Here is a 47,732-nt window from a genome sequence, read left to right as displayed (position 1 = left end):
AGGAGGCTTTGCCGCCTTCCTGCTGGACGGCGTGACGGGGTCGGGCAAGACGGAAGTTTATTTCGAGGCGATTGCGGAGGCGCTGCGTGTGGACCCGCAGGCGCAGGTGCTGGTCATGCTGCCGGAGATCGCGCTGACGCAGGCGATCCTGTCGCGGTTCGAGGCGCGCTTCGGGGCGGCGCCTGCGCCCTGGCATTCGGGTCTGTCGGACAAGGAACGCCGCCGGACATGGCGGGAGGCGGCGCATGGCCGGGCGCGGATCGTGATCGGCGCGCGTTCGGCGCTGTTCCTGCCCTATGCGAACCTGAAGCTTGTCATCGTCGATGAAGAGCACGACGGCAGCTACAAGCAGGAGGACGGCGTCACCTATCATGCGCGCGACATGGCGGTGATGCGGGCAAAGCTGGAGGGGGCAGGGGTGGTGCTGGCCTCGGCGACCCCGGCGCTGGAGACCGTGGTGAATGCTGAGGCCGGGCGCTATACGCGGCTGATGCTGGCGGCGCGGCCCGGCATGGCGCGGCTGCCTGACGTGGAACTGGTGGACCTGCGCAGGGCGCCGCCGGAGAAGAATCACTGGCTGTCGCCGCACCTGACCCATGCCCTGCAGGAGACGCTGGCGGCGGGCGAGCAGAGCCTGCTGTTTCTCAACCGGCGGGGCTATGCGCCACTGGTGATCTGCAAGGCGTGCGGCGAGCGGCTGAAGACGCCGGGCACCGAGAACTGGCTGACCGAGCACCGCTATAGCGGGCGGCTGGTGTGCCATGTGACAGGCTATTCGATTCCCAAGCCCGGCGTGTGCCCGGCCTGCGGGGCGAAGGATTCGCTAATGGGGGTTGGCCCGGGGGTGGAACGGGTGGCCGAGGAGGTGCGCGTGCTGATGCCGCAGGCGCGGATCGAGATATTCTCGTCCGACACGGCGATGGGCGGGGATGCGACGCGGGGCATTATCGAGCGCATGGAGACGGGCGATATCGACGTGCTGATCGGCACGCAGATCGTCGCCAAGGGGCACAATTTCCCCAACCTGACGCTGGTCGGCGTGGTGGACGCCGATTCGGGGATGAAGGGCGGCGACCTGAGGGCCGGGGAGCGGACCTATCAGCTGCTGAGCCAGGTGGCGGGCCGGGCCGGGCGGGCCGAGCGGCCGGGGCGGGCGCTGGTGCAGACCTATGCGCCGGACAATCCGGCCATGCTGGCGCTGGCGGACGGGGACCGGGACGGGTTCCTGCAGATCGAGCGGGATGTGCGCGCCGAACTCGGCCTGCCGCCATTCGGGCGGCTGGCAGCACTGATCCTGTCGGCGCCCAGCGCCGAGATGGTGGACGAGGCGGCGCGCGATATATCGCTGGCAGCGCCGAATGGTGCGGGAATCGAGCTGTTCGGGCCGGCCCCGGCGCCGATCACCGTGCTGCGCGGACGCCACCGGCGGCGATTCCTCGTCAAAAGCCCGAGAAACGTTGATCTTTCTGCCTATATGGCGGCCTGGATGGGTCGGCTGAAGCTCCCGCGGCCGGTTCGCGTGTCAGTGGATATCGACCCATACTCGTTCATGTAGGGTCCCATCTTCGACTTACGTGCCATTCCGCCGCAGAAATTGGCGCTGCGGCCATGTTGTCAGGCTGATTTTCTGGTGCTAAGCGGCGCACTGATCAATAGGGCGCGCGTGTCGGGCACGCTGTCTCTTTAATATAATTCCGGGCCTTACCCGCCCCGACAAGCAACGGATCCTGGACCCTTGGCTGCATCGACACGTACACATGCGACTGAAGCTGCCCGGCGCTATGCGCTGGCCTTGTTCGAGCTGGCCCAGGACAAGGGCCAGCTGGCCGAAGTGCACAATGATTACAAGGCATTCGTCGAAATGGCGAAAGGCTCCAAGGATCTTACCATCCTGCTCGATTCGCCCGCCTTCTCGCGTGACGAGAAAGTGCGTGCCCTGGCGGACGTGATGAAGGCATCGGGCCTCGGCACGATGCTGGCGAATTTCGTCGGCGTAATGGCCACGAATGGCCGTTCGAACGAGATTGTTTCGGCCCAGGGCGCCTTTGACGAGCTTTACGCGAAACAGCGCGGCGTGCAGCGCGCTGTCGTTCGCACCGCAAAAGACATGACAGGCGCCGAGCGCGCCCGCATCGAATCGATCCTCGCCAAGGCCGTTGGCGGCGAGGTTGAACTTACAAGCGAGGTGGATGCCTCGCTCATCGGCGGTATCCAGCTGCGCATCGGGTCCAAACTCGTTGATGCCAGCATTGCCGCCAAACTTGATCGCATGAACACCGCCATGAAGGGAGCATAGTCAGCTCGATGGATATCAGCGCAGCAGAAATTTCGGGCATCCTGAAGTCCCAGATCGAAAACTTTGGCGTCGACGCTGAAGTCTCCGATGTCGGCCAGGTGCTTTCGGTGGGTGACGGTATTGCCCGCATCTATGGCCTCGACAGCGTGCAGGCTGGCGAACTCGTCGAGTTCGATGGCGGCATCAAGGGCATGGCCCTGAACCTGGAAAGCGACAATGTCGGCGTCGTGATCTTCGGCAGCGACAGCTCGATCAAGGAAGGCGACACCGTCAAGCGTTCGGGCGAGATCGTGTCTGCACCGGTCGGCAAGGGCCTGCTGGGCCGCGTTGTCGATCCGCTGGGCGAGCCGATCGACGGCAAGGGCCCGCTGAAGGATGTTGCTTCGCGCGAACGCGTTGACGTGAAGGCGCCGGGCATCATCCCGCGCAAGGGCGTGCACGAGCCCATGATGACAGGCATCAAGGCCATCGACGCCATGATCCCGGTTGGCCGCGGCCAGCGCGAACTCGTCATCGGTGACCGCCAGACCGGCAAGACCGCTGTCTGCATCGACACGATCCTGAACCAGAAGCCTACCAATGACGCGGCCAAGTCCGACAAGGACAAGCTGTTCTGCGTCTATGTGGCCATCGGCCAGAAGCGTTCGACGGTTGCCCAGGTGGTCAAGACGCTCGAAGAGCGCGGCGCGCTGGACTACACGATCGTTGTGTCCGCTACGGCGTCCGAGCCGGCGCCGCTCCAGTATCTCGCACCGTTCACCGGCTGCACCATGGGTGAGTGGTTCCGTGACAACGGCATGCACGCCCTGATCATCTATGATGACCTTTCCAAGCAGGCTGTTGCGTATCGCCAGATGTCGCTGCTGCTGCGCCGTCCTCCGGGCCGTGAAGCCTATCCCGGCGACGTGTTCTATCTCCACTCGCGCCTGCTTGAGCGCGCGGCGAAGATGGGTGATGCGGCCGGCAATGGTTCGCTGACCGCGCTGCCGATCATCGAAACGCAGGCCAACGACGTGTCGGCCTATATCCCGACCAACGTGATCTCGATCACGGACGGCCAGATCTTCCTTGAAACCGACCTGTTCTACCAGGGCATCCGCCCGGCCGTGAACGTCGGCCTCTCGGTGTCGCGTGTGGGCTCTGCCGCCCAGACGAAAGCGATGAAGAAGGTTGCCGGCTCGATGAAGGGTGAACTCGCCCAGTACCGCGAGATGGCCGCCTTTGCGAAATTCGGTTCCGACCTCGACGCTGCCACGCAGCGCCTGCTTAACCGCGGCGCCCGTCTGACCGAACTGCTGAAACAGCCGCAATACTCGCCGCTGCTGATGGAAGAGCAGGTTGTTGTCATCTACGCGGGTACACGTGGCTATATCGACAAAGTCGCCGTCAGCGAAGTGACCCGTTACGAAAAGGAACTGCTGGCCCATATGCGTGGTGCCAAGAAAGACCTGCTCAAGACGATCCGCGAGGAGAAGGCCCTGTCTGACAAGACCGAGGAGGCGCTGAAGGCGGCCCTCGAAGACTTCACGTCGAAATTCGCCTGATTCCGCCCGTCCTGACGCATAGTTTGAATAACCAGAAGGCCTGACATGCCCAGCTTGAAGGACCTCAAGAACCGGATCGCCAGCGTGAAATCCACGCGGAAGATCACGAAGGCCATGCAAATGGTGGCCGCAGCGAAGCTGAAGCGCGCGCAGGAAGCCGCCCAGGCCTCGCGGCCCTATGCCTCGCGCATGGCCTCCGTTCTGGCGAACCTGTCGGCATCGGCAGGTGCAGGCGGGCCACGGCTGCTCGCAGGCACCGGCAGCGACAAGACGCACCTGATTATCGTCATGACCGCCGAGCGCGGGCTGGCGGGCGGTTTCAACTCGTATATCGCGAAGCTGGCCAAGGTGAAGATTGGCGAACTGCGGGCCGAGGGCAAGACGGTCAAGATAATGACGGTCGGCAAGAAGGGCCGTGAGCAATTGTCGCGTGAGTATGGCGACATGTTCATCGGGCATGTCGATCTGGGTGACGTCAAAGGCGGCAACTTTACCGATTCCGCCATCGGCCTCGGCCAGTCACTGACCAAGCGGTTCGAAGACGGCGAGTTCGACGTCGCGACCCTGATCTATTCGCAGTTCAAGAACGTGCTGTCGCAGGTGCCGACCGCGCAGCAGATCATCCCGGCGGCTGCGCCAGCGGATGCCGAAACGGTCGACCTGAAAGGGGCGATCTATCGTTACGAGCCATCCGAGACGGAGATCCTCGAAACGCTGCTGCCGCGCTATATCAACACGCAGATCCTGTCGGCCATGCTGGAAAGCGCCGCCGGTGAGCAGGCAAGCCGCATGACGGCGATGGACAACGCAACGCGCAATGCCGGCGACATGATCGACTCCCTGTCGCTGCAATATAACCGTGCCCGCCAGGCGCAGATCACCAAGGAGCTGATCGAGATCATCTCCGGTGCAGAGGCATTGTAGGAAAACCGATGAGCTTCTGGATCTACGAAAACTTTGGCAGCAAGCGGGCACGTATCCACACGTCCGACTGCCGCTATTGCAATAATGGCGCTGGCGTGGGCGGCGACGCCACCAATGACGACGACAAGTGGCACGGCCCCTTCGCCACGTTCCCTGAAGCCGACGCAGCCGCCCAGGCGCTCGGCCAGAAGGACACCCGCGCCTGCGGCGTTTGCAAGCCTGCAAGTGCCAAGACCTCATCTTCACCTGCTGCCGCGCCGGTTCCGGCTGCAGCTGCCCCCGTTTCAACACCCAAGACGACATCCGCTCCAAAGGAGACGACCCGCATGAGCACTCCCGCAAACGCAAAAGGCCGCGTATCACAGGTCATCGGCGCCGTGGTCGACGTCGAATTCGACGGCGAACTTCCGAGCATTCTCAACGCACTAGAGACCGACAATAACGGCAACCGCCTCGTCCTCGAGGTCGCCCAGCACCTCGGCGAGAATACGGTCCGCACGATCGCCATGGACTCCACGGAAGGCCTCGTTCGCGGCAATCCGGTGGCTGACCTCGGCCGCTCGATCACCGTGCCGGTTGGCCCGGCCACGCTTGGCCGCATCATGAACGTCATCGGCGAGCCGATCGACGAGCGCGGCCCGATCGACACCGACATGCGCCGCTCGATCCACGCGGATGCGCCTCCGTTCACCGACCAGTCGACCGAGTCCGAAGTGCTTGTGACGGGTATCAAGGTGATCGACCTGCTCTGCCCCTATGTGAAGGGCGGCAAGATCGGCCTGTTCGGCGGTGCCGGTGTGGGCAAGACGGTTCTGATCATGGAACTGATCAACAATATCGCGAAACTGTTCGGCGGCTATTCGGTGTTTGCCGGTGTCGGCGAGCGGACGCGTGAGGGCAACGACCTTTACCACGAGATGATCGAATCCAAGGTTATCAACCTGGAAGGCGAAAGCCGCATCGCGCTGGTCTACGGCCAGATGAACGAGCCTCCGGGCGCGCGTGCCCGCGTCGCCCTGACCGGCCTCGCACAGGCCGAATATTTCCGCGATGAAGAAGGCAAGGACGTTCTGTTCTTCGTCGACAACATCTTCCGCTTCACGCAAGCCGGCGCCGAAGTGTCGGCCCTGCTCGGCCGTATTCCTTCGGCTGTGGGCTACCAGCCGACACTGGCCACCGACATGGGCCAGCTGCAGGAGCGCATCACGTCGACCAACAAGGGCTCGATCACCTCGGTTCAGGCCGTGTACGTGCCCGCAGATGACCTGACCGACCCTGCGCCAGCCACCTCGTTCGCCCACCTTGACGCGACCACGGTTCTCAACCGTGCTATCGCCGAGAAGGGCATCTATCCCGCTGTTGACCCGCTCGATTCCACGAGCCGTATCCTTGATCCGCGCATCGTAGGTGAAGACCATTACAACATCGCACGCGGCGTGCAGGAAATCCTTCAGAAGTACAAGGAACTGCAGGATATCATCGCCATTCTCGGCATGGACGAACTGTCGGAAGAAGACAAACTGGCCGTGGCCCGTGCTCGCAAGGTGGAACGCTTCCTGTCGCAGCCGTTCGACGTGGCTGAAATCTTCACCGGTTCGCCAGGCGTCCAGGTGAAGCTGGAAGACACGATCAAGGGCTTCACCGGCCTGATCGCCGGCGAGTTCGATCACCTGCCGGAGCAGGCCTTCTACATGGTCGGCAATATCGACGAGGCGAAAGCCAAAGCCGCCAAGATGATGGCAGACGCCGCTTAAGATACAGGATCAGCCTTATGGCCGACAAACTGCACTTCTCACTCGTTTCACCCGCCAGAGAGCTTTTCTCTGGCGAGGTCGATCATGTGATCGCGCCGGGCACCGACGGTGAGTTCGGTGTGCTGGCGAACCATGCGCCGTTCATGACGACGCTGAAGAATGGCGTCGTGCGCGTTCTGGAAGGTGACGTCGTGAAGATGCGCATTTTCGTGCGCGGCGGCTTTGCCGATGTGACGCCTGACGGCCTGACGATCCTCGCCGAGGACGCCCGCAATCTTGAAGGTGTCAAAGTGGAAGAGGTCCAGGCCGAACTCGACGCGACGCACCTGAAGATCCAGGCGCTCGACAAGGATGACACGGCGCGGGATGCCCTGCAGACACATTATGATGCGCTCGAAAGCCTGAAAGCGGCGCTCGTCCACTAGGACGGTCCGGCCTAGCTAACCGAAAATTGCAATCGTCTGGCGGCCGATCATCATCGGCTCGCCGGCGCTGTTCCACAGGGTCATGGCCTGGCTGGAATAGCCGTCGCGTGCCGTCTCGGCCACGTGCCGCGCGAGGAACCAGCCGTCTTGCGTTGTGATGTCATCGGTGAGGAATTCAGCCATCCAGGTCATCGAACTGATGCGGGCCGGTGCGGTGAACATCGACATGGCCGCAGGGGGCGGCGCGTCGGCGATGGCCAGCAGCGCGACAGCGTCGGTGGGCGCGGCCGGATCGACATGGCGCATCCAGATTGACACGTCGCCCGTGTCTGATCCCGAGATCGGCCGCGTGCCGGCCGCCATGCGCATGTTGAAATTGCGCGTGAAATTGGGGCGGTTCGGATTGTCCCCGAAATAGCTCGGCGTATCGCCCGGCGCGGTGACGTCCGGCGCGGGAAGGTTGGCAAAGCTCAGCGCCGACGCGCGTGCGACGCCGAACGCGAAAATCGCTTCGGCTGCGACGCCCTCTGTTCCGATCATGCGCACGGACAAGAAGACCGTGTTCTTGCCCTGTCTCAGCAGGGTGGGTGTGCAGGTCACCGGCCCACCCACAGGCCCCACGAAGGCCACCTGTGCCGAACGGATCGGCATGCCTGGCGCCAGCGGCATTGCGGCCTCCAGGCACAGGGCTGCCGTCAGGCCGCCATAGGTGGTGCGCCCCTGCATCCAGGCATCGGGAATGACCACGGATGCGACATTCCCGGCATCACGCGTGATGCTGGCGAGAAGGTCCGTATAGGCAGCCAAGAGCCTAGTGCTGGCTTTCCGGCGTCGTCACACGCAGGCCGTCAAGCGCATCAGAGACGGTGATCTGGCAGGACAGGCGGGAATTGGGCGTCACGTTCTCGGCAAAGTCGAGCATCGACTTTTCCATTTCCTGCTGCTCGCCGACCTTGTCCATGAAAGCAGGGTCGACATAGACGTGGCAGGTGGCACACGCGCATGCGCCGCCGCAATCGGCATCGATACCGGGAATGGAATTCTTGACGGCTGCTTCCATCACGGATTCGCCGTTGGTGGCCTCGACAACGCGTTCTGTGCCGTCATTGTCTACGTAAGTGATCTTTGCCATATTCTGTATTGTCTCCTTCAGGCGGCAGTGGCTGCCGCGGCAATGTCTTTCATCGATATTGATGTATCGCCGAGCGTGGCGGGCGCGAGTTTTGCCCCCGTCATGATCAGCTTTTTCGAGGCGAGGAATTCCGGTGCACTGTTCACAGCATCAACCGCAATCAGGGTGCCGTTGCGCAGGTAGAAGGCCGCAAACTTGCGGTCCTTCGGGGCGCCGCGCACGACGATTTCATCATAGTCCTGGCTGAGACCGGCAATCTGCAGCTTCAGGTCGTATTGATCGGACCAGAACCAGGGGCAGTCTTCAGCCGGGCGGGGCTTGCCGAGAATGGCGGCCGCCGCGAGCTTGCCCTGTTCAATGGCGTTGTGGACGCTTTCGAGACGGCCCGAGCGGCCATAATGGACGAGCGGGCGGCTTGCACAGTCACCCGCCGCGAAGACGCGCGGGTCGGATGTGCGGGCATCGCGATCGACCAGGATGCCGTTATTGCAGGCGATGCCGGCCTCCCTGGCGAGTTCCTCGTTCGGAAGGATGCCGATGCCGACCAGCACGATATCGGCGTCGAGGCGCGTGCCGTCAGCCAGAATGGCGGCGCTGACCTTGCCGTCGGTTCCGTCGAGATGGTCCAGATGGGCGTCCGTCAGGATGGTGACGCCCTTCGCGCGGTGCTCTGCTTCGAAGAAGGCGCTCATCACGGGGCTGGTGACGCGGGCAAGGACACGCGGCGCCATTTCCAGGACGGTGACGTCCAGACCCATCTGGCGGGCAACGGCGGCAGCCTCAAGGCCGATATAGCCGGCGCCGATAATGACCATCTTGCGGCCGGCAATCATGTTGGGCCGGATGCGTTCGACATCTGAAAGGTCACGCAGGTCATGCACGCCCTGAAGCGTTGCGCCCTTCAGGGGCAGCGGGCGTGGACGCGAGCCGGTGGCAATGATGAGGGCATCATAATCCACGTGTCCGCCATGCGCGAGTTCGACCTTGCGGCTGGTTCGGTCGATACCGGTGGCGCGCGTTGACAGGATGACCTCGATATTCTGGTCCTGATACCAAGGCGCAGGGCGGAAATAGAGCCGCTCCTCGGTCATCTCGCCCTTCATGTAGGCCTTGGACAGGGGCGGGCGCTGGTAAGGCAGGGCCGGTTCGTCGCCGATCATTGTCAGCGCGCCCTTGTATCCGCCCTGGCGCAGCGACTGCAGAGCCTGCGCGCCGGCCTGACCGCCGCCGATGACCACGATCCGTGATGCTCCCGTCAGGTCCAAAGTCCTGCTCCCAATTCAGTTCCCGCAAATTATGACGCTAGCGTCATTTTTGCAATGCTTTCTCGCACTGGAGTTCCAGCCGGGAGGGCGTGTGTCAAGAAGCGCGCAGGGGTGCCGGGATGAATCGGCGATGGCGGTGCGATCCCGAACCCTTATATTGCCCCCATGGAAATCCTTTTCGACCTTGACGATGATGCAGCCACCCGCGCGCTGGGCGCGGCCCTTGCCGGCTTGCTGCAGACCGGCGACGTGATTGCACTGCATGGCGAGCTCGGTGCGGGCAAGACCACGCTGACGCGGGGGCTGGTGCAGGCCCTGTGCGGGGCAGATGAAGACGTGCCGAGTCCGACCTATACGCTGGTTCAGGCCTATGACGCGCCTGATTTCCCCCTGTGGCACTTCGATTTGTATCGTCTGGACAGGCCGGAAGATGTCAACGAGCTGGGCTGGGACGATACGCAGGATGGGGTCGCCGTGATCGAGTGGCCGGCCCGTGCGGGCCGCTATCTGCCGGCGGTCCGGCTGGACCTGACGCTCGAAATGCTTGGGGAGCAGCGTCGCGCGAGGCTGGAACCGGTCGGCGAAGACTGGCAGAAGCGGCTGGATGGATTTCGATTCTCGCCACCGTAACGCGCTGATCGACGGCTTCCTGGCACGCGCCGGGTGGGGCGAGGCGACCCGCATTCCGCTCGGGCAGGATGCCTCGACGCGCCGGTATATCCGGCTGGTGCGGCCAGATGCCGCGCGGGCCCTGTTGATGGATGCACCCCGGATCGAGGCTGATCCCTGTCCGCCGGACGCCGATGAATCAGTTCGCAACGCGATGGGCTGGAATGCGCAGACGCGCCTCGCGGCCTCACGCGTGGACGCCTTTGTGCTGCTGGCCGGGCATCTGGCCTCGCAGGGCTTTCACCCGCCACTTGTGATGGCGCATGATACTGACGCGGGGTTGGCCCTGATCGAGGACTTCGGGGACAACAGGGAACTCGCCCGGCAGATCGAACGCGGGCTGGTCGATGAAACCGAGGCCTATGTCGCGGCGGCGGATGTCCTGACCAAGCTGCACGCCCTGCCGGTGCCGGAACGGCTGGAAGCGCATGGCGAGGTCTGGCCGATCCTTGAATTCGACCGGCTGGCGCTGGCGACAAATGCTGACCTCTATGCCGACTGGCTGCCCCGGCAGGCAGGTGGCGGTGCGCTGGCGGGTGAGGCCCGCGCGCGCTGGGAGCGCGAACGCGACGCGCTGATCGAACAGGCCGTGGGTTTTCCCCGCACATTCACGCTGCGCGACTTCCATGCCGAGAACCTGCTCTGGCTGGAGGGCGGGCGTATCGGCCTGCTCGACTTCCAGGATGCGGTGAAGGGCTGGGACGCGTGGGACATGGCGATGCTGACCCAGGATGCGCGCCGGGCGGTTTCGCCTGAAGCGGCAGAAGCGGCGATCCGGCATTATCTGGACCGGACCGGCAAGTCGCGCACGGCGTTCGACGAGCGTCTGGCGGTGATCGGCGCGCTGAATGCGCTGCGCATTGCGGGCGTGTTTGCGCGCCTGATGATCCGGGACGGCAAGCCGCGCTATGGTGAGTTCCAGCCGCGCCAGCTCTCGATCCTTGCGCGCAACCTGTCGCATCCGGCGCTGGAAGGCATGGCGGCATTCGTGCGCGAAACGACGCCGTTTGTATTTGAGGGCAAGCTATGAGCGTTCCTGTTCCCCATACAGCGATGGTGCTGGCGGCTGGCCTTGGCACGCGGATGCGGCCGCTGACCAATGACACGCCAAAGCCGCTGATCGATGTGGCGGGAAAGCGCCTGATGGACCGCATGCTGGACCCGCTGGCGGCGGCGGGCGTGAAGCGGGTTATCGTCAACGTTCACTACCTGGCCGAGCAGGTGGAAGCGCATCTTGCGGCGCGGAGCGATCTTGAGATCGTGATTTCGAACGAGCGCGGTGAAGTGCTGGAGACGGGCGGCGCGCTCGCCAAGGCGCGGCCGCTGCTGGGTGACGACCCTATCTTTGTAATCAATACCGATGCGTTCTGGGCGCCGGAATCCGGTGAACCGCTGGTGGCGCTGGCCGAGGCGTTTGATCCTGACCACGCCGACGCGCTGTTGATGGTGGCCGATACGGGGCGATGCCTCGGTTTTGACGGAGCGGGGGATTTCTTCCTAGGCGATGACCACCGCATGGTGCGACGGGGCGACGCGAAGTCTGCCCCTTGGGCCTATGCGGGCGCGCGGATCATCCGGCCGCAATTGTATGATGCCGAGCCCATGGAGCGTTTCTCTGCGCTGCGGGTGTGGGACCGGCTGATTGCCGAACGGCGGCTGATGGGGTGGCCGCTGGATCGGTTCTGGCTGCATGTGGGCGATCCGGGCGCGCTCAAGGATGCTGAAATGTGGCTGCGCTGCCATGGCGCATAAGGCGCAGGTCTTCGGTGCCGGGCGCCCGAAAGTCTGGTCAATCCCTCCGGGGGCGGATTTCCTGCGGATGCTGGCCAACACGCTGGCGCTGGAGACGGGCCTCAGTGACCAGCCCGACGCGCTGAGCGAGGCGATCATCTATGTTCCGAACAGCCGGTCGGCGCGGGCGCTGACGCTGGCCCTGTACGACGCGGCCGGCGGCAAGACGATCCTCCCGCCGGACATTCGCACGCTGGGCGACCTTGAAAGCGAGGAAGCGCCACCAAATGCCGAAACGGCGCTGGCCGGGCTGCCGGCCGCCATGTCGGCGGCGCGGCGTCTGGGGGCGCTGGCGAGCCTTGTGCGGGGATATTATGCGGCACAGTACGAGATAGACCTGCCGCCCGCCTCGACGATTGCGGCGGCGCGGGAACTGGCGCGTCTACTGGATCAGGCCGCGCTGAGCGAGGCGGTCGACTGGTCGAAGCTGGATGGGCTGGTCAAACAGACTGACCTGGCGGCGCACTGGCACGGCTCGGTGAAGTTCCTGGAGATCATCACCGAGGCCTGGCCTGAATGGCTGGCGGCGAACAATGCGATGGACCCGTTTGCCCGGCGGCTGGCGGCGGCCAAGGCCCTCGCAGCCGACTGGGCATCGAGGCCACCGGCCGCACCGGTGGTGATTGCCGGGTCGACGGGCGCGACGCCTGCGGGCCGTGTGCTGATGAAGGCGGCCCTGGACTTGCCGAACGGCCTGATCGTGCTGCCCGGCCTCGATACTGATGCCGATGGCGAAGCGTGGGACGCCATCCGGCTATCTGTCAGCCATCCGCAGAACGCGCTGATTGATGCGCTGGACCATTTGCATGTCCTGCCCGGCGATGTCGGCATCTGGCCCGGCATTCCCCAGCGCGCGTCTGACGCGGCGCGCCGCCGGATGATCCATGAGGCGCTTGCCCCGGCTGATGCGACGGCAGACTGGCGCGCCACGCTGAAGACGCTCGCCCGGGCTGTCGGGTCAACCGTGGAAAGCTTTGCGCAGGACGCGCTGGACGGGCTGACCGTGATCGAGGCACCAGACGAGGCGGCCGAGGCAGAAGCTGCGGCCTTGCTGATGCGCGAGACGCTTGAGACACCCAAGGAGACGGCGGCGCTTGTGACGCCGGATGCCGGGCTGGCGCGGCGCGTGTCGGCCTTGCTGAAACGCTGGGGCGTGGATGTGCCGCCTTCGGCGGGCGTGCCATTGGGGCGAACACCGGCCGGCAGCCTGATTGGCCTATGCGCCACATGGGCGCTGGACCCGTCCGAGCCTGTCGCGCTGACGGCGGCGATGAAGCATGGTTTCGTGACGGACCGCGAGGGACTGGCGACGCTGGAGCGGCATTTCCTGAGAGGGCCGCGGCGGTGGCGCGATCTTGCCGGGTTGCGGGACAGTATCGATACGCGCCACATGATCGAGCCCTATGCGCGCTTCAGGCGTCCTGACCAGGACGAGGCCATCGCACTGGTCGACAGGCTTATTGCCGTGTTTGCCGAGACCGAAGCCGACCTGTCGGGCCGCGCAGACGTGGACGGCGCGAAGTCAGCCGAGCAGATTGCGGCGCTGGCCGGACGGATCGGCGAAGCGCCGCTGCCATGGGCGGGTGAGGATGGCCGGAAGGCCGCTGAGCTGTTTGTCAGTATCCGCGAAATATCGGATCAGCTTGGCCCGATCACGCCGCATGCGCTGGTCGACCTGATCCATACGCAAAGCGCGCAGATGACGGTAAGTGCCGGACTGGTGGAGCATCCGCGCCTTGCCATATGGGGGCCGCTGGAGGCGCGCCTGCAATCGGCCGGGCGGGTGATCCTTGCCGGGCTGAACGAGGATGTCTGGCCGCACCGCCCGTCGCCGGATGCGTTCCTGCCGCGCCGGTTCCGGGCAGAGCTTGGCCTGAACGACCCGGAAGACCGGCTCGGCCTGTCGGCGCATGATTTTGCTCAGCTCGCCTGCGCGTCCCGCGTGGTGATGCTGCACGCGGCACGGCGCGATGATGCGCCTGCTGTGGCGTCGCGCTGGGTGTGGCGCCTGAAGACGCTGGCGGAAGGTGCGCTGGACGAGAAGGCAGCCGGTGCGCTGGCGCCTGACAATGGCCATCCGCTGGATTGGGTGGCTGCGATGCAGGCGCGCGGCACGAACACGCTGCCCGGAGATTATTCTGCAGAACCCCGGCCGACCCGGCACCCGGAGGGCTGGCCGAAGAAACTGTCTGTCACGCGGATCGACCTGTTACAGCGTGACCCCTATGCGATGTGGGCCGAGAATGTGCTGGGCCTGTCGCCGCTGGATCCGATGAATGCGCCCCTTGGGCCCGCGCCGCGCGGCACGGCCATTCACCATGCGCTGGAATTGCTGGAGGAAGACGGCGCGCCGAAGACGGCTGAACACCTGATGGCATTGCTGGCGGACGAACTCTCGCAGGTGGGCGAACCGGAAGAAGACTGGGCGGCGCGGCGGGCTGTGTGGCAGCGCACGGCCGACTGGTACCTGGCATGGCGCGCCGGACGCGACACGGACGGAAGCAAGCCGAAGCTGGAAGTGAATGGCCGCCTGAAATTCGACATTGCAGGCTATCCCTTCACGCTTTCGGCCAATGCCGACAGGATCGAGCGTAGGGCCAATGGCGATCTGGTGATCATCGACTTCAAGACGGGTAATCCGCCCTCGGACAAGGAGATTGCGACGGAACTGAGCCAGCAAATGCCGCTGCAGGCGCTGATTGCGCGGTCGGGCGCCTATGACGGCACCCCGGCGGCAAGGGTTGCGGCGCTGGAATATGTGGCGTTCAAGGCAAAGCCCGATGCGCGGCTTGTGGGCATGTCGAACGCGCTGACGGCGACGCCGGACGAACTCGCAGACAAGGCGGAAGAGGGCCTCAAGCGCCTGATCGCGAATTACCGCCAGCCGGATACAAGGTTCCTGTCGGCGCCGCGGGTGAAGTTCGTGAAATATGACAATGGCTTCAATCGCCTGGCGCGGCGGGCTGAATGGGCGGGCGATACCGAGGACGGAGACGGCGACAATGGCTGATCCGAACGCCCCCGTCTTTGAAAGCGATGTGGCCGAGGCCTTTCTCGCCGCGATTGGTGTGCAGGCGGCGGTGGCCAATCCGGCCGTGCCCGCCTTCGTGTCCGCCAATGCGGGTAGCGGCAAGACCAAGGTCCTGATCGACCGGGTGGCGCGCTTGCTGCTGCGCCGGGATGATGGCCGCAAGGGTGCCGAGCCGGACTCCATCCTTTGCATTACTTATACAAAGGCTGCGGCCAGCGAGATGCTGACGCGCCTGTTCAAGACGCTGGGCCGCTGGTCGGTGATGGAAGACCCGAAGCTGCGCTCGGAACTCGCCAGGCTGGAAGGGCGGGATGAGGCAGCCTACACGCCGGACGACCTGAAGGCCGCGCGTGCCCTGTTTGCCCGCGCGCTGGAATCGCCCGGCGGCCTGCGTATCGAAACGATCCACGCCTTCTGCTCGCGCATCCTGAGGCGGTTCCCGCAGGAAGCTGGCGTGCTGCCGGGTTTTAGCGAGATCGAGGAGGATGAGGCGTCGGTGCTGTGGCAGGCGGCGCGGGCAGATGCTGTGCTGCGCGCGCAGGCGGCGTCACCGGACCTGTTGGACCTGCTGGCGCTGGAAGGCGGTCATGACGGCGCGATGGCGGGACTGGACATGCTGCGCTGGTCAGCGAATGCGGTGCTGGATTTTGCCGAAGTTCATGCGTTTGATTTCGATGCGATGGACTTTGCTCTGCGCTATGGCCTGAATGCGCCGGAGGCCAGCGCGCGCGAGTTGCTGGACCTGGCCATGGGCGAAGGGCTGCCGGTGACCCAAGTTCGAGAAGCGTTCATCTCGCTGCGGGCAGGAAATAAGCGAGACGATGTCAGAACGGCTAGCGCAATCGAGCGAATGTTGGCCTCATCCGATCCGCAAGAAAAATGGAACGCATATCGCGGTGCATTTTTCGGTGCGAAGGCGCCATATGCTAAGCTCTACAACGCCGAAGCGGGTAAAGATCAAAACGTGGTTGATCTGTACTCGACAGGGAGCATTGTGGGTTCAGAAGTCGAACGGGTTTTTGCAATCGATGAGCAATTGACCCGTGCCCGCGCGTTCGAGCGGACGTCGGCGCTGTTGCGGGTGGGCGTGCCGGCCTTGCAGGCCTACCAACGGGAGAAGGCGGCGCGCGCGGCGCTGGACTTTGACGACCTGATCCACAAGACGCGGATCCTGCTGACGCAGGACGGCATGTCTGACTGGGTGCTGTTCAAGCTGGATGGCGGCCTCAGCCACGTGCTGCTTGACGAGGCGCAGGATACGAGCCCGCCGCAATGGGAGCTGATCACGGCCCTCACGGACGAATTCTTTTCCGGGCTGGGCGCCGAACGCCAGCAGGACCCGCGAACCCTGTTCGTGGTGGGAGACGAGAAGCAGTCGATCTATTCCTTCCAGGGCGCCGACCCGTCCAAATTCCGCGACAAGCAGGCCGAGTTCGGCCAGCGCGCGGCGGACATGGTGCACGGGTCCATGGACATGTCGTTCCGCTCGGCGCCGCAGGTGCTCGAGTTTGTCGATCGGGTCTGGAATGGCGCGCCGCCGATAGATGTGCCGCATGCATCGACGGCGCCGCTGACGGCTGATGTGGTGAACCACACGGCGCGGCGGGCCAGCCAGTCGGGCTGTGTTGAATTGTGGCCGATCGAACCTATGGCTGAAGACGAACCGGCCGACGCCTGGGACCGGCCGGTCAATGCGATGCGGTCCTCGTCGCCAAAGGCGAAGCTGGCCAAGCGGCTTGCGGCCCGGATCAGGGTGATGATCGACAGCGGAGAAACGATCTGGGCCGAACAGCCAGACCGGTCATGGGTGCGCAGGCCGATGCAGCCGCAGGACGTGCTGGTGCTCGTGCGCGGCCGGACGGGCGGCCTGTTCGATGCGATGATCGGGGCATTGAAATCAGCCGGCTTGCCGGTTGCGGGCGCGGACCGGTTGAAACTGCTCGATCATATCGGCGTGCAGGACTGCCTGAACCTGTTGCGGTTCGTCGTCCTGCCGGAAGCGGACTTGACGCTGGCGGAAATCCTGCGCGGGCCGTTCCTGGGGCTGGTGGATGATGACCGGTATCTCTATCCCCTGGCCGGTGAGCGCGAAAAGGGTGTCTCGCTCTGGGCCCGTGTGCAGGAGAGCGCGGACCCGGATGTGCAGGCGGCGGCGGGCTTCCTGCGCAGCCTGCTGGAGCGGACGGATCTGGCGCCATACGAATTCCTGTCCTCGGTGATGGATCAGGCCGGACAGGACGGCCAGACAGGGTGGGAGAAGATCAATGCGCGGCTGGGCACGCCGGCGCGCGACCCGGTCGAGGCGCTGATGTCACGCGCCTTGCAGCATGACTCAGCCGAGCCCGCGTCGCTGCAGGGCTTTCTCGCCGCCATGGAAGCGCATAACACGGAGATCAAGCGCGATCTCGCCGCGCCGGAGCGCGAGGTACGGGTAATGACGGTGCATGGGGCGAAGGGGCTGCAGGCGCCGGTCGTGGTCCTGCCGGACACGACGGCGGGGCCGCGGGGCGGTTCTGCCCGCATGTTTGATCTGGCCGGAGTGCCCGTCTGGTCGCCGCGCAAGGACACTGACACCCCGGAATTGTCGGCGCAGCGCGCGATTGCGGATGCCAAGGTGGAAGAGGAACACCGGCGGCTGCTCTATGTGGCGCTGACCCGGGCGCAGGACCGGCTGATCATTGCGGGCAACTGGCATGGTGGCGGCAAGGAAGGCTTCAATAAGAAATCCTGGTACGCGCTGTGCGCGGACGCGATGGATGCGTTTGTGCCCGGCGGAGCGGACGAGGTGCGGCGGCATGGGGTGCCGGGACCTGCGATGGGGGTCAAGGGGGCCGGAAGCGGCAAGGAAGGCCAGGTGCCGGACTGGGCGCTGCGCCCGCCGCCGGTCGATACACCCGCCCGCCGCCTGAGCGCGCCAACCAGCCTCTTGTCGCGCCAGACGCCCGTGCTGGCGCCGTTTGGTGTGCGTCGCGAGGCACAGATGAAGCGCGGGCGGCTGATCCACTCGCTGCTGCAATACCTGCCGGAACTGCCAGAGGCGATGCGGGAGACAGCGGGCCGGACCTTCCTGGAGCGGGATGCCGAACTGGACGATGCCCGGCGGGCCGAGATGCTGGCGGCGGCCATGGGTGTGCTGGCAGACCCCGCCATGGCGGATGTGTTCGTCCCGGGCGGGCGGGCGGAAGCGGCCGTAATTGGCACCTCAGAGGAATTGCCGCCGGACGTGGTGATCAATGGCCGTGTTGACCGGCTGGTAGTGACGCCTGAGCGGGTGCTCGTGATCGACTTCAAGACGGACCAGCCCGCGCCGGAGACGGTTTCAGGGGTTGCAGACACCTATTTGGCGCAGATGGCTGCCTATTGGGCCGTGCTTCGGCAGGCATATCGGGGGCGGGACGTGGTGGCGGCGCTCTGCTGGACGGACGGCCCGAAACTGATGGTCCTGCCCGAAGCGAACCTGTTAGCCTCTCTAAAGCGTGCGCAGAGCGAGGTTTGACTTCCCCGCTGAACACCTATGTATCATCCAGCGAAGCAAGATAGAGGAGCCCGTCATGGCTGCAGTGAACGTAACCGACGATGAATTCGACAATGTGATCGCCACGTCTGATGTGCCCGTTGTCGTGGATTTCTGGGCCGAATGGTGCGGTCCGTGCAAGCAGATGTCGCCCCATCTTGAAGCCGTTTCGGAAGACATGGCCGGCAAGGTGAAGGTCGCCAAGATCAATGTCGACGAGAACCCGATGGTCGCTTCCAAGTATGGCGTTCGCGGCATGCCGACCCTGATGGTGTTCAAGGATGGCAAAGTTGCCGCCACGCATCTCGGCGCGATGAGCAAGCAGGCCATCACCGACTGGATCAAGCAGAGTATCTAGGCGGCGCAGGCGCGCCCGCATCACCTAGTCCGGGTTGCGCTGGTCCTGGATGCCGTCAGCCTTGATGTCGGCGATCAGGGCTTCCATTTCGGAAATTTCCGCCCGCTGGGCCTCGACGATGCGATCGGCCAGATCGCGGACGCGCGGGTCACGGATGTTGGCGCGTTCGCTGGTCAGGATGGCGATCGAATGGTGAGGGATCATTGCCTTCATCCATGCCGTATCGTCCACGGTTGCCTGACTGCGTACCAGCCATAGCGATGCGGCGAAGACTGCAAAACTGCCAGCAAATATCGCGACATTGATCTTTATGTTGCGGTACATGTTCAGCATGAAACCGAGCATGACCACGGCCATAGACGCGCCCATGACGAAGGCCATGTAGAGCCGTGTCTCACTGAACCAGACATGGTCCAGCGCATAGGTGTTCAAGTACATCAGTCCGAACATGACAATCGTGGAGGTCGCGATCATCGCCGCGAACTTCCAGTAGTGTGAGGTGTGGTCCTCCATCCTCTTCTCCTTGGTTGCTTGTGAACCAACGGCAAGGGACGGAGGGTGTTCCGCAAGAAACGACTAGGCGGCTTCCGGCTCGCTGGTCAGCGACAGGAAGACATCTTCCAGATCGGGGGCTTCGGTGACGAGGTCCCCGATGCTGACTCCGGCACCGCGTACCTGTTCCAGAAGGCGGCCGATGCCGGTTTCACTGGTGCGGAAGGTGATGGCGAGTTCGCCCGTATCGCGGATTCGGGCGTCGAGGCCAGCCAGGCTGGCCGGAACAGCGCTAAGCGGCTCCTTCGGCGTAATGACCAGCGTCTTGTAGTCGAGGCGCGCAAGCAGTTTCGGCGTTGGCTCGCTCGCGACGATCTCGCCATGGTTCACAATGGCAATGGAATCACAGAGTTCTTCAGCTTCCTCGAGATAGTGCGTGGTCAGGATGATCGTGGTGCCGCGGTCATGCAATTCGCGCACATAGGTCCAGAGTGACCGGCGCAGTTCCACATCAACGCCAGCCGTCGGTTCGTCGAGAATCAGCACGGGCGGATTGTGCACAAGCGCCTTGGCCACCATCAGACGCCGCTTCATGCCCCCTGAGAGCTGGCGGACATAGGCGTCCTTCTTGTCTTCAAGGCCCAGCGCCGTGAGGATTTCGAGGCTGCGCCGTTCCGATTTCGGGACGCCATAGAAGCCGGCCATGAGTTCCAGCATCTCCATGGGCGTGAAGAAGGGATCGGCAACGATTTCCTGGTTCACAACGCCAATGGCGGCGCGGCTCTGGCGCGGGTGCTGGTCAATGTCGAGCCCCCAGATCCGGGCGGTGCCTGACGTCTTGTTCACAAGGCCGGCGAGAATATTGATGAAGGTGGATTTTCCCGCGCCATTCGGGCCAAGCAGGCCAAAAACCGAGCCGCGCGGAATGCGCAAGCTGATATCCTTCAGGGCGTGCTTTTCAGGCATCTTGCCGGAGGCGTGGTAGATTTTCTCGAGGTGATCGACTTCGATGGCGAATTCGGGAGCAGTCGTCGCATTGGTCATACAGGCCTCATTGCACTTGCAGGCCTGTCTTGCGCGGGGCGGCCCTGCGGACTAGTTAGGACCCTGAAGCGGCGCTAACAAGGACTTGCGCCGTAAACTCCATGGAAAGCCGCGAGCGATGAACAAATCCCGTGATGTCTTCAGTCCGCCGGAAATCGTATTGTCCAATAGCCACAAGGTTTCCTGCAATGGCGGCGGCGGGGCCCTGGGCCACCCGAAAGTCTGGTATGAAATGGGCGATGAAGACTTTGTCGAGTGCAAGTATTGCGACCGGCGATTCGTCCTGATCGGCGGCAAGGAAGACAGTTCGCAAAAGCGTTAGGCGCACCTGAACCATGAAAATCCTGATTGCAGGGGGCGGTATAGGCGGGCTGACAGCGGCTCTGGCGCTCACGCAGTTCGGGCATGATGTCACTATCCTGGAACAGGCCGAGGCGCTGGGCGAGGTTGGTGCGGGTCTGCAGATCAGTCCCAATGGCATGAAAGTGTTCGAAGCGCTGGGCATGTCCGACCGGATTGCGGACACGGCCTTCCAGCCTGAAGGCATTGAAATGCGCCTCGGGCGCAGCGGCCGGATCGTGTTCGACATTCCACTGGGCCTCGCGGCGGCCGACCGCTGGGGCGCGCCCTACCTGCATGTGCATCGGGCAGACCTTGTCACCGCCCTGAGTGCGGAACTCGCTGAGCGTGCGCCGGGTGCCGTCCGGCTGGGTGCGAAACTGGCGCGATACGAACAGGACGAGACGGGCGTTACTGCAGTGCTTGAGGACGAAACCCGTGTGTCAGGCGACGTTCTGGTGGGGGCCGATGGCATCCATTCGGTCGTGCGGGCGCAGATGATGGGGCCGGACAGCCCGCGATTCACGGGCAATGTCGCGTGGCGCGCCGTCGTGCCGATCGACTTGCTGGGCAAACACCTTCCGCCGCCGACTGCCTGCGCGTGGGTCGGCAAGGGGCGTCACGCCGTGACCTATCGCCTGCGCCACGGCCTGCTGGCGAACTTTGTTGGCGTGGTGGAGCATGACGGCTGGCAGGTGGAGTCCTGGTCGGGCGAGGGCGAGCGGGCGGACGCACTCGCAGATTTTTCAGGCTGGCACCCGGTGATCGTGAACCTGATCCGCAATGCGGGCACGCTGAACCGCTGGGCCTTGTTTGACCGTGCGCCGCTGGCGCGCTGGACCGATGGCCGGGTCGCCCTTCTGGGGGATGCCTGCCATCCCATGCTGCCCTTCCTGGCACAAGGCGCCGTGATGGCGGTGGAAGATGCCTGGGTGCTGGCTGCGCGCCTGTCGGAAGGGCAAAGCGTGCCAGCGAGCCTTGCGGCCTACGAGGCGGACCGCCGCGACCGGACAAGCGCCGTGCAGGCGGGGGCGCGCGCCAACGCGAAACTGTTCCACCGGCACAACCCCCTCACGCAGCTGGCAACATATGGTCCGATGTGGCTGGCGGGCCGAACGGCGCCGGGCTTCGTGCATTCGCGCAATGACTGGATTTACGGGCATGACGTGACTGCCACGCAGAGCGGCAAGCCCTTGCCTTAATCCAGCGCAACGGGCAGGCATTGTCCTTCCGTCCAGCCGAATACAGGTACATTCATGCTTTCAGTCCTCGATCTCTTCCGCGTCGGTATCGGGCCGTCGAGCTCGCACACGGTGGGGCCGATCCGGATTGCCAATCGGTTCATTTCGATACTTGGAGATGGTGATGCGCTGGCAAAGCTCGCGCGCATCGAGGTCGAACTGCAGGGCTCGCTGGCGCTGACAGGTGTCGGCCATGCGACGCCCAAGGCGGTCGTTCTTGGCCTGCTGGGGCTTGAGCCGGAAACGCTGGACCCCGACATGGCGGATTCGCAGGTCGCGGACGTATATGTGGGCAAGCGCCTGCCATTGGCCGGTGGACGATCTGTGGATTTTGATCCGGAGGCGGATATCGTATTCGCCTACCATGTGTTGCCGGATCTGCACCCGAACGGCATGAAGCTGAGCGCCTTCGACGCGGAGGGAAACCTGCTGCGCGAGGAGACGTATTATTCGACTGGCGGCGGGTTCATTGCCACGGCGAAACAATTGCGGACGCCGCTTGCCGACGACATCGTGCAGGCGGGGCGGGCCGTGCCCTATCCCTTCGCATCGGCCGCAGAACTACTGTCGATTTGCGCCGACAAGGGCATGGCAATTCACGAGGTGATCCTGGCCAATGAGGATGCCGTGCGCCCGCCCGCCGAGACCGAAGCGGCGCTCGACCGGATCGTTGAGGTCATGCTGGGCTGTATCCAGCGCGGCCTGGGGCGGGAAGGAGTTTTACCGGGCGGACTGAAAGTGCGCCGCCGGGCCCCGGCCCTGTGGCAGAAGCTGCAGGCCTCTCCGCAATCGAATGAGCGCGAGCAATTGTTCGACTGGCTGAATGTCTATGCCATGGCCGTGAACGAGGAGAACGCGAGCGGCGGGCAAGTGGTAACAGCGCCGACGAATGGCGCAGCGGGCATCATTCCCTCTGTCATCAAACATTACTGTGCGGACGCGGAAGACAGCACCGAACGGCTGCGAAAGTTCCTGCTGGCAGCAGGGGGAGTGGGCCTTTTGTACAAGCAGCGCGCGTCGATTTCCGGCGCCGAAATGGGATGTCAGGGAGAAGTGGGCGTGGCCTGCTCGATGGCGGCTGCGGGCCTCGCAGCGGTGTGGGGCGGCACGGCGCAGCAATGCGCCAATGCGGCCGAGATCGGCATGGAGCATAATCTGGGCCTGACCTGTGATCCCGTCGGCGGGCTGGTTCAGATACCGTGCATTGAACGCAACGCTATTGGCGCGGTCAAAGCGGTCAATGCCGCGCGGCTGGCGCTTCACTCGGTGGAGCAGACCAAGGTTTCACTGGATCAGGTGATTGAGACGATGCGCCAGACCGGCCTCGACATGTCGTCGAAGTACAAGGAAACCAGCCAGGGCGGGCTGGCGGTGAATGTCATCGAGTGCTGAAGCCTTGATTTCCGATTTCCGTCTGGTCACGGATGCTTGTGTCGGATGAAAGCGGTGCGCGCAGGGGAATCATGGTTCGCGTCATGTAGCGTACTTCCCGTGCGATGCGCGCAGCATGGGCAGGGTTGAGCAGGGACGTGCGGGTCTCGCCTTCGAGGCCGAACAGGCGGCCATAGCCGCCCTGGTTCGAGACCGATTTCACGATATTGGCATTCTCGCCGCCATCAGCCATGCATGAGAAGACTGATACGGGTGAGTTCACCGTGACGGCCGGATCGAAATAATCGGCCATGGGATCAATCGCGGCCACCTCTGCCAGAGCGGCGACCCAACGCTGGGTCTGGCGAAACAGGAAGCGTTTTTCCGTTCGCCGTTCGCGGGGCAGGTCGATATCGTCGCCCGCGAAGGGCGCGGCGGCATTCAGCACGCCGGTCTTTGAGGCCAGCCGTCCAAGCTGCAACAAGGCTGCGAAGGACTTGAGCGCGCGCATGCCGTCCTTCTGGCGCAGGAATTTCGGGTTCATCGCGTCAATGAAAACGCGGCCCGCGAGTTCATCCGGATGCAGGTTGGCAAAGGCGTGGAGGCGCAGGCCCGCCATGGAATGGCCAACCAGTATATAAGGCGCCCGCCCGCCCAGCCGGGCCAGAAGCCGCTTCAGGTCGGCAATGTGGAAAGCAGGCGTCGGCGCGCCTTCCGGCGCCGGATCGCTCCAGTCCATGCCTGCCCGCCCGTACAGAACGACACGGTGATCGGTCTTGAGTGCCTCCTTGATCCACCAGCCGTCGGCATAAGTGCCGAACGCGCCGTGATCGAACACGACCCAGGGGGCCTCCTCTGGCCCCTCGACCAGCACATGCAGGCGGCGACCGGGTTCGACTTCAACGAGATCAAAAGGCGCGTTCATGGGAACAAATCTTGGCTTTGAGGATTAGGCGGCGGATAGGCGCTGGCTGAATGCGGCAAGATGTACGCGCTTGTACGTGGCGCTGAAACATGGCGGGGGATCAAATGCTGCTATTTCTGCTCGAGGATGGAGACAAGTGAACATATGGAAGGATTTACTAAACCGTGCGGTCTTGCGTCACTGGCCCCATTGAAGTGCCGACGGATCGAGGCACGTAGAATGTGCAAAACAGCGATCTTTTTGCAGCTGGAGGGGCGTCTTCCTCATTCAAGCGCAGAATCACGCACCTCCGCGATGATCGAAACGCTCTATGTGATAGATTCAACGCTCTTTGTGATAGATTTAGAGTAGCGTTCCGATGGCCAGATTTGAAGTTGTGATCCCATACTTCCAGCGTGATCCCGGGCATCTTGTGAATGCTCTATCTTCGATATTCGCCCAGGATTTGGAGGATGTGCTGGTTCACGTCGTCGATGACGGTTCGCCTCGTGCGGCGGCGCTGGACCTGGAAATGATGCCCGCTGCAGACGTCAGCCGCGTCAATCTTGTCGTCCAGGAGAATACAGGCGCGAACGGGGCGCGGAATCGCGGGCTGGCCGAAGTGTCCCCCGACGCCCGGTATGTCGCGTTCCTGGATTCCGATGACGCCTGGCTTCCCGGACACCTGGATCGCGCCGCGGCTGCACTGGAGAGACCTGGCACCGACTTCTTCTATGACACGATACGGATCGACGATGCCCTAGCGGCCAAATATCGCCCCCCAGAGGAATTCCTCGACAAGGCGCACTTTCTCTGCCCCAACGAAGCGCCACACCTGCTAGAGATCACGCGGCCGCTGAATGTATTGTGCGGCGAATGGTATCGCCATTTGCATCTCTCGGCGACAGTCCTGACTGGCAATCTGGCGCGCCGCGTGCGCTTCAATCCCCACTTCACGATCGCGGATGATTTTGAGTTCTTCTATCAATGCGCACGGGTGTCGAGCCGTTGGATCGTGGATACGCGCAACGGTGCTGAACGGGGGGCAGGTGCCAATATCTGGCATGGAATCAAGACGTCCGAATTGCGGTATTCGCAGGAGAAATACTATTCGATGCTGGTCCTTAGCCGTATTTGCCGGGAGCGGGCCGTCGATGAAGCTGCGAGGGCGCTCGCTCGCGAGCGTATCGGGATCTATCGCGAGCAGTTTATCTGGGCGCAGAGCGACCGCGTTGCATCCGGCCGCTGGCCAAGCATGAGGCTATGGGCAAAATACATGATCATGGACCCGAAGTTTGCAGGCGGCTTGCTATCGAAAGTGATTGGCAGGGCAAAGCAGGCTTTGTCGTAATCAATGACACATGCCGCCACGCGACGCGAATCTGATTTGGCTAGATATGAGCGGCTAGAGGCATAGGTGACAGATTGTACCGGACACATGGGTCACACTTTCCGCTTTGGCGGGAGGTTCCCCAGGAGGAGATCGCAGCCAGTCGAAAAGGCTTCCTGGATCAACAGACTGGGAGGCGCGCGGTGCCGCACGGGCTGTGGTCAAGTTTCAGGGACTGGGTTGCTGAGTGTACCAGCTACCCGGGCGAACTCGCTGAAATCGCAATTGCTCATAGGCAAGGGTCATAGACAGAACTGGCCTGTAAGAGGCTCTCCCAAGTCGAAAAACGCCGCCTAATGATGGCTGGCAGGAGCATCTATCCGGGACATTGCCCGGCCAGGGCTGCGACAGGCTCGAATGCGTCTCCACGGTCGATTGCCAGCCTGCACTATGATCCTTTGTAGGTCTGCCATGACGCACTATTAATCCATCCGACCAAACGGCTCCTATGCGCCGCAGAAGATAAAGCCTAGTTATGCGCTGTAGCGCATATCGGTTGTGAATTGTCAGGAAGCTGGCCTATGTCAGAGCTCGTCAGATCACCCAAGCAGCTTGCCGCTCGTCCGGGGTCGGTCTTCTTACCAAGGAGAACGGCGATAATTTCGCCCATTGGGCATCCGTGAGATTCAGACGGTCCATATTCAGAACTCCCTGTTTGGCCGTTTGAATCACAATCTAGCCGATAAGTGAATCCTGATTCACAACAGACCCGAGCCAAGCTCATAAATATGTTCGGCTGGTTGCGCTCGATGGGGACGCTTAGGCGTTCTCGTATGAGGTCTATGCAAAGTGCTTTACCGCGATAGAGTGGGAACAGACTAGGTTTGGGAAGTTCGTAATGAAGCACGTCGTGCTCGCCGCTGTTTTTACCATTTCCATGGCTGCTTGTTCTCCAAAGGCGGTCAATTTATCGGATGCGCCGACAGACGGAGCGCAGACTGAGGTCGTCGATTATTCAGCGACTGGTTGGATAGCGAAGACCTTGCCTGAGATACTTGCCGCGCTTGAGGCGGAAGAAGTAACATCCGAAGCGCTTGTACATGGTTATCTCGACCGCATAGCGATAATTGATCAGGCGGGACCGACCCTGCAAGCCGTGCTGGCGCTGAATCCAAACGCTTTGGAGGAAGCCCGAGCTAGTGATGCAGCGCGCAAGGCCGGCCAGCCGATGGGACCGCTGGCCGGTGTGCCTGTCTTGCTGAAAGACAACATCGAATCGAAAGACCAGATCGCCACTACGGCTGGCGCCCTGGCGCTAAAGGGTAATGTGACGGGACGTGATTCGCCCCTGGTAGCGGGCCTGCGCGGATCTGGCGCCATTATTTTGGGCAAGACCAATCTCAGCCAGTGGGCAAATTTCCGCTCCGAAAACTCCATGAGCGGATGGTCAGCGCTGGGCGGTCAGGTACGCAATCCGCACATGCTGGACCGTAACCCGTGTGGATCGAGTTCCGGATCGGCTGCAGCGACTGCTGCATCACTCGCTGCGGCGAGTGTTGGCACCGAGACCAACGGCTCGATCATTTGTCCTTCAGCAGTTAACGGAATCGTCGGGTTCAAGCCAACCGTGGGTCTCGTGTCGCAGCAATACATCGTGCCGATTTCCTCAAGCCAGGATACGGCTGGGCCGATGACTAAGACGGTGACTGGCGCTGCCCTGATGCTGAACGCGATGTCGACGGGAGATGCCAGGACTGACTATGTAGCGGGTCTCGATGTGGGCGCGCTCAGCGGAAAGCGGATTGGCGTGATGCGGTTTGCGCAGGGCTCCAATACTAACGTCAAGGCGCTTTTCGATGGAGCGCTGACAGATCTTCAAGATGCGGGTGCAGAACTTGTGGAGATTGACGCCTTTGTTCCGTCGACAAATGACTATCAGTCGAAATCATATGACCTGTTGAAATATGAATTTAAAGCGACTCTGAACGCGTATCTTGCCGAGGCTGCCCCAGCCGTGACAGTCCGCTCATTGAAGGAGCTGATCGCGTTCAATACTGCCCATGCGGACGTGGAGCTTGCTCTGTTTGATCAGGGGATCCTTGAGGCGTCGGAGATGCTGGGTGATCTTTCAACGCCAGTCTATCTGGCAGCAAAGGCGGATGTGCAGGCCGCAACTGGCGTCAATGGTATCGACAAGATGATGGCGGATAACAGCGTCGACGTACTGGTGTCGCCTTCCGGACCGCTGGCGCCACGCGTCGATGCGATCAACGGGGACGTCTGGCCGGACTGGGCAGGCGCAGGCTATCTCGCCGCTGTGTCAGGTTATCCAAATCTCACAGTGCCAATGGGCGAGGTCAAAGGCCTGCCTGTGGGATTGTCCATGATGGCGGGCAAAGACCAGGACGCAAGTGTACTGGCGATGGGGTATGCTTATGAGCAGCAGTCAAAGAAGCGTGTTGATCCACAGTACCTGAGTAACGCAGAAGCGCGCCCTGAGATTGCTGAAGCGATGAAGCGTCGCGCAGACTAGGCTTTAAATACAGCCTGTTCGGTACATCCTTTGTCGTTGGACAGGGCGACGTGCGGCGACCTGCCGTTTGATCACTCTGCCGCCACGGGCTTCAGGCCCGCATGAGTCAGCATCCACATTACGGGTGCGAAGCTCGTTCGTTTCTCTCCGCGTCGGGTTTCGTAATCCATGTGGCGCATCAGTTCGGAGCTGTCATAATTTGACCCGCTTCTCTGGGCACGCAGTTTCGCCAACACCTGCCATGGAATAGGCGAGCGGGCATCGACAGCGAAGTTGAGGATGTCTGGGGCTGTCCTAAAGCTTGTGCTCGCGGCCTGGGACTGTCCTAAATTTTGTGCTCGTGGCCGTTTTTCATTATCAGACCACGAACCTGTCACCGAAGATGACAGCGAACTGGGTCTTCGCCTCGAACCATTCACGCGGGGGCCGTTTCCATTCCTGGGCAGCGTGATTGAGGACCAAGTATAGCAGCTTCATAGCCGCCTCGTCACTCGTGAAGTGACCGCACGTGCGCACCGCCCGCCGGAGCTTTGAGTTCAGGGCCTCGATCGCATTCGTGGTGTAAATGATCCGGCGGATCGCCTTCACTGAAGGCAAGGAACGGGATCACCTGTTCCCAATGGCGTCCCGCTTGCCAGTCCCAACGGGCTCTACAATCTCTCGAAACTCTCTGTCTGGTGGCTCAGACTCGGCATCGCCATCGAACGCATCAAGCCAGGCCATCCGCAGCAGAATGGCTGGCATGAGCGCATGCACCTTACCCTGAAGCAGGAAACCACCCGACCGGCCTGCGAAAATCACCTGCAACAGCAGGTGCGGTTCGATGACTTCGTCGGGGAATACAACACACAATCGCCCGCATGAAGGCCTCGCCATCGCGACCCCTCTAAAGATCCACACGCCGTCATCCCGCATCCATGACGGCCTGCCAGACATCGACTATCCCTTTCATGACCGCGAGGTCCCGATAACCGCCTTCGGCCGGATCTGCATGCACCGGAAAAAATCAACATCTCCACCGTGCTCGCGGGTCAGCATGTCGGCATAAGGGAAGTCGACGACGGCATATGGCTCGTCTCCTTCATGCACTATGACCTCGGATACGTTGACCTCGAGCAGAGAACCCTGCAGACAATCGACAACCCGTTCGGAGCAAAAGTGTAACCCATCTCTCCGGTACATACTGTGACCTATGTGTCCGGGCCGGACAAAAAAAGGGGTGGCTCCGCGAGTAGGAGCCACCCCAGTATTTCATGCCGTTCCATGTTGTTCCAAAAAATGTAAAAAAATTCATTTAATACAACTCATTGGAGAACAGGCTTGTTTTGTGGTGTTCCATTTTATATCACTCTATCGAAATTCTTTTGTGGGGCGGTTTGTGGGGCGAAACCATATGCCAAAGTTACTTACTCCTCTTTCAGCCAAAGCTGTCGCGTCTCTGAAACACTCAGGTACGGGCGAAAAATCGAGGCATTCGGTGGGCGGCATTGCCGGATTGTATCTCGTCACTTATGCGAGTGGGGCTCGGTGTTGGTTGCTTCGGGGTACATTGAACAAACGTCGCAAAGAAATCGGTCTGGGCTCGGCATTCGAGTTGTCACTCAGCGAAGCGCGCGAGAAAGCACGTGAGTACCGCAGGCAGTTGGCAGATGGGATTGACCCCACTTTCAAGGAAGAAACAGTTGAGCAAAAGCGAATTATCTTTGCCAAGGCTGTCGAACAGTTTTTCGAAACTGAATTGTCCGAGGTTAAGGAGAAAGAATTTAAAGCGTGGAAAAATACGCTCCATACCTATGCTGTTCCGATCATTGGAAAATTGGACGTTGAGCATATTACTACGCTTCACATCGCAGATGTGCTCAAGCCAATTTGGTCGACGAAGCGCGAACTCGCCAAGAAGATTAGGGTACGCCTCGACAAGATATTTGTCTGGTTGAAGGCAACGGGCTATCGGGAGCAAGACAGTCCCGCGAAATGGGTGGACCTGAAACCGATTTTGGATCCCCTGGGACGGGATAAGAAAGCCGCGCATCGGCCAGCGGTGCCATTCGTTGACGCGCCGAGGTGGTTCGAATTGATCCGCCAGAAGAAGAGCTTGGCTGCGCGAGCACTCGAGTTTCTGTGTCTTACGGCGGTAAGGTCGGGTGATGTGAGATACATGTCCTGGAGTGAGGTCGATTTCGACACGAGAGTCTGGACGATACCGCCGAACAGACAAGGGACAAAACTCAAGACCCGAGACCACAAGGTGCCGCTTACCGAGCCGATGCTGGCGCTACTGCGAAAGGTAAAACAGGAACAGAACGGCGAGTATGTCTTCGCGGGACTCAATGGTTGCCCTATGAGCGAAAATACGATCGCCAAACTTATGCGGGAAGTTCACCTGGAGGAGATCGCAGCCGGTCGAAAGGGCTTCCTGGATCAACAGACAGGGAAGCGCGCGGTGCCGCACGGGCTGCGGTCAACTTTCAGGGATTGGATTGCTGAGTGTACCAACTACCCGGGCGAACTCGCTGAAATCGCAATTGCTCATAAGCAAGGGTCAGAGACAGAACTGGCCTATAAGAGGCTTTCCCAAGTAGAAAAACGCCGCCGCATGATGGCTGACTGGAGTAACTATTTGGGCCATCGCTCAGCCAAGGTTTCCGCACGTTCGAACGCACCTCGCCAGTCAACTTATAGCCTGCACTATGATCCAGTGTAAGTCTGCCCTGTCGCGCCATTAATCCATTCGACCAAAAGGTAATTATGCGCTGCAGGTGATAAAGCTTTATCATACGCCGTAGCGTATATTGACATTTTATACGCTGTGGCGTATGGGGGTCATGAATAGTCAGGAAGCTCGCCAATGTCCCAACTCGTCAGATCACCCAAGCAGCTTGGCGTCGCCTTGCGGCGTTCTCGTCGTACGCAGGCGATGACGCAGGCTGACCTGGCCAGCCGAGCCGGCGTGAGACAAGGCACCATATCACATGTGGAGAACGGGCTTGAAACGGTCAAGCTCAACACGGTGATGGACCTGCTGCGGGCACTCGACCTTGAGATTGTTGTCCGCCAGCGGACCAAAGGCTCGCACAGTGACATTGAGGATCTGTTCTGATGTCCCGGCCGCGGCGTAGCGCAGGACTGGTCGTCGCTCTCAATGGCCGCGTCGTGGGGTTGCTTGATCGCGCCCCGAACGGCGCAATCTCATTTGCGTATGACAAGGAATGGCTCGCCGATGCGCGCCGGGCCATACCTGTCTCATTGTCGCTTCCGTTGCGTGAGGAGCGTTATACCGGGGCGGAAGTGTCCGCCTTCTTCGACAATCTTCTTCCCGACAATGACCAGATCAGGCGCAAGGTTGCCGAAAAGGTGGGGGCGGAGGGCACCGACGCGTTCAGCCTCCTGAATCAGATCGGCCGTGACTGCGTCGGGGCTCTGCAATTCGTACCGGAAGGTGATGAGGTAACACCGCCCACACAGCCTGAGTATCTCCAGCTGAGCGACGCAGACGTCGCTGAGATCATTCGCAATCTGGCCACAGCGCCGCTGGGTGTCAGGCCGAGCGGCGAACGGGAACTGCGGATCTCCATTGCAGGCGCCCAGGAAAAAACGGCCTTGCTTTGGAATGATGGCTGGTGTTTGCCAAAGGGCACAACGCCAACCACGCATATTCTGAAGCCCGGACTCGGCAAGCTTCCGAATGGACTCGACATGACCCAGAGTGTCGAGAACGAGCATTTCTGTCTCACGCTTTGCCGGGAACTCGGGCTTGAAGTGGCGCAAAGTCAGATTGTTGATGTCGATGGCATCCGCATTCTCGCTGTGGAGCGCTTTGATCGCCTGAGAGCGAGTGATGGCCGTTTGCTCCGCATTCCCCAGGAGGATTTCTGCCAGGCGCTCTCGGTGCCGCCGACACGCAAGTATAACAATGACGGCGGACCAGGCATTCGCGAATGTCTCGGTCTCCTGGCTGGCAGCGACTATGCTGAAGAGGACAGGCTGGCCTTCCTGAAGGCCCAGATCGTGTTCTGGCTTATTGGCGCTACTGATGGCCATGCCAAGAATTTCAGCCTCTTTCTGACACCGGGAGGACGCTACCGAATGACGCCGCTCTACGACATCATGTCCTTGCAGCCGAATTATGCGGCGAAGCAGCTCAGGCGGAAGGAATTTCGTCTCTCCATGGCGATTGGGGACAATCGATACTATGCGATGGAAAGCATCCTCCCGTACCACTTCCTTGAGGACGCGAAAGCGGCCGGAATGGCGCAAGATCGGGTCAGGAGTCTCTTTGGCAGTCTTGGCGAAACTATTGAGGGTGCCCTCGAGCGAACCGCCGCAATCATGCCAGACGATTTTCCGAAGCTTCTGGTTGAAGGAATTGGCCATGCGATGCGTAAACGCTCGGCCAAGTTGCTGACTTGAGCGGGAGTATTCACGACCTGGTATATGTCTGCCGGGGAGCTTCCTCGATCCAGTCCTGAACTTCCTGTTCGCGCCAACGAACGGCATCGCCTGGAAGCTTCACCGGGGCAGGAAAGACTTTCGCTCTGACCTTTCTCCACAGTGTTGTCCTGCTGCGATACCCGGTCAGTTCGAGAACCTGTTGCGCTGTAATCAACTTAGCCATTGCGTTTACTCCACTATTGATACTGTTTTTGAGCGAAGACGCTCCTTCAAGATTTCTTTGCTCTTCGAAATCCGCTGTCACTCGCCAGAAAGGTCTCCAGCATCAGCGGCACCAGTGCCGAGGCCGAAACGTCCGTTCCGTACTTCTGCGAATGGATCCGCGCATACGCGTCCAACTCCGACGCAAGCAGGGGATCGACGAGCACCGTCAGTTTCTGCGGCGTCCGGTCCGGCAGCGGCCCGATCTTCAAATTGACGTCACTCATGGCTGTCTACCTCCTTCATAGGGTTTCAGGACAATGTCCTTGTTCACCAGTACGCCGAGCCGCCAGCCGGGCCGGATTGTGATCGAAGGCTGGACGTCCAGATTGCGGCGCACGATTTCCTGACCGGCTTCATTTGCGCCGGTCTGAGCTGAACGGCGCACCGCCCGGGCAATATCGCCCTCGTCATCGCTGGAGAGTTCGGAGCCGACGCCAAGCAGGGTCGAGAGCGCTACGCCCTGCAACAGTTTCCAGGAATGATAGTCGATCTTGTCTTCGAGGCCCGCATACCCGCGGGCATCGACGCCGGCGAGATTGTCGATCCGGATCGAGGATCCGTCCGGCATCACGATCCGGCTCCAGACAAGGAGCGCGCGGGACTGGCCGAACGCGATGACGCTGTCATAGCGCCCGATCAGGCGCGCACCCTGCGGCACGAGAACGCTCTCTCCCGTGACGGTGTCATAGACCGGGCTCGTCACCTGCGCGATGACTTGGCCCGGAAGGTCGGAGTTCACGCCCGTCAGCAGGGTTGCTGGGATGATTGTCCCAGCCATCAACTGGTAGGGCGAGACCGGTGTCTCGAGTCGGTGCGGATTGTAGATCGATGGATCCGTCTCGGTGCCCAGAAAATCAAGCTTGCGGGCCTGCCGGTTCGGATCCTCGCCAAGTGACGAGCCGAACGCCCCCTCGTGAGAGGCTGTAAAAGCCGAGAGGTCCGGAAAGCTCAGTGAAGGCGACGACGATGCAGGGGCTGGATTGCCGATGACCTTCGCTCCCGCGGCCGATCCCACCTGGAAAAACACGCTGCTCCCACGTGCGGCCTCTGAGAGGGCTGCCTCGCGCGCGCGCAACTCTGTCTCCAGCGCCGCCAGCTTTTGGGGCATTGGACCCGCCTCAGGCGCATCTTCCGCCGGCAATACCATCCGCCCTTCACGCTGCGCCTTAAGGATCGGCGTACCGAGGTCTCCGGGTAGCGGTGGCCCGAGAATGTCTTCGGCAGGCTTTATCTCGTTGTAGGATGCAGGCAACGCCGCAAGGCCATCTGCTGTCGGATTATGGCCCGTGTTATAAAGCTCGCGAGACGCGCTGGCGGACTCATCCTTTGGGCTTTGTAGGGCGAAGGCCAGTGAACAGAGCACGATCGCGCTGCCGGTGCCGAGCAGGACCATCAAAGCCCGTTTGGAAAACCGTTTGACCGGCCTCGGGCGGCCTCGGATTTCGAGCGGCTGTGCCGGTGGGGAAGCTGCTTCCGTCATGGTTTCGCTGGCCCGAGATCATTGCGCGCGATCTTCACGACATCTTGTCGCTTTTCACCAAGGCGCAGTTCTGCGCGGGCGAAAAGGCGATCGACGACGTAGTAGTCGCCCGACATGCGATAGTTCACGAGCTGCGATTTGCCGTCCCGGCCAATGACGAAGAGGGCCGGGGCCTCGCCCTGGTCGAGCCGGGCCGGGAACTGGATATAGACTTTGCGGCCATCATCGAACACGCGGTCCGGTCGCCAATGAGGAAAATCGCCATCAAGGTCGTAGCGGAACTTCAGCCGCTCCAGTTGTAGTCCGGCGGGAGACGCTGAGGCGGGTGTTGCGCCGGACCGCGCGACCCGCGTCACCAGTTGCTGGTCCGCATAGCGCCAGGAAACGGCCGCCATATAGGTTTCTTCGAACGCGCGCAGTTCAAGGTGGTAGGCGCGAAGGCTCGTCGTGATGATGAGGTTGGTTTTCAGCCCCGCCTGTGTCGGCTTGATCAGGATATGGGCCTGCGACTCGGCGCCGGTCCCGGAGACTGTGTCGCCGAGTACCCAGCGAACTGTGTCGCCGGCTGAGACGGACACGAGTTCCTCGCCGGGCTGCAGGACAATGTCGGTGACCTGCTCCGGCGCGCAATAGACTTGGTAGAGCGCACCGATCGTATAGGGATAGACTTGGATCGCGTTCATGTAATTGTCGAGTGAGGGTTCGACCGCCGCCTTGCCGTTTGCCGTCTCGATGGCCTGGTAGGGCTTGAGCGATGGCGCATCTGCCTCCGCTGGCATGGGTTTCAACTGGCCGGGCATCGCGCCTGTGACACTTGTCGGCGTATAGGTGCGGTAGACAACCGGCGTTGGAGCAAGGTCCGCGTCGGCGATATCGGTCTCTTCCGCGTCAGGGGCGAGATAGAGATCTTCGACATAGTCCGGCTCATCGAGTGTGATGTCGGGACCGACGGCGGTAGGGACAGACTCGCAAGCCGTAAGCGCGGTTGAGGCGAGAAGAACCAGGGCAAGGCGTTTCATGGGGAGGTGCTCCTATTGATGGTCTTTCGACCAGTTGAGTCCGTGGACGTAGAGGCCGAGGGGATTGGCCCGCAGGGCCTCTTCCGTGCGTGGCGGGTCGATGACGATCGAGAAAACGCCGGTATGGTTTGACTGGCCGGTCTCGGTGCCGTTTCGGTAGGCCGTCTCGTGCCAGCGCACCGTGAAACTGTCGTCCGACGCCCGCACGACGCTCGCCACGTCGACAGACACAGAGCGCCGTCCGAGATCCGCAAATGGATCATTGTCACGGGCATAATCATTGAGCGTAGCTGCCGCCCGGTCGGTCGCATAGGCATAGGCCGTCAGCCAGTTCTGACGGACGACGACCGGATCGATGGAGATCGACCGCGTGTTCTTCACAAATTCTGCGAGGTGGAACGCGATCTGCGCATCAGTCGGTTCATAGCGCTCGTCGGCCGGGCCGACGGCGCGCACGGCGCCTTCGCCCGTCAGTTCGACCACATAAGGCGTGACGAAAGACTGGGTGGAGCGCCAGACAAGGCCGCCCGCGAGGACGAATGAGAGGGTAAGACTGCCGAGTGCGGCCAGCCGCCAGTTCGCCGCCTGTACGCGGGCCGACCCGATCCGGTCGTCCCAGGCCTGCGCCGCGCGCTGGTAGGGTGTGACAGGTTCCGGTGTCACGCCATAGCGGCTAGAATTTCGCTTCCAGAGCTTCATGTCAGTCCTCGTCATTTCTGAGTTGTAGCGAAGTGCCGCCGCCCGGACGGTCGCCGTCGCGCACCGCTGAGGCCGCCATCATGCCGGCATCGCGGGTCGACTGATCGCGCCGGATACGCCTGGCCCAGTCCGGGGGAGAATTCGGTCCATTGGTTGGACCCGCGTTCCGCGCGCCCGTGCCACCCGTTGCCGCGAAAGCGGCGCGTGCGCCGGCCTGATGACGCTCCCCTGGGGTTCCGAACGCGCGCCGGGCAAAGGCTTTCGCGCCAGACGCTGCCGCACGAGCACCTGCGTCCGCGACACCGCTCACGCCCGCCATCGTGGCGCGGACACCGGTCTTGCCGGAAGCGGCCGCATTCATCTGGTAGGCTGTGCGAGCGCCGCCTGCCATGGAGGCTGCTGCGCCAACAGCGCTGCGAGTCCCACCGGCTGCTGCCCCGATTCCCGCCTTGGCGATGGAACCGCCCGCGACCGTTCCTGCTGCCACACCGGCGGCGGTGCCAATGGCCGCCCCAGCCCCAAGTTGTGGTGCCCCGGAGACAAGGCCTGTGGCGATGCCGGGTCCGAACAGGCCGAGGGCCAGAAGCGAGAGGGATCCGAGGATGACGGAGGCAGCCTGTTCAAGGGTCACCTCGTCTGGCTGGAAGGTCGATGTGATGGAGGAGAAAATGGTCGATCCAATGCCGACGATGATGGCAAGCACCATCAGCTTGATGCCCGACGCGATGACATTGCCGAGGACTTTCTCGGCGAGGAAGCTTGTCTTGTTCCAGAGCGCAAACGGTATCAGCACGAACCCGGCCAGTGTCGTCAGCTTGAATTCAATGATGGTCACGAAGAGCTGGATCGCGAGGAAGAAGAAGGCGAGGAGCGTGATGATCCAGGCGAGGAACAGGACAGCGATAATGACAATGTTCTGGAAGAAGGCGATCGGGCCGGTGAGCTTCTCGATCTCGTCTAGCAGCGGCAGCCCGGCATCGAATCCGGTCGCCGCGACGAAGCCGGGTTTGATGATGTCGTCGGCGGTGATCGTGCCGCCGGTGGCGTTAAGGCCCAGCTGCGCAAAACTCGTGAACACCACGTCCGAGAGAAGGGCAAAATTGCCGAGGATCAGCGCGAAGGCGCCGACATAAAGGACCTTCTTCAGGAACCTGCCAACAATGTCGGTATCGGGGCCCATGGCCCAGAACAGGCCCGCCAGCGTGATGTCAATCGCGATGAGCGCGCTCGTCAGGAACGCGACATCCGGCTGCAAGAGACCGAACCCGCTGTCGATATAGGCGGAGAAGGTCGCAACGAACTGGTCGATGACGCCAAGGTCTTCCATGGCACTAATCCCTCGAATAGGCGACGCCGTCGCCGACGAAGCGCTTGTGGCGGATGCGGGCCTGTTCCTCGATCGCGGCGCGCCGGGACTCTTCGAGCGCCACCATCCGGTATTGCGCCGCCATCAATTGCTGCATCTGCATCTGTTGCTCGACCGAGAGGGCGACAAGCTGGTTGCCGGCCTGGGCGACGGACAGGTTCCCCGTCGCGGCCTGGCTCTCGCCGACAAGGTCGGTCAGCGTCTCGCGCGCCTCCGCAATCGAGGTCACGATCCCCGACTGGACCTGGATCGAGGCCCGGAACGCCTCGCGGCTGATCCGCCACTGGTCGGCGGCTTCAGCGACGATTTCCTCATTGGTGAGGTCTTCATACGTATCCGGGAAGGCCTCGCGGTACTGGCGCTCGCTCTCTTCGACCTCATAGGTCACCTCGCTCGCTTCGCGCATAAGCGTGTCGATCCGTTCGAGCAGGCGTTTCAGGTGTTCGAATGAGGCATAGTCGAGCCGTTTCAGGTCTTCGGCCTGATTCACCAGCATCTGCGCCTCATGCTGGAGTTGCTGGACCTGATTGTTGATCTGTTCGAGCGTGTTGGTGGCGGTCAGGATGTTCTGGACGAGGTTTGTGGGGTCGATCACGACATCTCCCACGCCCAACAAGGCGTCTGCAGGAGGCGCAATAACGACAAGCGACGACACGGTCCCAAGGAGAATGGCGATCATTCGGCGGCGCATGGCACATCTCCTTCTGTCCCGATCAGGTCAGCGGCCCAGTGAAGTCCGCGCGCTTCCAGCCAGGCCGGTGCAAAGCCCTCCGGACCAACTGAAGCGAGAATTTCGGAGATCATTTTCTGGTCGGATTTCGACCCGGCAGCGCAGAAGGCGAGGGCAACTGGACCAAGGTCGAGGTCGAACAGGCGGTTGCCCTCCGGGGTTTGAACATAATAGTCCCGCTTCGGCGTGGCCCTTGCGATCAGTTCGACCTGTCGGGCATTGAGTCCGAAAGCTTCATAGGTTGCTTGTTGCGACGGCTCTTCCGCGCGTGCATTGGCCAGGAAAATGCGGGTCGGGGCGCTTTCGATCAGGCTCGGGGCAATTGAACTTGATGAGATGTCCGACAGGCTCTGCGTCGCGAACACGACGGAGACATTCTTCTTGCGAAGCGTCTTCAGCCAGTCGCGGAGACGCCCCGCAAACATCGGGTGATCGAGGAACAGCCAGGCCTCGTCGAGAATGAGCAGGGTTGGCTTCCCGTCGAACCGGGCTTCCAGTTTCGAGAACAGGTGCGCCAGCACGGGCGCGGCGAGCCGCTTGTCCTGCATCAGTGCATCCATTTCGAAGCAGAGCATGTCGCCGGTTTCGAGATGATCCTCATCGGCATCGAGCAGGGCGCCATAGGGCCCGGCCAGCGTATAGGGCTCCAGTGCCTGACGGAGCTCCGGCACCTGGATGAGGGCCACCAGCCCAGTCAGCGTACGCTGGGAGACGGGGGCTGCGCAAAGGCTCTGCAGCGCCGTCCAGACGGCCTGTTTGACCTCCGGCGTCATCGCGACGCTTTCCTGCGCTAACAGTCCGAGCACCCAAGCCTGCGCCGCAGCGAGGCCCGCTTCACTGTCGACATCCCGCAGCGGCTGGAAGGCAAGGTCGCCATCAAGACCGAGTTCGTACCAGGTGCCTCCCAAGGCGAGCGTCGCGCAGCGCGCCGACGCCCCCTTGTCGAAGACAAAGACCTGAGCCTGTTCATAGCGGCGGAACTGCAGGGCCAGCAGCGACAGCAGCACCGACTTGCCGGCGCCGGTCGGTCCGACCACCATCATGTGGCCGACATCACCCTGATGGGTCACCAGCCGGAACGGCGTCGAGCTTGCCGAGCGCGCCATCAGGAGCGGCGGGCCGTCCAGATGGGAATTCCGTTCAGGCCCGGCCCAGAGCGATGCCAGCGGCGCCATATGGGCGAGATTGATCGTGTTCAGCAGCGGCTGGCGGACATTGGCATAGGCCTCGCCCGGCAGCGTCCCGAGCCAGGCCTCCACCGCGTTGACGCTCTCCGTCACGCAGGTAAACCCGCGCCCCCGGATCACGCGCTCGACGGCGCGGATCTGGTCCTCGGCTATCGATGCGTCTTCATGCCGGACCACAATCGCCGTCGTGCAGTAACCGAACGCGACATGACCGGCCCCAAGCGCCTGTAGGGCTTCGTCCGCATCGGCCGCTTGGTTGTCGGCGTCTGTGTTGAGCAGCGATGCCGGCTCGTTTGTGAGTATTTCCCGCAAGTAGGAGGTGAGCGAGCGGCGTTTGGCAAACCAGTTGCGGACGTAAGAATTGAGCGTCTTCTCCGCCTCCGGCTTGTCGAGGGGCAGGAACCGGGTCAACCAGCGATAGGCAAAGCCGAGCTGGTCGAGGTCCGAGAGGAGCCCCGGCTCGCCCGTCGCCGGGAACCCGTTGATGGTCAGGACCTTCAGCGTCTCATCGCCAAGACGGGGCGACAATCCACCGATGAGCGGCGTATCGACCAGGAGCGCATCGAGGCACATCGGTACGGACGGCGCCCGCACGGCCTGCCGCACCGTGGAGATGCAGGCATGAAGGTATGTCAGTGTCTCGTCATCATCCAGAAACCGTGCCTCCGGCATGAGGTCCGCCATCATGTCCCGCGCCCGGGATGTTTCGGTTTCAAAATGAACAAGATGCTCGCTCCAGAACGCCGCCGGGGCGTCCGCCGGATCCTCGATGAAGAGCTGTTCGATCCTTGCCGTCCGGTCGGCTGGCGGCATCCAGGTGAGAGTGAGGTAGCAGTCCGTCTCGAAATGCCGGCCCGCTTCCTCGAAGGCCGCGCGGCGTTCTTCATCCACGAGCCAGGCGGCCGGTTCGCGCCAGATGCTTTCAGGATAGGTGACGGACGGCCTGCGGTCGGCCTCGATATGCAGCGCCCAGCCGGAGCCGAACCGGCGGAGGAGATTGTTCATGCGGGCTGTGACGGCTACGCGTTCTTCCGGCGTCGAGCTTTCAAGATCGGGTCCGCGATAGAAACAGGTCCGTTGCAGGCTGCCATCCTTGTTGAGGATGATGCCCGGAGCGATCAGGCAGGCCCATTTTAGATGATCGGCAAGCGTAGCGGGTCGGGCGCGGTATTCGGACAAATTCAGCATGCGTAATAGCCCCTTGTCCTTATGTGCCGGATCAGCACGTCGGCAAATTGCGGATCGCGCCGCGCGGCGAACACGCAGATACCTTGGGCCACGATCCAGAAGACGAGCCCCACACCCCAAAGCTGGAGGCCGATGCCGAGTGCGGCGGCCAGCGTGCCATTGACGATCGTCGCAAGCCTTGGCGCACCTGCGAGCAGGATAGGCACTGTGAGCGAGCGATGGACCGGCACGCTATAGCCCGGGGGCAGGGGGCGGTTGTCAGCCATCAGAGCGTCGCCCCACCGCCGAAGGAGAAGAAGGAGAGGAAGAACGAGGTCGCGGCAAAGGCGATCGAGAGACCGAACACGATCTGCAACAATTTCCGCATGCCGCCGCCGCTCTCGCCGAAGGCTAGGCCAAGGCCGGTCAGGATGATGACGATCGTGGCGAGGATTTTCGCGACCGGACCTTCGATGGAGTCGAGGATCGATTGCAGCGGGGCTTCCCAGGGCATGCCAGAGCCAGCCGCATGAGCCGGGAAGGTGAGCACAACGGCAAAAGCCGTCAGGCTCAGGGCTTTGATAACTCTGTCGTTCATTGAGATTACGTCCTTTCTGGAGCGGTGGAGAGAAGCGGTTCGGAGAAGGGCAGGCTCGGCAGGACGAGCTGCAGGTCGGGCTGGACGGGCATCAGGTCATAGCCGCCGCGTCCAATCCCGTTCATTCGCGCGACTGTCTCGACGCGGTGAACTCCGGCGCGCCGGGAGATGTAAACGACGCAGTCGATTGTTTCCGCGATGAGATCGTGCGGCACCTGCGCCGAGGTCTCGCCGATCAGCTGTTCGAGCCGGGAGAGGCCGCCCAGGGCCGAGTTGGCATGCAGGGTGGCGATGCCGCCCGGATGGCCGGTATTCCAGGCCTTCAGCATGTCGAGGGCTTCAGCGCCCCGGACTTCGCCAACAATGATCCGGTCGGGGCGGAGCCGCAGGGTCGAGCGGACAAGGTCTGCCAGCGTGACCGATCCCGGCTGTGTGCGAAGGTGCACGGCATCGCGCGACGTCGAGACAAGTTCGCGTGTGTCTTCAAGGATGACCAGTCTGTCGCCCGTACGGGCAATCTCGGCCAGTAGCGCATTGGCGAGCGTTGTCTTGCCAGAGCCCGTGCCGCCGACAACGAGAATGTTCTCGCGGTCCAGCACGGCTTGCCGGAGGGCCTCGGCATGATGGGCAGCCATCACGCCGGACGAGACATACTCATCCAATGCGATCACCCGGCCGGCAGGCTTGCGGATCGAGAAGCAAGGCCCCGGCGCGACGGGCGGCATCACACCTTCAAACCGCTCTCCGCCCATAGGCAGTTCGGCGGACACGATGGGGGAGGCAGCATCGACGCGGCGCCCCATATGGCTTGCGACGAGCCGAATGACACGTTCGACATCGCCCGCCGTGACGATCAGGCCGGACTCCTTTCGGCCAGATCCATGCCTTTCGATCCAGAGCCGCCCATCGGGATTGATCATGATTTCGACAACGGCAGGATCATCCAGCGCCGCGACGATCTCGCTGCCCAGTGCCGTGACCAGCATGGCGCGTGTCCGTGTCTGGCTTGTCGCGTCACGCATCGGCTCGCACCTCGCCCAGGAGTTCAGAGGCGGACTCGCCATCAAACCCGGAAGCCTCTTCCGTCACGTCTTCAACGGCGTTCTGGAGAATGCGCTGGCCCGACCGGAGGGCTTCAGCGACCTGCCGCACGAAGAGATCGAACCGCATGTCGCCCTTGGCGCGTGCGGCCTCGACCTGGTTGGCTGGCACAGGCGGCGTCACCGTCAGGAAATAGTGGACGAATGTCGCGAGCGTTTCGGCAATGACCAAATTATCCCGTTCGATCCGACCGAACTGGCGCGTCAGCCGGTCGAGCCGGCGATTGATGGCGGCTTCACGCTTGTTATCCGCTTCGCCCGCCCTGTAGGCCGTCAGCGCCCGGTCAACGATGACGCTTTCAGAAAGACCTGGGCGTTTGGCCATGGCCTTGAGCGAGTGATAATTCTCTGGTGAAATATAAGGCTGGATGCGGGGCTTCATTCGCCATTCCCCGTCAGGTCAATGCCGGTCGCCTGTTCGAGACTGTCGGCCTGTACGAGCGCATCGAAGAGGCTGGCCTGCAGGGGAGCGCGTGCCCTGCCTTGAAAACCACCGGACTTTACAGGGCGGGCAGACCGGGCCCGGTCTTCAGCCACACTGCGCTCTTGTCGCCGGCCCAGGCCATCGGCGTCCGGTTCCAGATCGTCAGCCTGCATCAGGCCTTCATGGATGGTACGAACGTCGCTGCCCCAATCATTCTCCCGCGCCTCCGGAATACAGGCCGCTGCACCCGGTGCTTCTTTAAGGCGTTCTGTAAAGTTCCGGTCTTCATAGTAGCGCAGCTTCAGCGCCCGCACGGGCGGGGAGCCCGCGACAAGGACGAGCTCCTGATCGGACGGCAGCTGCATCACTTCGCCTGGCGTCAGCAGCTGGCGGGCAGTCTCCTGGCGCGACACCATCTTGTGCGACAGCCAGGGGGCGAGCCGGTGGCCTGCATAATTCTTCATGGCGCGCTGTTCGGTCTTGGTGCCGAGCGCATCGGATATCCGTTTCGCCGTGCGCTCGTCATTTGTCGCGAAGGCGACCCTGACATGGCAATTGTCGAGAATGGCGTTCGAAGGGCCATAGGCCTTCTCGATCTGGTTCAGCGACTGCGCGATCAGGAAGGCCTTGAGCCCATAGCCAGCCATGTAAGCCAGCGCGCTTTCGAAAAAGTCGAGCTTTCCGAGGGCCGGGAACTCATCCAGCATGAACAGGACCCGCCGCCGGGTCTTCGGCGCGGCCACCGACACTTGAGGCGCGAGCAGCCCGCAGGCTCTCAGAGTATTCGCCACAATAGATATGCTGCGCGAGACCTTGAATGGACTGACATCGAGATGCTCGGTCAGGCGCCGGCCCACCTGGTTCAGGATGAGGCGCATGAGGGGTTTCGTGCGTGAAAGATCCGATGGCGGTACAACGAGATAGAGCGACAGGGGCCGATCACCCGACACCAGGTCATCAATCCGGAAATCACTCCGCGACGTTACTTCGGCAATGACCGGATCGGCGTAAAGGGCGAGAAAGCGCAAGGCCGTGGAGAGCACGCCCGAGAGCTCGTTTTCGGTCTGGTTAGACATTTCTCTCGCCTTGGTCGCGACAATCGGGTGAACGCGTGGCGCTTCATTCGTGCCGAGGTGATTGGTCCGCTTCATGATCTCGATTGTCGTCCGGAATGTCCGGTCGGGGTCGGCGAGGAATGTGCCGACCCGAGCGAGCGTCTTCTCAGGCTCGGCGTAAAGGACGTGCAGGATGGCGCCGGTCAGGAGGGACTTTGCCTTGTCCACCCAATGCCCTGGTTCTTCGACGACACCGCGCGGATCGACGAGGATATCAACAATGTTCTGGACATCGCGGGCTTCATTAAGCCCTCGGCGCACTTCCATCAGCGGATTGAAATGAGCCGAGACAATATCGGTCGGATCGAACCGTACACAATGCGAAAACTCCGAGCGCCAGCCGGAGGTCAGCTGCCAGTTCTCCCCCTTGATATCGTGCACCAGCACCGAATGCGGCCAGGAGAGCAGGGTGGGCACGACAAGCCCGACGCCCTTGCCGGAACGTGTCGGCGCAAAGGCCATGACATGATCTGGCCCGTCATGGCGCAGGTACGCGCCTTCCGTTTGGCCGAGGAACACGCCGGCCGGCTTCAGCAGTCCGGACTTGCGCAAATCCTTGCTTTCCGCCCAGCGCGCCGAGCCGAAGGTCGAGACCCGCTTGTCCCCCCGGGCCCGCAGGATCGATCCCGTCACCGCGATCACGATAGCAGCAATGCCGCCAGACCCTGCGATCATACCGCCGCGTTCAAACACATCCGGCGCATAGGCATCAAAGGAATACCACCAGCCGAAAAAGGCCCAGGGCACATAGACCGGCATGTCCAGAATGACGAAGAGCGGCTCACCGAACCGAGGCGACCAGCCAAGCGACCAGGCCGTCCACTCGGTCGCGCACAAGAGCGCCAGGAGAACGACGAACAAGACGAGAAGGATCTGCCAGAAGAGGTGCGTGCCATGTTTCATGACACCGAACCTGACCAATCAGCCTCTCAGTCTCCAGAGAGGGAATTGGGGAAAATCTGTGGGGTATTCTGAAGGTTTGGGAATAGCCGAGTGGTAAGTGTGAAGTTCTGGGAAAAATTCGTAGGGGGTGATAATAGATGGCGGGAGTAGGCGCAGCCGAACCTTGGGAGAGCGACTATTCTTCTTTATGTGCGCTAAGGGCGAAGCCTTAAGTCTTGCGCGAGGGATCGAAGCCGACTGGTCGGGACCGCCCCTGACGGACCCTGTTTACTAGAGCCCGGCCCGAAGGTCGCGCCCAGTACAGTTCACAGTCATTTGTTTTATACAACCAAGGATATCATCCCATTCGCGCACTTAACTCAATGAATTTCGCGCTCGAACGCAATGATGGCTTCGCCTCTCCAATCCGCTCTAAGGCGGCCTGGGTGCCATAGGGCCATAAAGACACGCTTTCCGGCAAGACGGCATATAGCAAATCCAAGAGTTCATCTGGATGCTGTAGGGCGATAGAATCTTCCGATTTTCTAAGCTCCGGGATGAAAATGCGATCATCATCTACGCGCGAGACCAATCCTGTTACAAGTTTTGCCACCTCTGGAAAATTTGCCTTTTGAGAAAGCGCGAGTTCAACCAGTCTTGCAGAAATGTCCTTCGTGCGGATGGATTTTTGCTTTGGCCAAACATCGCGTAAAAACTCCGGAACGCTGGCGGACCATTCATTTCCGTCCTCAGCCCACCTATCCAGCGTCCAGAGCGTGTGTCGGCGATACTCTGCACTCCCCTGCAACAAGAAGGTTCGCAGTTCTGAGCTTGAAACCAGCCGCTCGCCAGAACTTTCATCTTTCGAGTGCCAGCCGGCTAGCAGGATGCCGGACAACACTTCCATGTGCTGTCTCTTTTGGGTGGGCCTTCCTTGCAGGCGTTCGACAAGCTTGGGCTTTAGGCGAGCAAAAAGTTCTGCGCTTGGGGTCTGTGCCCGCCAGAAGAAACCAGCCCATAATGCATCACCATCGATCTCTGGCTCATAGTTTGTGTCTAGAACGGCGAGCAGTTTTTCTTCCGTCCATTCTGGATCAACGTAGTAGAAAAATCGAAGACCATAACCAAATAATACCAGGGCAAACCGCCTGGAATCCCCAGGAAGGGAAAGAAGTTGCTCTGCTTTCAAACGCCATTGATCCGGCAATCCTTCTCCTTTCTCGAATGTCTTCTTCAAAGTGTGAGACAACAGGAATTCTGCGAGGTTTCCTGCAGGAGAATTTATGGCTTCAGTTGACCAGTCGGGTTCTTCTTCCTCACGGACCAACGTCGAGCGCTGAGTAGATTCTTCTTCCACGAGAGCGAGGGTTAGTCTGTTCCAAAGTTCATCAAACAAAGAGAAGTCTTGATCCTTCAAGGCTTCCCCATGCTTTTCAAACCAGTCAGATGCACTCAATGCGATTTGCGCAAGACGTTGGTTTGGAAGTTTTAAAAGCGACTGAGCTATTTGCGCAAGCAGCGATGAATCATCGTCTTTTCGAATATCAGTACGAAGGAATGTGTTCCAGAAGCTGGGCTGGAACTCGTCCTCCGACGCAGCATGGGCATCAAGTGCTTCAAGCGCGCATTCAGGTTGATCGGTGCTCAGTCCGAGGAACGGGTTGTATTCCACCAAGCGGCCGACCGGGCGTCGGTCCATGGAAAGAATATGCGGAATAATGTCCTCGGCGGACAGAGACTTGATCTCATCAAAGGAGGTTTCCGTGCGGACCCAACCGCCGCCACCATCTAAAGATCGGGCTGCTTTCAGCGCATATTCAGGTTTCCATTCCGGTGCGGACTGCTGGAGACGCTCTGTCTTTGCAGTCAGGTCGAAATCGAACGCACAGCCTTGGCTTGCTAGCCAGTGCAGCCTGTTCAGCACGATATAGGCCATGCGTTCCTTGTAGGCAGTGCGAGTTTCTTTCTTCCTTTTTGTCGGCCCTTTTAAGATGCGGCGTCCAATTTCGCTGCGATCCGCATCAGAAAACTCGACCCATCTTCTGGCCAAGCCTAACAGCAGGTCCCTGTTACCTTTGAATGGCCAGAAACTCTCGTCATCGAGCGAGCAGACCAGAAGTGCGAATTCATTAGCGGGCACCAAGTCGAGCAGGCCCATTCCCCAGACTTTCAGACGCCCAAAAATGGTCTCTGAGGTCGTCCATGATCGCAGTTCACCTGACGCCTCGATAGGATGCAGAACGGCATATCGCCGAAAAAGGCCGACGAAATGCAGAACATGTCCGGATAGCTTGTATTGGCGATGAAAGTCATCATCACCCTCATCTTCACCACGTTCATCGGGCTCAATCGAACAAATATCGATATCGTAGGAGTAGCGGGTCTCCAGGTCGGACGCGAGATGTAGCGCATCACGCAGCTTGCCAATCAGGGGAGCTAAATAATCATCCGGAACCTCGACCGAACGAATGCCCTCAAAATACTCTACCGCAACCTGTACCAAATCGCGCTCTCTTAGCTTTCGGCGACCATCAGGAGGAATAGGGCTTCTCCAAACACTCTGGAGCTGAAGATAAGGAGCAAAATAGCTTGCGTACTCGCGCGCCAAGGGCTCGTGCCACCCTGTTGCTTTTGCGCGCAACTTTAGTTCATAGCTCAGGTCGCGGTCTTCGCCTTTGAGGGCGTGATACTCACGAATTGTTCGCCAACTATCAGCGACAGGCTGTGGGTAGCGTCCCGGGGCTTGGTGTAAATTCGACCTGAGGAAGGTCATCGTGCGCGAATCCGTCGAGGTTGTGGTTGCGAAACTCAACCAGAAGGACCTCACACGATGACCGAAGACAGATTGGCTTTATTCGAGCTGATTGACCAGAGCGCAGACAACGATCTGGTGCGCGACATGCTGGCTTTTGCGGCCGGGCGCTTGATGGAGATGGAGGTGGAGTCGCATACGGGCGCGGCTCCCGGTGCCCGCTCCGCGGATCGCAAGACTTACAGGAATGGTTACCGCGAACGGGCTTGGGAAACCCGTGCCGGGCGGATTGATCTCGACATCCCGAAGCTGCGCAAGGGAACGTACTTCCCGTCGTTCCTGGAGCCGCGACGGACGGCCGAGAAAGCGCTGACGGCTGTTATACAGGAGGCCTACATCAAGGGCATCTCCACACGCGCCGTCGATGACCTGGTCAAGGCGATGGGCGGCACAGGCATCTCCAAGAGCCAGGTCAGCCGGTTATGCGAAGAAATAGATGGGCGGGTACAGGCTTTCCTGAACCGCCCGATAGAGGGCGAGTGGCCCTATCTGTGGATCGACGCCACGTACATCAAAAGCCGGCAGGGAGGGCGTATCGTA

At 61.6% G+C, this 47,732-nt stretch carries 41 protein-coding genes and 2 pseudogenes; 22 read left to right on the top strand and 21 right to left on the bottom strand.

All coding sequences use genetic code 11. The features are described 5' to 3' along the window. The 6 genes from priA to VR74_RS14765 all read left to right on the top strand — a co-directional run. A partial coding sequence (gene priA / locus VR74_RS14790) for a primosomal protein N' (RefSeq protein WP_045698110.1) occupies positions 1–1,555 on the top strand: 1,555 nt, incomplete at its 5' end. A 180-nt stretch (positions 1,556–1,735) separates the two neighbouring features. Next, a complete protein-coding gene (gene atpH / locus VR74_RS14785) occupies positions 1,736–2,296 on the top strand; it encodes an ATP synthase F1 subunit delta (protein ID WP_045698108.1) in 561 nt (186 codons plus the stop codon). Positions 2,297–2,304: 8 nt separating this feature from the next. Beyond that, positions 2,305–3,840, top strand: coding sequence for a F0F1 ATP synthase subunit alpha (atpA, locus tag VR74_RS14780; protein ID WP_045698106.1), 1,536 nt, complete (start codon positions 2,305–2,307; stop codon positions 3,838–3,840). 45 nt (positions 3,841–3,885) lie between these two features. Further along, complete coding sequence (locus VR74_RS14775) at positions 3,886–4,764, top strand: F0F1 ATP synthase subunit gamma (RefSeq protein WP_045698104.1); 879 nt, start codon at positions 3,886–3,888, stop codon at positions 4,762–4,764. Positions 4,765–5,090: 326 nt separating this feature from the next. Beyond that, the gene (gene atpD, locus VR74_RS14770) at positions 5,091–6,518 is read left to right on the top strand and encodes a F0F1 ATP synthase subunit beta (protein WP_045698118.1); all 1,428 of its coding nucleotides are present in this window, start codon (positions 5,091–5,093) and stop codon (positions 6,516–6,518) included. 17 nt (positions 6,519–6,535) lie between these two features. Then, positions 6,536–6,943, top strand: coding sequence for a F0F1 ATP synthase subunit epsilon (locus VR74_RS14765; protein WP_045698103.1), 408 nt, complete (start codon positions 6,536–6,538; stop codon positions 6,941–6,943). Between the two features lie 15 nt (positions 6,944–6,958). On the opposite strand, the gene VR74_RS14760 is transcribed toward VR74_RS14765, so the two are convergent. Genes VR74_RS14760 through VR74_RS14750 form a run of 3 tightly spaced genes read right to left on the bottom strand, consistent with a single transcriptional unit; the run spans position 6,959 to position 9,340 of the window. Beyond that, on the bottom strand, positions 6,959–7,750 hold the full coding sequence (locus VR74_RS14760; RefSeq protein ID WP_045698100.1) for a thioesterase family protein: 792 nt from the start codon (positions 7,748–7,750) through the stop codon (positions 6,959–6,961). A 4-nt stretch (positions 7,751–7,754) separates the two neighbouring features. Next, complete coding sequence (locus VR74_RS14755) at positions 7,755–8,075, bottom strand: 2Fe-2S iron-sulfur cluster-binding protein (RefSeq protein ID WP_045698098.1); 321 nt, start codon at positions 8,073–8,075, stop codon at positions 7,755–7,757. A 17-nt stretch (positions 8,076–8,092) separates the two neighbouring features. Then, entirely contained in the window at positions 8,093–9,340 is a 1,248-nt protein-coding gene (locus tag VR74_RS14750; RefSeq protein WP_045698096.1) for an FAD-dependent oxidoreductase, read from the bottom strand. Between the two features lie 165 nt (positions 9,341–9,505). Between VR74_RS14750 and tsaE the strand changes: the two genes are divergently transcribed. The 6 genes from tsaE to trxA are packed head-to-tail and all read left to right on the top strand — an operon-like array spanning position 9,506 to position 18,703. Next, a complete protein-coding gene (gene tsaE / locus VR74_RS14745; protein ID WP_045698094.1) occupies positions 9,506–9,970 on the top strand; it encodes a tRNA (adenosine(37)-N6)-threonylcarbamoyltransferase complex ATPase subunit type 1 TsaE in 465 nt (154 codons plus the stop codon). Beyond that, a complete protein-coding gene (locus tag VR74_RS14740) occupies positions 9,945–11,039 on the top strand; it encodes a phosphotransferase (RefSeq protein WP_045698092.1) in 1,095 nt (364 codons plus the stop codon). Before tsaE ends, VR74_RS14740 begins: the two co-directional genes overlap by 26 nt. After that, complete coding sequence (locus VR74_RS14735) at positions 11,036–11,761, top strand: nucleotidyltransferase family protein (protein ID WP_045698090.1); 726 nt, start codon at positions 11,036–11,038, stop codon at positions 11,759–11,761. The genes VR74_RS14740 and VR74_RS14735 overlap by 4 nt, the downstream gene beginning before the upstream one ends. Then, positions 11,751–14,810, top strand: a complete 3,060-nt coding sequence (addB, locus tag VR74_RS14730) for a double-strand break repair protein AddB (RefSeq protein ID WP_045698088.1) — start codon at positions 11,751–11,753, stop codon at positions 14,808–14,810. The genes VR74_RS14735 and addB overlap by 11 nt, the downstream gene beginning before the upstream one ends. After that, the gene (gene addA / locus VR74_RS14725; protein WP_299950714.1) at positions 14,803–18,327 is read left to right on the top strand and encodes a double-strand break repair helicase AddA; all 3,525 of its coding nucleotides are present in this window, start codon (positions 14,803–14,805) and stop codon (positions 18,325–18,327) included. Before addB ends, addA begins: the two co-directional genes overlap by 8 nt. A gap of 55 nt (positions 18,328–18,382) precedes the next feature. After that, positions 18,383–18,703, top strand: a complete 321-nt coding sequence (gene trxA, locus VR74_RS14720; RefSeq protein WP_045698087.1) for a thioredoxin — start codon at positions 18,383–18,385, stop codon at positions 18,701–18,703. A gap of 24 nt (positions 18,704–18,727) precedes the next feature. On the opposite strand, the gene VR74_RS14715 is transcribed toward trxA, so the two are convergent. Both VR74_RS14715 and VR74_RS14710 read right to left on the bottom strand, forming a co-directional pair. Further along, positions 18,728–19,216: a DUF305 domain-containing protein gene (locus tag VR74_RS14715; RefSeq protein WP_045698085.1), complete on the bottom strand. Its 489-nt coding sequence runs from the start codon at positions 19,214–19,216 to the stop codon at positions 18,728–18,730. 63 nt (positions 19,217–19,279) lie between these two features. Further along, positions 19,280–20,239, bottom strand: coding sequence for an ABC transporter ATP-binding protein (locus VR74_RS14710; protein ID WP_045698083.1), 960 nt, complete (start codon positions 20,237–20,239; stop codon positions 19,280–19,282). Positions 20,240–20,357: 118 nt separating this feature from the next. Between VR74_RS14710 and VR74_RS14705 the strand changes: the two genes are divergently transcribed. The 3 genes from VR74_RS14705 to VR74_RS14695 are packed head-to-tail and all read left to right on the top strand — an operon-like array spanning position 20,358 to position 23,211. Further along, positions 20,358–20,561, top strand: a complete 204-nt coding sequence (locus VR74_RS14705; protein ID WP_045698082.1) for a zinc-finger domain-containing protein — start codon at positions 20,358–20,360, stop codon at positions 20,559–20,561. Between the two features lie 13 nt (positions 20,562–20,574). Next, positions 20,575–21,780, top strand: coding sequence for an FAD-dependent monooxygenase (locus VR74_RS14700; protein WP_045698079.1), 1,206 nt, complete (start codon positions 20,575–20,577; stop codon positions 21,778–21,780). A 54-nt stretch (positions 21,781–21,834) separates the two neighbouring features. Further along, positions 21,835–23,211 carry an L-serine ammonia-lyase gene (locus tag VR74_RS14695; RefSeq protein ID WP_045698077.1) on the top strand — a complete coding sequence of 459 codons (1,377 nt, stop codon included), beginning with the start codon at positions 21,835–21,837 and terminating at the stop codon, positions 23,209–23,211. Here the strand turns inward: VR74_RS14695 and VR74_RS21150 are convergent. Then, positions 23,198–24,115, bottom strand: coding sequence for an alpha/beta fold hydrolase (locus VR74_RS21150; RefSeq protein WP_299950711.1), 918 nt, complete (start codon positions 24,113–24,115; stop codon positions 23,198–23,200). The genes VR74_RS14695 and VR74_RS21150 overlap by 14 nt on opposite strands. Before the next feature lie 358 nt (positions 24,116–24,473). On the opposite strand from VR74_RS21150, the gene VR74_RS14685 reads away from it, so the two are divergent. Then, complete coding sequence (locus tag VR74_RS14685; RefSeq protein WP_045698076.1) at positions 24,474–25,445, top strand: glycosyltransferase family 2 protein; 972 nt, start codon at positions 24,474–24,476, stop codon at positions 25,443–25,445. Between the two features lie 877 nt (positions 25,446–26,322). Further along, positions 26,323–27,957 (top strand): amidase, encoded by a 1,635-nt coding sequence (locus tag VR74_RS14680; protein WP_045698074.1) that lies wholly within the window; start codon positions 26,323–26,325, stop codon positions 27,955–27,957. 357 nt (positions 27,958–28,314) lie between these two features. On the opposite strand, the pseudogene VR74_RS14675 reads toward VR74_RS14680, so the two are convergent. Next, positions 28,315–28,594 (bottom strand): annotated as a pseudogene (locus VR74_RS14675) (transposase); the annotation flags it as partial. Between VR74_RS14675 and VR74_RS21590 the strand changes: the two are divergent. The 4 genes and pseudogenes from VR74_RS21590 to VR74_RS14655 all read left to right on the top strand — a co-directional run. Continuing rightward, positions 28,576–29,121: pseudogene (locus VR74_RS21590) on the top strand (integrase core domain-containing protein); the annotation flags it as partial. The pseudogenes VR74_RS14675 and VR74_RS21590 sit on opposite strands and share 19 nt — an antisense overlap. A 229-nt stretch (positions 29,122–29,350) precedes the next feature. Continuing rightward, the gene (locus tag VR74_RS14665) at positions 29,351–30,661 is read left to right on the top strand and encodes a site-specific integrase (RefSeq protein WP_081812293.1); all 1,311 of its coding nucleotides are present in this window, start codon (positions 29,351–29,353) and stop codon (positions 30,659–30,661) included. 144 nt (positions 30,662–30,805) lie between these two features. Continuing rightward, complete coding sequence (locus tag VR74_RS14660) at positions 30,806–31,057, top strand: helix-turn-helix domain-containing protein (protein ID WP_034742700.1); 252 nt, start codon at positions 30,806–30,808, stop codon at positions 31,055–31,057. Further along, a complete protein-coding gene (locus VR74_RS14655) occupies positions 31,057–32,367 on the top strand; it encodes a type II toxin-antitoxin system HipA family toxin (protein WP_034742697.1) in 1,311 nt (436 codons plus the stop codon). The genes VR74_RS14660 and VR74_RS14655 overlap by 1 nt, the downstream gene beginning before the upstream one ends. Positions 32,368–32,377: 10 nt before the next feature. Here VR74_RS14655 and VR74_RS14650 read toward each other — a convergent pair whose 3' ends face one another. The 14 genes from VR74_RS14650 to VR74_RS14585 all read right to left on the bottom strand — a co-directional run bounded on the left by VR74_RS14650 (position 32,378) and on the right by VR74_RS14585 (position 47,153). Continuing rightward, positions 32,378–32,572 (bottom strand): AlpA family phage regulatory protein, encoded by a 195-nt coding sequence (locus VR74_RS14650; protein ID WP_034742695.1) that lies wholly within the window; start codon positions 32,570–32,572, stop codon positions 32,378–32,380. A gap of 46 nt (positions 32,573–32,618) precedes the next feature. Further along, positions 32,619–32,837, bottom strand: a complete 219-nt coding sequence (locus VR74_RS14645) for a DUF2274 domain-containing protein (RefSeq protein WP_034742691.1) — start codon at positions 32,835–32,837, stop codon at positions 32,619–32,621. Beyond that, positions 32,834–34,093, bottom strand: a complete 1,260-nt coding sequence (locus VR74_RS14640; RefSeq protein ID WP_045698065.1) for a TrbI/VirB10 family protein — start codon at positions 34,091–34,093, stop codon at positions 32,834–32,836. The genes VR74_RS14645 and VR74_RS14640 overlap by 4 nt, the downstream gene beginning before the upstream one ends. Beyond that, a complete protein-coding gene (trbG, locus tag VR74_RS14635; protein ID WP_034741927.1) occupies positions 34,090–35,112 on the bottom strand; it encodes a P-type conjugative transfer protein TrbG in 1,023 nt (340 codons plus the stop codon). Before trbG ends, VR74_RS14640 begins: the two co-directional genes overlap by 4 nt. Before the next feature lie 12 nt (positions 35,113–35,124). After that, positions 35,125–35,811 carry a conjugal transfer protein TrbF gene (gene trbF / locus VR74_RS14630; RefSeq protein ID WP_034741924.1) on the bottom strand — a complete coding sequence of 229 codons (687 nt, stop codon included), beginning with the start codon at positions 35,809–35,811 and terminating at the stop codon, positions 35,125–35,127. 1 nt (position 35,812) lies between these two features. Next, positions 35,813–37,138 carry a P-type conjugative transfer protein TrbL gene (gene trbL / locus VR74_RS14625; protein ID WP_034741922.1) on the bottom strand — a complete coding sequence of 442 codons (1,326 nt, stop codon included), beginning with the start codon at positions 37,136–37,138 and terminating at the stop codon, positions 35,813–35,815. Between the two features lie 4 nt (positions 37,139–37,142). After that, positions 37,143–37,868 (bottom strand): P-type conjugative transfer protein TrbJ, encoded by a 726-nt coding sequence (gene trbJ, locus VR74_RS14620; RefSeq protein WP_034741919.1) that lies wholly within the window; start codon positions 37,866–37,868, stop codon positions 37,143–37,145. After that, the gene (gene trbE, locus VR74_RS14615; RefSeq protein WP_034741917.1) at positions 37,853–40,282 is read right to left on the bottom strand and encodes a conjugal transfer protein TrbE; all 2,430 of its coding nucleotides are present in this window, start codon (positions 40,280–40,282) and stop codon (positions 37,853–37,855) included. The genes trbJ and trbE overlap by 16 nt, the downstream gene beginning before the upstream one ends. Next, positions 40,276–40,548 carry a VirB3 family type IV secretion system protein gene (locus VR74_RS14610; RefSeq protein ID WP_034741914.1) on the bottom strand — a complete coding sequence of 91 codons (273 nt, stop codon included), beginning with the start codon at positions 40,546–40,548 and terminating at the stop codon, positions 40,276–40,278. Before VR74_RS14610 ends, trbE begins: the two co-directional genes overlap by 7 nt. Next, positions 40,548–40,859, bottom strand: coding sequence for a TrbC/VirB2 family protein (locus tag VR74_RS14605; RefSeq protein ID WP_045698064.1), 312 nt, complete (start codon positions 40,857–40,859; stop codon positions 40,548–40,550). The genes VR74_RS14610 and VR74_RS14605 overlap by 1 nt, the downstream gene beginning before the upstream one ends. 5 nt (positions 40,860–40,864) lie before the next feature. Then, the gene (trbB, locus tag VR74_RS14600; RefSeq protein ID WP_045698063.1) at positions 40,865–41,881 is read right to left on the bottom strand and encodes a P-type conjugative transfer ATPase TrbB; all 1,017 of its coding nucleotides are present in this window, start codon (positions 41,879–41,881) and stop codon (positions 40,865–40,867) included. Continuing rightward, positions 41,874–42,341 carry a hypothetical protein gene (locus tag VR74_RS14595; RefSeq protein WP_034741860.1) on the bottom strand — a complete coding sequence of 156 codons (468 nt, stop codon included), beginning with the start codon at positions 42,339–42,341 and terminating at the stop codon, positions 41,874–41,876. Before VR74_RS14595 ends, trbB begins: the two co-directional genes overlap by 8 nt. Beyond that, the gene (gene traG / locus VR74_RS14590) at positions 42,338–44,401 is read right to left on the bottom strand and encodes an IncP-type conjugal transfer protein TraG (protein WP_051615504.1); all 2,064 of its coding nucleotides are present in this window, start codon (positions 44,399–44,401) and stop codon (positions 42,338–42,340) included. Before traG ends, VR74_RS14595 begins: the two co-directional genes overlap by 4 nt. Before the next feature lie 337 nt (positions 44,402–44,738). Then, on the bottom strand, positions 44,739–47,153 hold the full coding sequence (locus VR74_RS14585) for a hypothetical protein (protein WP_299950703.1): 2,415 nt from the start codon (positions 47,151–47,153) through the stop codon (positions 44,739–44,741). 57 nt (positions 47,154–47,210) lie between these two features. On the opposite strand from VR74_RS14585, the gene VR74_RS14580 reads away from it, so the two are divergent. Continuing rightward, positions 47,211–47,732, top strand: a 522-nt coding sequence (locus VR74_RS14580; RefSeq protein ID WP_045693723.1) for an IS256 family transposase, incomplete at its 3' end; no start/stop codon positions are given.

Origin of the sequence: Hyphomonas sp. BRH_c22, from assembly GCF_000961795.1 — a bacterium.
Lineage (GTDB): Bacteria > Pseudomonadota > Alphaproteobacteria > Caulobacterales > Hyphomonadaceae > Hyphomonas.
Note: the sequence above shows the minus strand (reverse complement) of the source record. Positions and strands in the feature narration are given on the sequence as shown.

What these genes read in the sequence shown, in the direction of transcription:
- addA (WP_299950714.1), top strand. Translation starts at nt 14,803, where the DNA reads ATGGCTGATCCGAACGCCCCCGTCTTTGAAAGCGATGTGGCCGAGGCC.
- atpA (WP_045698106.1), top strand. Translation starts at nt 2,305, where the DNA reads ATGGATATCAGCGCAGCAGAAATTTCGGGCATCCTGAAGTCCCAGATC.
- trbJ (WP_034741919.1), bottom strand. Translation starts at nt 37,868, where the DNA reads ATGCGCCGCCGAATGATCGCCATTCTCCTTGGGACCGTGTCGTCGCTT.
- addB (WP_045698088.1), top strand. Translation starts at nt 11,751, where the DNA reads ATGGCGCATAAGGCGCAGGTCTTCGGTGCCGGGCGCCCGAAAGTCTGG.
- VR74_RS14595 (WP_034741860.1), bottom strand. Translation starts at nt 42,341, where the DNA reads ATGAAGCCCCGCATCCAGCCTTATATTTCACCAGAGAATTATCACTCG.
- VR74_RS14665 (WP_081812293.1), top strand. Translation starts at nt 29,351, where the DNA reads ATGCCAAAGTTACTTACTCCTCTTTCAGCCAAAGCTGTCGCGTCTCTG.
- traG (WP_051615504.1), bottom strand. Translation starts at nt 44,401, where the DNA reads ATGAAACATGGCACGCACCTCTTCTGGCAGATCCTTCTCGTCTTGTTC.
- VR74_RS14680 (WP_045698074.1), top strand. Translation starts at nt 26,323, where the DNA reads ATGAAGCACGTCGTGCTCGCCGCTGTTTTTACCATTTCCATGGCTGCT.
- VR74_RS14650 (WP_034742695.1), bottom strand. Translation starts at nt 32,572, where the DNA reads ATGGCTAAGTTGATTACAGCGCAACAGGTTCTCGAACTGACCGGGTAT.
- VR74_RS14685 (WP_045698076.1), top strand. Translation starts at nt 24,474, where the DNA reads ATGGCCAGATTTGAAGTTGTGATCCCATACTTCCAGCGTGATCCCGGG.
- VR74_RS14610 (WP_034741914.1), bottom strand. Translation starts at nt 40,548, where the DNA reads ATGGCTGACAACCGCCCCCTGCCCCCGGGCTATAGCGTGCCGGTCCAT.
- trbE (WP_034741917.1), bottom strand. Translation starts at nt 40,282, where the DNA reads ATGCTGAATTTGTCCGAATACCGCGCCCGACCCGCTACGCTTGCCGAT.
- VR74_RS21150 (WP_299950711.1), bottom strand. Translation starts at nt 24,115, where the DNA reads ATGAACGCGCCTTTTGATCTCGTTGAAGTCGAACCCGGTCGCCGCCTG.
- tsaE (WP_045698094.1), top strand. Translation starts at nt 9,506, where the DNA reads ATGGAAATCCTTTTCGACCTTGACGATGATGCAGCCACCCGCGCGCTG.
- VR74_RS14605 (WP_045698064.1), bottom strand. Translation starts at nt 40,859, where the DNA reads ATGAACGACAGAGTTATCAAAGCCCTGAGCCTGACGGCTTTTGCCGTT.
- VR74_RS14695 (WP_045698077.1), top strand. Translation starts at nt 21,835, where the DNA reads ATGCTTTCAGTCCTCGATCTCTTCCGCGTCGGTATCGGGCCGTCGAGC.
- trbG (WP_034741927.1), bottom strand. Translation starts at nt 35,112, where the DNA reads ATGAAACGCCTTGCCCTGGTTCTTCTCGCCTCAACCGCGCTTACGGCT.
- VR74_RS14655 (WP_034742697.1), top strand. Translation starts at nt 31,057, where the DNA reads ATGTCCCGGCCGCGGCGTAGCGCAGGACTGGTCGTCGCTCTCAATGGC.
- VR74_RS14710 (WP_045698083.1), bottom strand. Translation starts at nt 20,239, where the DNA reads ATGACCAATGCGACGACTGCTCCCGAATTCGCCATCGAAGTCGATCAC.
- VR74_RS14765 (WP_045698103.1), top strand. Translation starts at nt 6,536, where the DNA reads ATGGCCGACAAACTGCACTTCTCACTCGTTTCACCCGCCAGAGAGCTT.
- VR74_RS14755 (WP_045698098.1), bottom strand. Translation starts at nt 8,075, where the DNA reads ATGGCAAAGATCACTTACGTAGACAATGACGGCACAGAACGCGTTGTC.
- VR74_RS14705 (WP_045698082.1), top strand. Translation starts at nt 20,358, where the DNA reads ATGAACAAATCCCGTGATGTCTTCAGTCCGCCGGAAATCGTATTGTCC.
- VR74_RS14700 (WP_045698079.1), top strand. Translation starts at nt 20,575, where the DNA reads ATGAAAATCCTGATTGCAGGGGGCGGTATAGGCGGGCTGACAGCGGCT.
- VR74_RS14640 (WP_045698065.1), bottom strand. Translation starts at nt 34,093, where the DNA reads ATGACGGAAGCAGCTTCCCCACCGGCACAGCCGCTCGAAATCCGAGGC.
- VR74_RS14775 (WP_045698104.1), top strand. Translation starts at nt 3,886, where the DNA reads ATGCCCAGCTTGAAGGACCTCAAGAACCGGATCGCCAGCGTGAAATCC.
- trbB (WP_045698063.1), bottom strand. Translation starts at nt 41,881, where the DNA reads ATGCGTGACGCGACAAGCCAGACACGGACACGCGCCATGCTGGTCACG.
- trbF (WP_034741924.1), bottom strand. Translation starts at nt 35,811, where the DNA reads ATGAAGCTCTGGAAGCGAAATTCTAGCCGCTATGGCGTGACACCGGAA.
- trbL (WP_034741922.1), bottom strand. Translation starts at nt 37,138, where the DNA reads ATGGAAGACCTTGGCGTCATCGACCAGTTCGTTGCGACCTTCTCCGCC.
- VR74_RS14740 (WP_045698092.1), top strand. Translation starts at nt 9,945, where the DNA reads ATGGATTTCGATTCTCGCCACCGTAACGCGCTGATCGACGGCTTCCTG.
- VR74_RS14660 (WP_034742700.1), top strand. Translation starts at nt 30,806, where the DNA reads ATGTCCCAACTCGTCAGATCACCCAAGCAGCTTGGCGTCGCCTTGCGG.
- atpD (WP_045698118.1), top strand. Translation starts at nt 5,091, where the DNA reads ATGAGCACTCCCGCAAACGCAAAAGGCCGCGTATCACAGGTCATCGGC.
- trxA (WP_045698087.1), top strand. Translation starts at nt 18,383, where the DNA reads ATGGCTGCAGTGAACGTAACCGACGATGAATTCGACAATGTGATCGCC.
- VR74_RS14735 (WP_045698090.1), top strand. Translation starts at nt 11,036, where the DNA reads ATGAGCGTTCCTGTTCCCCATACAGCGATGGTGCTGGCGGCTGGCCTT.
- VR74_RS14645 (WP_034742691.1), bottom strand. Translation starts at nt 32,837, where the DNA reads ATGAGTGACGTCAATTTGAAGATCGGGCCGCTGCCGGACCGGACGCCG.
- VR74_RS14585 (WP_299950703.1), bottom strand. Translation starts at nt 47,153, where the DNA reads ATGACCTTCCTCAGGTCGAATTTACACCAAGCCCCGGGACGCTACCCA.
- VR74_RS14715 (WP_045698085.1), bottom strand. Translation starts at nt 19,216, where the DNA reads ATGGAGGACCACACCTCACACTACTGGAAGTTCGCGGCGATGATCGCG.